Genomic DNA, 57,671 nt, shown 5'->3' with positions numbered 1-57,671 from the left:
TAAGCACGTCGAAACAGAGCGTCAGGAGTTCGATGTCCCTGTAGAACGTGACGAAGTCACAGTCGAGCGGCGTCCGGTAGATGACAAAAGGCCAGCAGACGACTCGGCTTTCATCGAAGGTGAAGATTCCATCAGAATCCCGGTAAATGAAGAGCGTGTCAATGTGGATAAGGAAAGCGTCGTTTCCGAAGAGGTCGTCATCAAGAAAGACAAAGTCAAAGATAAGGCGCATGTCTCAGAAGAAGTACGACACGAAGAGGTGGACATCGATGAGACATCTGGAAAAGACAGAGATGGACTGAGGGATGAAGACGAAACTCTCAGTGATGGATTTCGGGACAACCAGAGAAGAGACGGCAGAATATAATATATGACGGGAATCCCGGCTCATTCGAGCCGGGATTTCTTTTCTGATACAGCTGGCAGTGCCCTCGCTCGCTTTCCTATCTGCGGAGTTCTGATGGATGAGACCTGCATATGTTTGTCAAGCTGCTACAAGGGAATAATCTAATATACAAAAAACAGGCTGAAACATTCTGATTCGGTATCATGAATAATCAGCAAATCTGACTGGAGGACTTGTCATGAGAAAAATGGAAACATTTGTTGATGAAAGAGAAGTCAAAGAAAGAATCGATCAGCTGAAATCACAAGGTGTAGACGAAAGTGATATCACAATCATAGCCAATAGAGATCTTGATGTAGGCGGTGCATTCGGAGACTATTCAGACGTCAATCTCAGAAGTTCCGAAGGCAGTCCATGGGATAAAGTCGTTTCGTTCTTCACAGGAGAAAACACACGCGACCAGCCGGTGAACGACAATACTTTGACCGAAGGGGAAGAGGAAGAGTTCAGACGGGCACTGGATGAGAATAAAATCATTCTGTATGCTGATGGTGCCGCAGGTCGCGATACAGATGCAACTGGCACTGTCTACGACGATACAACGGCCGCTGAGCAAGGTGCCAAAACACGTGTAACAGATGACACTGCTGTCACGGAGCGTGATCGCAATCGAGGCGTGATCGATAATTCCTATGGTGACGCAACTGGTGTTGAGGAAGGTGCCGAAACTCGTGCGACAGATGATTATGCAGCGACAGATCGTGACCGTAATCAAGGTGTGATTGACAATTCCTACGGTGACGCGACCGGCATGGCAGAAGGTTCAAGGGCGAATCTGGCTAGTGGAGATGCTCACACCGATCACGAGCACAATATTGCTGATGAAGAATTGGGTCATGAAGATGTGGACGCAGAAGAGGCACCAAAAACAGATCGAAAGTACGATAAAATATAATATGCAACAGTGAAGCCTGGCTCGTAAGCCAGGCTTTTCTATGTGTAGATGGCAATAATCTCGACCTCTATCGCATTGGTATCATGGTAGATCGGCTGCAGTTGCTTGTGGCTTCCGATATCACTTTCCATGATCTTCCGCGTGTTGCTGTCGAGATTCATGAAATCCTTCAGCGGGTCGAACAGGGTGACCGCACCGTCATAGGTCTTCTTCACCTTGGCGAGCACGATATTATCCTCCTCAAGCTCATCGAATTCATTTTCCTCGATCAGCAGACAGTCACGATGGAGCTTGCTGAAGATCAGCGTATCCATGTCATTATTGTAGACGGGCAGCTTCACCTTATCGAAGTCGAAGACCATATTGAACAGATCCGCATCGTCTGAAGTCGATCCCATCAGTCCTGCATCGAGCAGTTTTGACTTCATGAGGCGGGTCACTTCATACATATCGAACGCTTCGTGTATTTTAAGCGGCAGTGTCGCCCGGAAGATCATTCTTCTGCTCAGATCCTCGATCTCCCTGAACGCATCTCCCGCTTCGAAATCGACAAAATAGTCATTATGCACAAGGCTCCGCTCGAAACTGATCAGTTTCGACGGCGCATTGCTGATGATTTCCCCCTTGATGACAGAAGACTTGCCCAGACCAATCTGCGTACTGTCGAACCCCAGCTGCGCCCCCTTGTCCGTCTGGGATTCGATCTCCTTGAACTCGACAGCCTGGCCCGCACTGGCGAATGCGTAGTAGGTGTCGTATAGGTTTTCATTAAAATAAATCAGGTTATAGAACATGATCTGACCTCCAATGTCATAGGATGCCTGCTGTGCATCCTATCTTACAGTGTCACCCGAACGTATTCATATTATAACACGAACATATGTTCGATTAAATACGAACGTTTGAGAATTGATATATAAAAGTTCAATGGCAGAATGAGTTGCTCTGTCATTAAGATGATAAAATTGAAAGGAACATAACAGAGGGGTGATGGATATGGATTTTCAAACGGTAATGGAGAACCTTGAGCACCTGGGCAAGGAACGGACGAAGAAGATGTATATGTCGAATGGTGCAGAGGAACCGCTTTATGGTGTCGCTACGGGGGCTATGAAGCCGATGGCAAAAGAGATCAGGACGGACCAGACACTTGCGGATCAGCTGTACGACACGGGCAATTATGATGCCATGTACTTCGCAGGGATTATTGCAGAGCCGAATGGCATGACGGAAGCCGATTATGATCGCTGGATGGATCAGGCATACTTCTATATGCTGTCCGACTACGTCGTCGCAGTGACACTGGCGGAAGCAGATATTGCACAGGAAGTCGCCGACAAGTGGATCGACAGCGGGGAGAACCTCAGAATGTCAGCCGGATGGAGCTGCTACTGCTGGCTGCTCGGCAGCCGCAAGGACCATGAGTTCTCTGAAGAGAAGATTGCCGGCATGCTGGAACGCGTGGAAAATGAGATCCACAGTGCCCCTGATAGAACGAAGGCGTCGATGAACAACTTCATCTACACCGTCGCCACCTCATTCAAGCCACTGCATGAAAAAGCCGTGGAAACATCGGAAAAAGTAGGCATAGTGGAAATGCATCGGGGGAATAGGAAACCCGCCAAGCTTGATGCCAAGGAAAACATCATGAAGCAGGTGGAGAAGGGCAGAATCGGATTCAAACGGAAGTATGTAAGGTGTTGAGAAATATAATTGAATAGATTATAAAATACTCCCTGCAGTCAGAAAGTCGACTCCAGGGAGTATTGGCTATAAAAGCGATTTATCTATACACAAGTCCGCCATCTGTCACGATGGCCTGACCGGTAATATAGTCGGCTTTGTCGGATGCGAGGAAGCTGACGAGATTGGCGACGTCCTGGGGTTCCTGATAGCGGCCCAGTGAGATGGCTCCGGAGAATTCCTTGAATGCATCTCCTGGTTCCATATCGTCATTGTATCTGACCATTTCTGCATCGATGCGATCCCACATCTCGGTCTTCGCTACACCCGGGCAGTAGGCGTTCACTGTAATGTTTTCTTTGGCGAATTCTTTTGAAGCGGAATGCGTCAGAGATTTGACGGCATGCTTCGTTGCGGAGTAGGCGCCGAGCATTTCATATGACTCATGCCCTGCGATGCTGCATGCATTGAGGATTTTACCTTTGCTGCCCTGATCCATGAACTGTCTGGCAGCTGCCTGTGTGCCGAACATGACGCCATTGACGTTGATGGCAAAGATCTTGTTCATCTGCTCTTCCGTGGTCTCGATGAATGGGGCAACGATATCGATGCCTGCGTTGTTGACGTAGACGTCCAGTTGGCCGAAATTATCCACTGCTGCTTTGACAAAATCGGTATGCTTGTCTCGCTTCGATACATCTCCAGCAACGGATACGACTTCATACCCCTCGTTCTTGAACTCTTTCTCAGTCGATTTCAGCGCATCTTCGTTGATATCCTGCAGGACAACTTTGAATCCATCTTTCGCGAGCTGTAATGCGATACCTTTACCTAGACCAGCGGCAGAACCTGTAACAACTGCAACTTTATTCATCTACTCATCCTCTCAAATTTAATTCACTTTCTCTTTACCCTTAATTGCGGCAATCAACTGTTAAACTAAAGGACTAGACATAATTAATACTAACATTCGTTTATAATGCTAGAAGAAACTAAAAAGATATAATTTTTCTAAAATAATACTATTATATACGTACATTTATGTTATTATTGTATTTATCGTTCGTATTTTAATGTGTATTGGAGGAATTGTCATATGGATAGGTTGAATAACAAATGGATACGGGCTGTGCTGCCTGCACTCCTGATCCACTGCAGCATCGGTACGGTATACTGCTGGTCCTTATTCAAGGGGGATATTGCTGCCTATATCGGAAGCAGTGTGGGTGATGTGGAGTGGGCGTTCAGTATCGCCATCTTCGTACTGGGCATGTCCGCAGCGTTTGGTGGCAGGTTTGTTGAAAAGGATATTCGGAAATCTTCCCTGCTTGCGGCGGTGTTCTTTGTTGCCGGCATGGCGGGCACAGGGTTCTTCATCTATCAGAAGTCGTTGATGGGCATCTATCTTTCCTACGGTGTGGTCATGGGCATCGGTCTTGGGATCGGCTATTTGACACCGGTGAAGACATTGATGCTCTGGTTCAAGGAACAGAAGGGCTTGGCGACGGGTCTTGCGGTGCTGGGATTCGGTCTGGCGAAAGTAATTGCGAGCCCATGGATCGAGCAGCTGCTTGGCGCACGCAACAGTGAAGGCGTGCTTTTGAATCCAGCGAACATCTATACGATGTTCTTTATTCTGGCAGGTACATATATGGTGATGATGCTGATTGGACACCTTTTGATCCGGAAGCCGGCGGGCTATACGGAAGCAGTCGCACAGAGCCAAAGCTTCAGCTACATGGAAGTGTTGAAAAATAAAACATTCATCGGCATCTGGCTGATGTTCTATCTGAATATCACTTGCGGGCTCGCACTCATTTCCCAGGAGAAGGGCATTCTGGTATTCATCGGTTTCGGCGCCATCGGCCTTGTCAGTGCATTGACGGCAATCTTCAATGCAGGGGGCAGACTCATGTTCTCGGCACTCGGTGACCAGCTTAGGGACCGCAACTCGATCTATAAGATCATCTTCATTTCATCCATTACAGCGATTGTACTGCCGCTCGTGTTCAATGGCGTCAGCAGTACGATTACGACATTCTTCATCATCGCCCTGCTGTGCATCGTCAATGCGGGATATGGAGGTGGATTTTCATCCTTGCCGCCGCTTCTGGCCGATCGTTTCGGTCTGCATGCGATCTCGACGGTGCACGGACTAGCACTGTCTGCCTGGGCCATCGCCGGACTGACCGGCAACCAGCTGGCGACTTTCGTACTCGCTCAGACAGAATCCTATAACGTACTGCTCTATGTCATAATGGGACTCTTCGTCATTGCAACGCTGATCAGTGCATTCGTTGTCCGACCTGGAAAAGTGGATTTGCCGACTGAAGAAGTGAACACGGAAAAAGAACTCGTTACCGGTTGATTTCAAGTTGCCTTGCATCATCCCTTTACGTTTATGACCACTCTATATGGGAAGAGTAGAGTATCATTAACGAAAAAGGGGACAGTTATAAAATGAGCAAAACAATCATGATTACAGGCGCCGGTTCCGGTCTCGGGAAGGGCACGGCAATCGGGCTGGCTAAGGAAGGCCATAAGGTCATTGCCAGTGTTGAAAATCTGCCGCAGAAGACGGGACTGATGGAAGCGGCAGAAGCGGCTGGTGTGGATATTGAAATCTTCAAAATGGACATCACGAACACGAAAGACCGTGAGCGTATGAAGCACTATGACTATGATATATTTGTCGCTGATGCGGCGGTCAATGAGGGCGGACCCATCTGGGAAGTGCCGATGTCTGCACTGCGTGAACTGTTCGAGGTCAACGTGTTCAGTACACTCGAAACGGCCCGCATTGCTGCAGAACACTTCGTGGAGAAACGCCAGGGCAAGATCGTATTCATGTCTTCCATGGCCGGTTCCATGGCAGCTGCCTACAAAGGGCTCTATGCATCTTCCAAGCATGCTCTGGAAGCCATCGCCAAGTCGATGCGCCAGGAGCTTGAAGAATTCAATGTACAGGTTGCCACAATCAACCCGGGCCCATTCGAGACGGGCTTCAACAAGCGTGCAGTGGAGGAGAAATGGGAATGGTTCGATCCCGACAAGCATTACACTTCCGTTGAAAATCTCAAGGAAAGCGAGCAGGGGCTCGATCAGCAGAATGATCCGCAGCTGATGATTGATAAGATGGTGGAAATCATTCCGAAGGACCACCACAAGTTCCGTACTGCATTTCCTGAAGATACGGCCGAGAACATGCGCCAGGAAGAGAAAGAGAACTGGGATATCGAAATATAAAAAAACAGGGTGCAAAATCTCTTGAGAGATGCTGCACCCTGTTTTTATTTTACATATCTATGCGATGGAATTGCCGAGTACGCTGTTTACATCGTTGACGACGACAAATGCATTTTCATCGTAGTGCTTGATCAGACGTTTCAGCCGGGTCAATTTGGATTTATTGATGACGACATACAGAATGTCGTTCTCTTCTCTGGAATAGAATCCTTTACCATTCATCATCGTTACACCGCGGCCGATTTCACTGTTGATCAGCTTGCCCAGTACTTCCGGTTTCTGGGAAACGATGGTGATGGCTTTCTTCGGATTCATACCTTCTATCATGAAGTCCATGACTTTTACATTGATATACATTGCGACGACAGTGAGCAGCACCTGCTCGATCGTCAGTACCGTCAGGCCGATTGTAATGACCATCAGGTCGAATGCCAGGATGGCATTCGCAATTTTTATATCCGTATACTTGTTGACGATTCGTCCCAGTATGGCCGAACCAGCCGTCGTTGCACCGATGCGGATGACAAGACCATTACCGAGACCAAGGAAAAGGCCACCGAAAATGACATTGAGCATGATTTCATCCGTCTGTATGACAAATGAATCTGTGATTCCGAGGAATACTGACATCATGATGACCGCAAATATCGTATAGTACATGCCACGTCTGGACAGAAATTTAAAACCGATGATAAGCAGGATGCCGTTCAGTACCAATGTGGAGATGGCAGGTGATATATTAAATGCATACAGGATGATGATCGCCAGTCCCGATACACCACCGTCCCCCAAGTTTCCTGGAATCATGAATTGATTGACTCCGATCGAGAACAGGAAAGCCCCCAGGATGACAGCTGCGATGTTGAGCAGCGTCTGAAGCGTAATTCTCGGCGTCATGAGTATTTTTATATTTTCAAAATTGATTTTGTTAAGCCCTTTTTTTATCATTTCAATAACCCTCCTTATAAATCGTTTGAATGCCGCTGATTCATAATAAAGGGAGTGGTAACAAATTTCAACTCATTTACTCATAGTCCTAATAGAAAGATAATTCAGCCTGGAGCCCTTGAGGCTCAAGGGATTTAATCCTCTTTGGAAGTAAGCGTCTTCTTGAATGAATAAAGGATAGAATGCAAAGATATTAATACAAGAAAACGAGCAAAGAAGTGAGTTGTGATGAGATTTGAGGTTCAAGACTATAGAGAAGAGCGGATCGATATGTTTGAAGAGGAAGCTCAGAAAATCAGGGACGTGTTCGGTAGGGGACTCGCAGATATCCAACATATTAAGCTGTTTGTAATTCTTCTAGGAGGAGGTCTATGATCCCAGAGAAGCGCCTTCCAACTTTACCAACTATAATCATCAGAAATGATAGAATTGGAAATATTTTTTATAGTAAATGCAATAAAATATGATATAGTAGTCTTATAAATTATGTTGCATTTGCAACAAAAAGGAGAGGCTATGAAAGATATACTAAGGAATATCGGCATAATATCCAGAGCACTCGATTCAATCAGCAACATAGAGTTCAAAGAACTTGATCTGGCAAAAGGGCAGTTTGTCTATCTCGTAAGAATTTGTGAAAACCCTGGAATGATTCAAGAAAAATTGGCGGAGATTTTAAAAATTGATAGAACAACTACTGCGCGAGCTATTAAAAATCTAGAGAAGAATGGATTAATCATCAAAAAAACAGATCCAAATAATCAAAAAAACAAGTTACTGTTTCCTACTGCAGAAGGGCAAGCGATCTATCCATTTATAATCCGCGAAAATGAACATTCCAATGCTGTGGCTCTACAAGGATTAACCGAAGAGGAAATTGATGTCTTAGTAGGATTATTAGAAAGAGTTAAAGATAATATTTCACACGACTGGCTACGTGTGAAAAAAGGATATAAAAGAGAGTATTAAAAGGGGGATAAATAATGATTAGACAATGTACAATTGAAGATCTATCTGAATTAAAGGAAATAAGCTATGCCACATTTGATGAAACTTTCAGGCCACAAAATGAAAAAGAAAATATCGACGCCTATTTAAGTACGGCATTTACATCAGGGAAACTGCTCAAGGAATTGGAAAATCCGCATTCATACTTCTATTTCATTTACTATCAGAACAGTTTGGCAGGGTATTTAAAAGTAAATATTGAAGACGCACAGACAGAGAAGATGAAAGGTAATAGCCTGGAAATAGAGCGTATCTATGTATTAGATAAGTTTCAAAAGCAAGGATTGGGAAAGCAACTGTTCAATCAAGTGCTGGATCTTGCTCAAGAGTTAAACCGTGAAAAAATATGGCTGGGTGTCTGGGAGAAGAATACTAATGCAATTCGTTTTTATGAGAAATTAGGATTTCTGCAAATAGATGAACACGCTTTTTATATGGGTGATGATCGTCAGATTGATATAATTATGAGTAAATCTTTAAAGGGTTGAAGAGAGGAGCTACTATGTACATTCCAAAATACTATCAAGTACATGATTTCAATGAGATCAAAAGCTTCATCCGAGAAAACTCATTTGCAACAATTGTCTCATATGACGGGACTAGACCCATTGCAACACATGTACCTGTCAATATTAAGGAAACAGAAGGGGATTTATATGTTTCCGGTCATTTTGCAAAAGGGAATCAGCAATGGAAAACAATGAATGATAAAGAAAATGTTCTAGTCATGTTTCAAGGTCCACACGGCTATGTCTCTTCAACATGGTATAAAGATGAAAATGTGCCTACCTGGAACTATCAAAGTGTACACTTATATGGAACTGGTAAGATTCTTAGCGAAGAAGAATTGATTGAAGATTTAATAATTTTGTTAAACAGTTATGAAGGTCATCGCGAAAAGGGCGCAACATGGGATAATTTATCTGAAACTACTCGTCAGCAAGTTAAAGGTATCGTCGGCTTCAGAGTTAAAGTCGATGAAGTCCAGGCAGCGTATAAGTTAAGTCAAAATCGAAATGAAGAAGACTATGAGAATATTATTAAAGAATTAAGGTCTTCCGAAAAAAAAATGGAGAATGAGTTGGCTATTGTTATGAACACGTCTCTACGCTCATAATTCATATAATTGTTACAGTCCCTAGAAACGTAGTTGAATCTGCTTGGTATAATTGAATTGAGGAGGGATATAAATGAAAAAATATTTGATGTCGGTTTTAACAATCTTAATGATTGTATCGACAGGATGCAGCAACGATTCAGCTTCAGATGAAACAAGTATAAAAGAGTTCGTATCACAGCTGAGCGCCAGTAATGTTGTAGAATCTGCTTCGATAAACGATCGAACCCTTGTCGTTCAGGACGGCGGAGAAGAGGAGATCCATGATCTTCCCGAAGATGAATTCTTTGTATCGATCGCCCCTTATCTTACATATACACATCCGTGCGAACATCATAATCTGATTGGATGCCAGGGTGAACTGGCAGATAAAGAAATGGATGTAAAGATTATAGATGATCAAGGCGAGGTTCATATCGATCAGACACTGACGACACTCGAGAACGGTTTTATGGACTTCTGGTTGCCGAGAGACCGGGAATATACTATAGAAATCAGCTATGAAGACAAACATGTCGAGCATGATTTCTCCACTTTCGACGGAGATGGTACGTGTTTAACAGATCTGCAGCTGAAGTGATATATTTGAATGAAATAATCAGAACAAAATTAAAAGGCATGTTTCCTGCGGCTACAGGAAACATGCCTATTGCTTCATTTTCATTCTATACGTACGACTGGATGTCCTATTTTCTGCTTAAGCTTTTGTACGGTAGTCAAGATTATGTTTCTGCAGTGTTTCATCTTTACCAAACAGGAAGTGTTTCTCCATGTCAGGAGAATACTTTGAATTGACTGCTTCCACTCCGACAGCTTCCGCAACAGACCGAAGCATGGCAGGGGAGGCACCACAGCACAATCCGATATAGTTCACACCGATAGCATGCGCCTTCTTTGCCCACTCTGCAAGTTCATAGCGGTTATGGTAGAGCGGATCGAGCGAAGTCGGGAAGGTCGTTTCAAGCGGCAGATGGCAACTGCATCCACCATCCGGCAGATTGAAAAAGGTCGGATGTGCTTCTGTAGTACGGTAGGGAATCGGCAGTCCGCCGACGTAGCCATCCACTTTTTCACGTATCTTCTCAAGATAGGGCTGCATAGTGTCTGGACCGCGGAAACAGTTCATCCCGACCACCAGCGCGCCTTTTTCAGCGAGTATCCTGCAGGATTCCTCTACCGTAAAGCCATCTCTCAATATATTCTCACCCATGAGTCCCATCGTGATGACAGCTGGAATTTCCAGCCTTTGAATCTCTTCCAGAGCAATGACTGCTTCTTCATGGTAATAGAATGTTTCCCCGTTGATATAATCAACATCCTCTTCCTTGCACCATTGGACCATCTCTGCAAACATCGCCCTGACCTGGTCTTTGGATTCAGGGTTGTCGGGATCGAATATGTTCGTATTGGAGATATTGCCGGCGACCAATGCTTCTTCCACTGGATGTTCCTTTGCCACCTCTTTAGCCAACCGGATGGCATTTCGATTCAAAGGTTCCAGAAGGTCTTCCTTGCCGATGATCCTCATTTTCTCCCTGTGGGCGTTGTAGGTGAAAGCCAGTACGACATCGGAGCCTGCATTCATATAGTCGCGGTACGTCTGCTTGAGTGCCTCCGGATTATCCAATGCCACTTCCGGTACAAAAGACCCTGCCTGCAAATACCCTCTGCGTTCCAATTCGAATAGATACCCTTCGCCTGCAATTACCGGACCGTCCTTCAGTCTTTCTTCCAAACTGCGCTTCATATGAACTTCCTCCTTTAATTCAAAGAGAGGGTTTGAAATGTTTGATAACCTCGTCTTTGTGATTAAGGCAAGTCTATCATGATATGCCGTTGTAAAATAATACTGATAATTCATGGTTCGATATAGCGTGAGGCTATATCGAAAGTCCATAAATCAGATGAAGGCATAGCACGCATCATGAAGTTGTTCATTAGACGGCAGATCGTAGTCCTGTATATGATCACTGCAATGGACGTTTCTGGTCTGCTACAGCTTCCTGGATGGGCGTTTCTCCTTCAGTCAATTCGAGCACAAGCCTGGCTGTTTCATCATTGTTTATCAACTCGGCAAGTACAGCGGCCACATCATCCCTTGAGACCTGGCCATAAGGAATGACGGGTCCAAGTTTGACTTTCCCTGTACCAGGATCATCTGTCAGTGTACCTGGACGTAGAATGGTCCAATCCAATGAAGACTTTGCCAACCCCGCATCAGCCTTACGCTTCATTTTCATGTAGAACTCGAAACTATCCGGCATGTCCTTGTCCCTCCAAGCATCCGGGAATGCTGAAACGAGCAGGAATCGTTCTACTCCCGCATTTTCAGCCGCAGCGATCATCTTACTGACACCCTCACCATCTACAGCTTTGGTCGCATCCACACCAGCGCCACCAGCGCCTGCAGCAAATACCACCACGTCCGTCCCTTCCAGCATGGAAGCATATTCCGCGACATCAGTTTCAACCAGATCGGCGACATTCGTCTTCATTCTCAGTGCTTCCAGGTCAGGCGCCTGTTCCTTCTTGCGGATATAGCCAACAGGCTCATCACCCCGTTCAGCCAGCAGTTGTCCTAGACGACTTCCCACTTTGCCATTAGCTCCAATAATTGCTACCTTCATGCTCATCTTCCTTTCTCTTTTATTTATTTTCTACTATTCATAGCATAGCACTTCGAACACGTCCGACACCAAGTAATTGGATTTGGACAAATACGATATTCTCGCTTGCTATTGAGCAGGGAATTGATTGGTGTACTTAAATTATCTGAAAACTGTATGGTAAAATTAAGAAATAGGGGGAATCGAGTTGAAAGCGACGATCGTCTGGGGAAACATCATTCTTTGTGGAATCATCGCCATCTTTATTGCATTTTTCTTTGCAGAAGGGACCATTGCTGAAAACTATACGAATAAAAGGTTCGTAGCACCAGAGTTCTTTTTGGTCCTGCCGGTCTGGGTGATTGGAGCACTTTTAGTATCGTTTTACTTTTATCGGAGTGATTTAAAGAACAACTCATATGTAATCATCATACTGATCAGCTTACTACTCTGGATGACGATTCCTGCTGGACTATGGTTTTCAAGCTTATTTCTGCAGGGCAAATAGTAATTGACCATGATAGGGGTGAAACGTATGGAAATTATTTTATTGCTCGTTCTAATTGTACTTGGCTATATTGGCTACAGATGGTTGATGGGGCGTAGAAAAGAAGAGATTGTATTGGAATTGGATGACAGGTACAAAGACCCTGCCAAGTATGTCGAAGCAGTACAGCATACACTCACTGAAGAAGGAAGGACGGTCGAATACAAAGGGAATGGAAAATTTCTGATCGATGGACGGACTTATACTATGATGGAACATAATGTTTCCATGGGTCCGAGCGTTGTGCAAAGAACGATCTTACAGCCTGAAGAGTGAAATTGTGTAGATGTATATGAAAAACATGAGATTTGTCAATTCGTTCAACAGCATAAATTCAAGTACCAAAAACCTGCCTATTCTTATGCAGATCTTAAGAAATGTAATTGGGAGATAAAAATGAATGATATAACAATTAGAGACATAAACATGGATAACCTTGCTCGTGTGAAAAGAATACGAATAAAGGAGAATCAGGAGAATTTCATAGAAACAGTAGATGAGTGTCTGGCAGAGGCGGAAATTCATAAAGAATGGTGTCCAGTGTCAATTTATGCAGGGGAAGGTATAGTCGGTTTTGCCATGTATGGCGCTTTTGGTATAAATCCAGATGTATGGATAGATAGAATTATTATAGACGCAAGCCATCAAGGGAAGGGGTATGGAACAGCGGCCATGCAACAACTGATGGAAATTGTCATGGATAAATACAGTGTACGAACAGTTTATCTCAGTTTTACATCAGGTAACTATGTTGCTCAGAAAATATATGAAAAGTTGGGTTTCAGATTCACAGAAGAATTTGATTCAGCGGGAGAATTAATATATAGATACGAAGCTACGGCAGGGAATATATAACAAGATAAAACTTGATGCATCAAGCATTGATGTGCTTACGATGAGTACTATAACTAGTATTTATTTGACATGACTTCTAGCATACTTTATTATTACGTTATACGATATATCACTAAACGTAATAAATGAAAGGAAGGAGTGAAAAGATGGGTAAGAAAAGTAGACTTTCCGAGCCTTCGTTATTGATATTAATTAGCCTTGCCGAAAAAAATCGTCATGGTTATGCAATCATGGAGGATATCGAAGAAAATTATGATTTTAAAATAGGACCAGGCACATTATACGGAGCAATTTCACGTTTGGAAAAAGCAGGGTATATAAGTGTTCTTGAAACAGAAGACCGCAAAAAACCTTACAAGATGACAGAAGCAGGACAAGTATATCTGACTGAGCAGATTAGAGAAATGCAGAAAGTTACTTCACTAGGTATGACGAGGCTTGGTTTGATATGAAGTGGTATATATACTTGTACCCAAAAAGGTGGAGGGAAAGATACGGCATTGAATTGATTACAGTATTAAAGCAAACGGGCATGTCATCAAGAATAATGTTTGATCTACTTTTGGGCATAATCGATGCTTGGCACATCGAGCTGAGTGAGAGAAAGATACTTGGATTTCGCATGAGCCAAGTACTGGTTTTAATCAGCTTGTTTAATGTTTTGGTTATTACGAGATTGATATCATTAGTGGGGGTTTTTATATTGGGACAGATTGCGTTGATAATTGCCATGTTATCCTTTTTCTTAGCGATGATTCTCTTAGTTGCGAACATGTTTAAAGTTGGCATCATACCAGCCTTTTCAATGAAAACAAGACTAGCTAAAATGTCAGTTGGTCTAATGGGATCTTATGCAGTGTTCTTTATAGTGTTTCTAGTGCTAACAAATTCATAAGCCATTCCTAGCCATACGTTCTAATATGCTCTCTTCAAAGTAGACACTTGAAAAGTGAAAACTTAGGAGGGAGTATTTCTTTGGAAAAAAGAAAGGTTTCAGACGAGGCTCTTTACACTTCTACATTTATGTTACTTGTTTTCCATTCTTATAGTATTGAAAATGAGAACCATAAACCAATCAGTACTGTTATCCAAAGCAATAAATCTATCAGTATGATTTTTATGTAGGATATACTATCCAAATCATGCTTGTGGTAATACCCTATGTTAACAATGCTCCAATCACCCAAAATGAAATTACCGAGAAGAATTCCGGCGCTACAAATCTTTTGTCAGTATAATTTTCGGCAATGAACCCATTTGAAAGAATAAAAGGCACATATACAGCAATAAACCCGCATAGAAAAAAGTTTCCCCTAAATATTAATGCCTTCACATTAATCCCTCCTATCAATGAAAATTGCATAGTCTTCTGCGTATGTAGTATTTCCCCTAATCAGGTACCATTACTGAATTCAAGACACGGATGTATAAATATCATAAGCATTCATTCTGCTGAGTATTTAGTTCAATTCTTTTCAATATGAGCTGTTCTTGTAATAATTTCCTATATAGATAGCAATGTACCTCATAAATTGTTGTAATATTTTGATTTATTATTATGTTTTATAAAAATTTCTAGTAGAATAGAAATTAAAAGGATTAGAAGAGCTAGGAGGGCAAGGATGATAAAAAATGTAAATATTAAGGATGTTGCTTCTTATGATTCAGTAGGAAGTACAGTTGATTTGAGAAGGATTAATTACATTTATGGGAGTAATGGGACAGGTAAGACAACAATATCAGAATTTCTAAGAAATACAACCCACCCTAATCATATCTCTTGTGGTATTAATTGGGATAACGGTAATTCTGAATCCGATCTATTTGTTTACAATAGGAATTTTGTCCAAGAAAACTTTAATATTAGTAACGAAATAAAAGGAATTTTTACTTTGGGGAAAGAATCTACAGATATAACGGTCTTAATAGATGAAAAAAAGAATGACGTCGAAAAACATCAAGAGCGAATAGGAAAATTAAGAAATAACATAGAAAAGAAAAAAGAAGAATTAAGTAATTTGCAATCAATATTTACTAATCAATGTTGGAACTTAAAATTAAATTATGATGAAACTTTTGAAGAAGCATTTACTGGTCTTCGTAATAATAAGAAAAAGTTTATGGAAAGATGTTTGTATGAAGTAAAACATAATAATAAAGATCTTTACACATATGAGGAATTAAAGAGTAAAATAAGTTCAGTTTTTAAGAGTTCTCAAGAAAAAGTTTCTGTAATACCAGAGGTATCAGACAACACTTTTTTAGAAAAACAATCAATATTTCAAACAAAAATTATAGGTAAAAAAGATATAGATATTGCTAGTCTAATATCTAAATTAAATATAAGTGACTGGGTACAGCAAGGGCATAAACAAATGGAAGAAACAAATGGAATATGTCCATTTTGCCAACAAGAACTCCCAAATGATTTTCAGGGGAAGTTAGATGAGTATTTTGATGAAACCTATACCGAACAAATACGAATGCTTAACTCGTCTATAGAAAAATATAAAAATAATACAACTGAGTTTTTTGAGAAATACAATTTTCTTAAAAGTGAAGACATGCCTTATATCGATAAAGAGAGGATGAAATCTCTATTTGAATTAATAAATTCAACATATAAGGAAAATATTCAATTACTAGAAAGGAAGAGACTTGAACCAAGTAGGAGCGTGGAGTTAAGAACAATAACAAGTTATATTGAACAGATAAACTCAGAAGTGAAACAAGCAAATATACAAATAGCAGAGTTAAATAAGGTTATTGACAACCTTAAAGAAGAAAAAGAAAAGTTAATACAACATATATGGCGATTTATTGTGGAAGAAAACAAAGGTTATTATGAAAGTTACATAACTAGTTACAATCAAATTAATTTGGCTATTACCGGTATGGAGAAGAATAGGCAAATACAGAGGGAATATAAAGGTAGAATAGAAAAAGAAATTATTGAATTACAAAATCAACTGACTAGTGTAGTACCTTCTATACATGAAATTAATAAACTTCTTAAATCCTTTGGATTTACAAATTTTGAATTGGCGGAATCTAAAGAGCCTGGGCATTACAAGATAATAAGGGAAGGCGGTGAAGATGCAAATGAAACATTAAGTGAAGGAGAGAAAACTTTTATTACTTTTTTGTATTTCTATCAACTTATTAATGGAAGTAATGAGCAAGATAAAGTAAATACACCAAGGGTTGTCGTGGTTGATGATCCGATTTCTAGCTTGGATAGTAATATACTATTTATGGTGAGTAACTTAATAAACAATCTAAAAAAGATGGTAAGGAGTAATGATTCAAATTTTAAACAATTGATTATTCTGACTCATAATGTTTACTTCCATAAAGAAATTTCATTTAACAAGGGTCATAATAATAAAAAACTAAATGACGAAACATTTTGGATTGTCAGGAAGACCAATAATAAATCAAGCATATATGAATATGATGAGAATCCAATTAAAAACTCCTATGAACTTTTATGGAAAGAACTAAAGGAGAATTCAAATTCAATAACCACTCCTAATATAATGAGAAGGATATTAGAAAATTATTTTAAGTTCTTTGGAAATATAGATGTTGAGCAAATTATTGAAAAGTTCCCAGAGGAAGAAAAATTAGTGTGCAAAACGTTACTATCTTGGGTTAACGATGGATCACATCATATAAATGATGACTTGTATGTTGATACTAACCAGGAAGGGACACAGAACTATATTAACGTATTTAAGAGAATTTTCCAAAATTCTATGCATGAGTCTCATTATAATATGATGATGGGTGACTAAGATTAATTGGAATAATGGAAGTAAGACTGATGAACCATCAGAACAGATTGTAGTTAGAAAAAAATAGAAAAATTGAATACTTTTTATTCAATGAATTGAGAGGGGGGGAGGCACATGTACAAAGAAATATTTGATGAGGTGGTTAGCATAATGCAAAACCATTATGCCGGTTACATTGATAAAAAGGGATGGGACAATCCTGAAAAATATATAAGAATGGTTGAGGATCTTGAGGAGTGTGACAAAAATGATCAGGCATTTATAGATATTGTTCAGAGTTATCTACTAGATTTCAAGGATCGCCATGTGTTCTTTATAAAAAGCGAAGAAAGTAAATTGAAAGATTCTGATGTCGGTTTTAAGGTAAGACGTTACGAAGAAAGTCTGGTAGTGACTGAAGTGATGGATGATGCTCGTCTCAAAGTAGGGCAGAAAATAGAAAGTTTGGATGATAGATCTATTGAAGAGTTGAGTGAGAGTTATCAAAAGCAACTTTACTTTGAAACAAATGAACGTCAGAAGTGGAATGAGTTGCTCTTGAACCATGAAACATTTGAGAGCGATGGTCACTCGTATGCGTTCAGGCGCTTTGACAAGAAAAAGTATGAATCTGTTCATAAAGGGGAATTATTGAATGATGATACTTTAATGTTCACGTTCACTGATTTTATAGATAATAGGCCTGTAGATAAAGTAATAGATAAATTTAAAGAAGAACTTGAAAAAGTCGATAATTTAATTATCGATGTACGAACCAATTTGGGCGGTAGTAGTTTTGCTTATCAAAATTTCTTTAAATATTTGTTCCCTAAAGGGGAGGTTAACTTGCAGGATGACAACTATAAAATGGAATTTAATCTAACTGAAAAGAATTCGGATTGGCTTCTTGAACTTTATGAAGGAATGACGAAAGACGGATCTACACACTTGGATGGGATGATGGCATTTATAAAAGCCAATAAGGGCAACGGATTTGCTTCGTTATCGGATGACCCGGACTTCTTAATAATAGGGAAGGGGAGTCCTTCTAATATAATTGTACTTACAGATACATTCTGTGCAAGCGCTGGGGACGCGTTTGCATTGACTGCACAATTATCACCAAAAGTAACAATAGTAGGTCGCGATACCTTGGGTGTACTGGATTATGCCAATTTAAATATTCGCAAATATGAAAACAGTTTTGAGTTTTACTACCCAACATCTCGCTATTCAGATAGAAACGATAATGTTATTACAGGACGAGCTAAACCGGATATTTATATACCTTGGACACCAGAACATACAGAAGAAGATATCGACCTTAAAAAAGCACTTGAGGTGATAGATAAGTAAGAGAGGAGTACTATCTCTTTAACTTTAAGGTGTAGTAAAAACTATAATATAAGTTTATAAACGAATAAAATGACGGTCATTTAATAATAGATGAACCGTCATTGTTTTAATGCATCAACCGTATAATACTATTACTTTCGGGAAAGTCATATCATTCTCCTCTTTAGTTCTGCCTCTTCCTCAAGCATAACCTTTTCGAATGCACTAAAATCACTCTCCTGGCTGGGAATGCCGATACTGAGCTTAATTACATCAACGTTCGGGTCTCTTACACTTGTCTTATCTACACCACTTAATAATGATAATGTTTTGTTTCCTTCTTTATCCATGCTCTTTTGGAAAGGGTATATGAAATATCCTTCAGCAGCTTCAAAACGGTATATATAGGCGACAAGCTGCAGATAATCACGACCTCGTATATTATTAATGGGTTTATACTTGGCATCTGCAATTTTTCGATTCAACCCAGATCTGCTGATAAAGTCCGGGTAGATCAATCCATTGGTATTATTAAATAAATAGTGCCGGCCAATCCCTTTTGTATTTTGTGGGTGTAGGAACTGATCTCCAATGAGAGTATTGATATATTCCGCAAACAACCAGGCGCCATCAAATAGGATGCCATAAACTTCCGTGTTCGAGTCTTTATTGAAATAGTTCGATTCTGCTCTTAATATTGCGATGCACAGTCTTTGTAATGCCTGGTATTCAAAGTAGTATCCATGTCTGACTGGTTTTCGGATGTTCCGGTGGATTGTCTTTGCTACATTAATGGAACCAAAGTCCAACGAGTTTTCTTCTATGACATGGATGTTTTCCTTTGTAACATCATTCATATAAAGGATTCTTCTCAAATTCTTTCTTCTCTTTATAAACTCTATAGTGTATCTGATCAGATGGATCACGTGGTTCTCATAGCTGAACTCCCGTGTGTTATATGCGACCTTGCCAAGAAAGGGTACATTCTTTTTAATATGTCTCTTGAAGTCGATGGCACCTTTGATATTGGTATCATTATATTTCTTTACTCTATATTCTTTATACAGACCTTTCTTCATTGCATTGTTCAAGAATTTTGGGAACAACGGAATCAATAGCTCCAGGAAGCTGGTCTGATGTTCCATGTTCACTTCAGTATTAATTACGTTGATATTCAATACTTTCTTCAGCATATAATAGAAGAAATAGTCATTACCTGCATCAAATCTTGAGCCTATGAAGAGCCGTTCGTCTTTATAACCAATCACACCCATCACATTGGTGGTTCTGATTCCATCACTGTTTGCCATCATTACAAAATGTGAAGCATCTAAAGCGTCCACATCGCTTACTCTAGGTGGAAACAAGAACAGGTTGGTGGCCTCCAGATCTTCAAGATTTTTATTTGCTATTCTATCTATGAAATCCTGGCTGATGGTTACTTCAGGAGCGCCGGTCAGAGTATTATCTCTAGTTTTCATCCTCATACTCCCGATGCTTACCGTCATAAGCAGCTTTAAGGTCTGAAAGTATCGTCACCTCATCGAAGAACCCGCGGACATATTCCTCGAGTAGTGGTTCCAGGTAATCTTGCCATAGCAGTTCATAATTATTATCGATGTCGCTCAGTTTCAGGAAATAGCTCGGACCGATATGGTAATGACTATTCAAACCTTCCACTTCCGATATCGCATTGTTCAATCTCAGCATGTGATTGACAGCATCCTCATAATCATCAACAGACGATTTGAGCATACCGATTTGACTCTCGGCAGTCACTTCTATGAATCTGAATCGACGACGCATCGCAAAGTCGAAACTCTCAACGCTGCGGTCGATATCATTCATGGTTCCAACAATATATACATTCTCTGGTACATAAAAGACGTCGCTTTCATCATCTATGGAAGCGTACTGTGTCTTGACGGCACCGAGATGACCTCGATAGCCGGGATCAATGGCAAAGAACAATTCCCCGAAAATTTTGGAGATCTCCCCGCGGTTGATTTCATCGATAATAAAGACAAAAGCGCCTCCTTCGCTTTGAGCGGCTATCGCTCTGGATACGAATTTCTTAAAGATACCCGGCACAATTTCATAACGCATCTCATTGGTTTCATCATCTATTGTTGGTCTGAACCCTTCCACAAAATCCGTATAGTCATAGCTCGGATGGAACTGGATGAATTGGGTATTATCCTGATACTGCTCATCCAGATCGTCAAAAGATCTAATTCTTCCGCCACTGGCAACTTCAGCAGCAATATTTCTTGCCAGATAAGTTTTCCCTGTACCCGGAGCACCTCTGAGAATGACATTTTTTGAAGAGACAAGTTTGCTCGCATACTCAGACAGCTCAGCATCTTCCAGCCTAACTTCAATCATCTCTTCCAAACTACTATTCGTTTCATCCATCCTATTGGTTGAATGCCAAGCGTGGAAAGATAATTCAGGGAAGGTACTGTACTTAAAGTCTCTACTTTCCAATGATGCATGTGCAGCTTCTATAATGTCCAGGTACGCCTCGCCTCCAGGCATTTTATTGATCACACCAAACTGATCAACAAATTCTGAAGTCATATTCTTGTCGGTTGAAATAAATGCTCTGTTTTTCGCATCCAGGTTAATGAACGCCTCAGGGCGGATCCAGTAGAGTCCCATGGTCAGATTCCACTTGATACCTCTTTGCAGAATGACAGTATTAAAGTTTTCGATGAAATCTTTTCTGCTCTCCTCAGAATACAACTGTTCATAGTCCAGTGCAGCGTTGAAAATGGCCCACAAGTTGTCGATGTCATGTTCTTCTCTGTCACCTATGAAGTAGTAGAATGTCGCTGCCATGTTATTGACGACAGGAATCCCGTCAAAGGTTTCAGGGACGGCTGCATTCACGGAAAACTCCTCTTTCAACCCCTTGATGATTTTGATCCGGTTCTCATCTGTGATGCCTTTATTGAACAGGGCAAAGATGGTGAAAGGGTCGATATCGATCACATTACGGTCGCTTTCAAGTTTTGGAAGTTCCATCCCAATAGCGTTATATGTATTCTTCACCTTTTCAATCAGTGCACTTCTGTCATTAGAGTAGGGGCGCAATTTATCAGCAAACTCTTTATAAAAATCGACCCAGTCAAACTGTACCTCGTTCTTCTTTTCTTGTTGCGACAGTTCATATTCCTGAAATTGTTTTTCATTATAGAATTGCTTCTTCCAATAGTCATCACTTAAGAAAAAGCTGTAGTCCTGTTCATTATCATTTAGAGCAAACTCAACCAGGCGACTGCTGAAGTCACCTTCGTAATCCAGCATCCACATAGCAACTCTTGAAGTATAGAAATACCATTCCTTCATTCTTGTCCGGTAGTCATTGATCCAGGCAACCTTGATGGTATGTCCGTCTCCAGGGTTCTGTGTAATCACTCCAACTGCTTTTATCCTCATGACAGATGCAGATTTATTGTTAGGGTTTGAAAACGGCAGGTTATTTTTACGAGTGTAAGTGGACTTGAGAACAATATAGTCTCCCTCACTCATTTGGTCATAGTACAAGCGCATCAACTGATACTGTTCATCATCTTCCTTGCCTTCCCATCCAAGACGCCACTCATTGCTATCCATAAAATCATTGGTATAATCCGTTCCTTCAATTGTTGTTCCTACGAAGAAAAACTTTCTATCTTTATAGTTGCTCATCGGAATCCAAAGCCCCTTTGCCAAATTATCATTTAATTCATAATAGCATATCCTAAATATTTTATTAAAAACTAACAGCAAACTTTAGTTATCCAAATATTCCGCATTAAAATTTCATAGAATGTTCTGTTCAAAGGAGTGTCTATAGTATAATGGAAGCAACTTTTAACAGGTAAAAATGGGTGAATGACATATAAAATACCAAAGCGAAGTAGCTTTTGAGCAAGATGTCATGGAATAGCCTCAAAGAGTTAAATATGTAAAGGAGTTAATATGAAAAGGATTAAATTTTACCCAGTAAATGATTTATTGTGTGGTTATAACTTGAATAATAGTGAGCAGGTGTTAAAGCCATACGCAAATGGAGAAGAAATCAGTGATATTAACGTAGCTATTGAAATATTTAACATTAAAAAATATTTTGATGCAGAAATTTTTCTTAGTAAATGGAGTAGCGAAAAAGTTGAATGCTTAAAAGCTCAAGTGCAAGAAGCTTTTGGACAAGTCGCTAAATTTATAAAGTTAATTACACAAGATAATCTCGCCTTTCTTTATGAAAGCCTTGAAAAACAGTATGAAGATGACTTTTGGTATCTTATAAACAAATTTAAAGTATATAAGAATATTAATGACGAATATTTTAGAAGTTTTTTGAATCATAGTGGTATAAAACTACTTCACTTACTTAGAAATAGAGATATTACTAGGTACTATGGAAATATTATTAAAGAATTTATGGTGAAAAAGGATTCTACAGCTGTTCTTTTGCTAAAGCACTATGAACTCGAGGATGAAGGACAAAATAAACAATTACATTTACCAGATCAATTAAGTAATGAGGATAAAGAAGAAATATTAGTGAAATATATTGATAATGAAAATGCAAACCTTAATTATTTAAAACTGATTGCCAATATACAAAGTAATAAAAATGAAATAGAAATAAATCCGAAAACACGATTAAAAGCAAAGAGAAAAGTTCAGATTATAGAAGAAAACTTTTTCCAAGAAAAACCTAGTATGGCTATTAAAATGTCTGTTTCTTTTTTAAACTTTTCAGATAAAGAAATTTTTAATAGCGTAGTTGAAGATGGTTCTATGTCTATAGCATATAATAGGAAATGGATATTAGAAAATGATGACTATGCGACCATTTTAAATAACTTTATTTATTTATTTGAGTATGTAGATACGCAAATGAGAATCATGCTTGTTAACTCAGAGGAAACAATGAGCGTTTTTGAAAGACTTGTCCATTCAAACTCCAAAAAAGCCTATAAAAAAGGTTTAGGGTTCGAACAAATAAATGCTATTTCTTCAATGCAGCTTTCAGGATATTATAATTTATTACTTAGTGAGAATATACGCTTAGAAGATGTAGTCGAATGGTTCTTTAAAGATTATTTGTCTTCCGAGTTTAATATAAAAAATTTTCAAATTACCATGCCTTCTGAAAACTCCACTATACTTGAAAAATGTACAAATATAATGCCCACATTGGAATCAGTCTTAAAGCAGTTTACCTTGTTGGTTAAAGACGGTGAAATTGATTTTGAATTACTTGATATTCAATCTGAGCAGTTAATGTATAAGAATATACCTTCATTGGTTGAAAATAAGTATGTTTATGGCATTGGTGAAGAATTTGAACAAGTTACATTCTTACTTTTCTCAGATCAGAGTCTTTTGAGTTATCATAAAAAGCAAAAGAGAGAATATGATAGTTATAGTGATTTAATGAGCTATGAAAATTTTAAAAGAGATGATTATTCTGATTACGAGTTAACTGCCATAGACTGGCTTATCGAACATGGTTACTTAGAAGTTGATCAAGAAGAATACATTAATATGAAAAACTCTTTATTGATCAATATTTTAAAAAACTTATATTATAAGAAAGTAATTAGTTATTGGAAATATAATTTGGAAAATAGAAAGATAATAGATGAATTATGTAAACGTGATATTGTAAAATTTGAAAGTTCACTTTTAACGAAACCTGAACAAGACTATATTAATTACTTCTTAAACAAGTCTCAATTTAATAATGGTTTCGATTTAAGAAATAAGTATATTCATACACAACCTTATAGTATGCAAAGTGAGAAGATTCATCATCAAAATTACACTATTTTCTTAAAGATATTTATATTGATTGTCATTAAAATTAATGACGATTTTTGCATTTTTGAAGAATTACAACAACAAAATAGTTAAATTTATAATATATATTAACTTTTTTACCATCTATAATTATCTATATATTCAATTTAATACAATTATATCTCTGGTAATTTAAGATATAAATTAAGCTTGAAAACTTAAAATTTAGATATTAATAACGATTATCAAAGTTTCTAATTAATATAGGAATTAAGTCTAGATAGATTTAAGAAAACACAGTGGGGTTTAATAAAAAAGAAATTATAAATCTTTTAATGATAACTGAAACATAAAAGGTTTGAAGTACTGCGAATCATTTTAGTTCAAAAGATATAGCACAGAACCGAGAGACATATTCATTTATGATGAAAAATTAATAATAATAGATTTAAAAGGCACTTTAGATGAGATTAATAATTAATATATTTACCCGAACGATGGACACTTTTCTGTACGTTGCCCATCATTCGGGTTATTTTTCATTAATCAAAAACAATTGTCTTATTGCCATGGTTTACAATCACTTTATGCAGCACGTGATATTCGACTGCCTGAGCCAATACAGTGGCTTCTACATGACGACCGATCTTCTTCAGGCTCTTTACGTCATACCTGTGATTGACGCGGATGACATTCTGTTCAATGATTGGTCCTTCATCAAGGTCTGCAGTGACATAGTGGCTTGTTGCACCGACGAACTTGACGCCGCGTTTCCATGCCTGCTTGTATGGATTCGCACCGATGAATGAGGGCAGGAACGAATGGTGTATATTGATGATTCTATCTTTGTAGTGATTGACAAAGTCATCGGATAGAATCTGCATATACTTGGCCAGAACAATCAGGTCGACTTCATGGTCGTCACAGATTGCGAGCATTTTCTCTTCGACTTTTTCCTTAGGTTCATTGCTTGGCACATAGTAGAACGGCACACCGAGACTTTCAGCGAAGTGCCGATTGTCTTCATGATTCCCTACTGCACAGACGATTTCTGCTGGGATCTCGCCACGTTCGACTCTGAGCAGTATTTCATTGAACGCATGGTCCTCTTTTGAAACAAACAGGGCTATCTTTGTATTTAAAGCACTATCAAACAGCTCGAAATCGATATTCTTCTGTTCCAGTTCACTCTCCAGAGCAGCTTTCAGCCCATTCACTTTCTCAAACTCGAACCTCAAATACAATTGACCTTCATCAGAGTTGTCGTAATCATACTCCGTGAAATGATCGAGGTGCAGTATATTGGAACCGTGTTTTGAGATGATTCCGGTAATCAGGTTGGTGATGCCCACCTGGTCCTTGCAGCTTGCCAATAGAATATACTTATCTTTCATATGCCTATCTCCTTGTCTATGTATACTTGCAGCTAGTTTCATTTCTTTTGATTCATAAATTGCGGTTATCTCATCCATTCATATGGACTATTCGATAAATGTATATAATGAGTAGCATACTAAAAATTCAAATAACTATGCAAGCAAAATGTGAAAGTAGGGTTAGGAAAGTTACTGCAGGATGACATTCAATGGAGTTATAGAGATTTGCTGGTCTATCACCTTCGGTGCAGGAAGAAAATAAAGTCCGGGAGGATGGCAGAATCGCTACATCTCCTTGGCTTTTAATTCTAAGATTTTGATTGCTACATTGGCGGACTTTGAACAGCCTATTGATGCTTCCGACACTCAGTTCACTGTAGGCCGCTTTGATGAGGCTGCGCTTGTATGCACTGCTGCTTTCATCCAATCACAAGGGGCAAAGTCGAAGCATAAAGGCAGTCTGGTCGCGATGTACTGTAAAAGTGATTACAGAGGCACGGGTATTGCCAAAGAGGTGGTGCGCCATCTGATCGATCGGGTGAAAGGAATGGATGGGGTAAAGGTTATCAATCTCTCAGTAGTCACTGAAAACATCAGAGCTGCTGCATTCTTCGAGTCATTCGACTTTAAAGTGTATGGCACAGAGCCGAAAGCGATGTTCGATGGTGACAGGTATTACGATGAGCATCTGATGACATTGGATCTGAAGGCTTCTGGTTAACTTATAAGACAAATTTAAAAGCATGTTTTCTGTAGAATGACAGGAAACATGCTTTTTAGAAATCTGTCTGATTGAATGGTCCTTTTCGAATTCGCTACGAATAGATAGGATTTCCTTATGCCATTATCCAACAGCCATCAAGCCTATTTAGCACTCAGCACCGTGATGGTCACAAGTATGATTCCCATGCCGAGAATCTGAACGAAACCGAGGCCATCACCAAGAATAACCACCCCAAAAAGGGATGCGGTCACCGGTTCCACCATTGCGACCATGGAAGCGGTCGTTGGGCGGGTCCGGCGGACACCAATGACATAGATGATGAATGATACACCTGCACCTACTGCTCCGAGCAGCAGGAACCACCATATGTCTTCAGATGTCAGCACAATGAATGCTTCATCCATATCGATGAACCATATAAGAATGAGACATAATACCAGGAAAGCTACAGTCAGTATCATCTGTGGTCTACCGATGTCGGAAGCATTCTTGAAACCGAAAATGAACAGTGCATATGACAGGCCTGCAGCGAGACCTGCAATCACACCGAATATGCCGGTCGATAGGGCTTCCGGGTCATAGGCACCTGTAAGTAGGACGATACCGATAATTACAGAGCATACGCATAACCATTTAAACCATGTTGATTGTTCTATTCTGAATAGAAACGAAATCAGGAGAACGAATATCGGCGCCGTATACATCAGAGTCGCTGCAACAGCAACGCTCGATTCCTGTATGCTCAGAAAATAGAAGGTGAAGTTTCCCGCCACCCCAATGCCGCCAAGCAGCGACCAGAGATAAAAGCGTGGTGAAGTGCTCCAGTTCTGTTTGAAGTGGGTGATGAACCATACGAAGAAGAATACGAATCCGACTGCGCCGCGATAGAATGAAATGATAAGCGGATCCCATCCTTTGTCCATCAATATATCTGCAATGCCACCGCTGATCCCCCAGAAAATGGCAGCGAGTATGACAAGCAAGATGCCGGTGTATTTCATGGTTACTTCCTCCTAGATCAATATAGGGCAGGATGGTGGATGATCTGATCAACAACTTTAGCTTGTCTGGAAATATCCTCTGACACACTTGCCTTTGACGCTCTCGTTGCATTGTTCCCGAGTGGGCGACGTATTACACTCTTTCTGCATATAAAAAGATAGAACCGCCACTTGTGTGACGATTCTTAAGACTTTGCGTATCTTTGCCCTGATCGCTGTAACAAACTTCAATCGAAGATCTGTGAATGATTCAATACGATGATCGACAGGCACTTTTTAATTGATGAAAATTAAATTTAGAAAAAGATTTCCACCCATATCTTCAAGGAAGTTCCGAGAATGAGCAGGGCCAAAATCCATTGAAGTATTTTAACATTCATCTTCTGCCCCACTTTTGCACCGATCGGTGCTGCGATGAGACTCGCAACTATCATGATGGCTGCAGGCCCATAGAGCACCTGGTCGGTAACAACTTTACCAATCGTAGTACCAATGGAGGAAATGAAAGTGACGGCGAGACTTGTGGCGATGGTTACCCGGGTCGGTATTTTAAGCACGACAAGCATGATCGGTACGAGGATGAATGCACCCGCAGCACCGACGATACCTGCCGCAGCACCAGTAATGAAAGCAAGTGCTGCTGCCAGAAGTCCATTGAAATCAAGGGTATCATCGGGATTGAATGGCACTTCCTTTTTTGGCAGAAACATCATGACGACAGCAATGGTGGCAAGTACCGCATAGATGATGTCTATCTGGGTCTCTGTAAGGAATTCTGAACCATATCCCCCGAGAAGACTGCCGATCAGGATGGCGCTCCCCATATACAGGATCAACCTCATATTCAAGTAGCCGCTGCTTTTATATGCCCATACGCCAGCGATGGTGGCAAAAACGACCTGGACGGCGCTGATACCGGCGACTTCATGAGAGGTGAATGCGGCAATACCGAGCATGGAAGGAATATAGAGCAGCATCGGATACTTGATGATGGAACCACCGATACCTACCATCCCCGAGATGAAGGAACCGATGAATCCGATCAGAAATATGACGATTATAAATGAAGTGTCCATTACTTCATCGCTTCTTTAATGCCGCCATAGCCTTTTTCTATATTGACGACATTATCGAAGCCGCGTGCTTTAAGTGCACTCATTGCGATGGCTGAGCGCACACCGGACTGGCAGTGGACATAGATTGTATCGTCTGTGCTGAATGGCACTTCTTTTTCATCGACATGTCCAAAGTGGACATGATGCGCATTATCAAGGTTGCCTTCCTTGTACTCGGCAGTGGAGCGGACGTCCAGAACATGCTTGTCTTCGTAGTTCTTGACGAAGTCTTCAGGAATGACATTTTCATAGGAATCATCGAAGTACTTGTCTGCTTTGTCTTCAGGAACGATCAATTCAAGGTTGTCGAAACCGATGGACGCAAGGTCTTCCTGGAGTGTTCTGCTATCTTCAGGGTCTGCAATGACTGTCATCGGTTGATCATAATCCACATACCATCCAGCAAACTGAAGGAATTTATCATTGTATGGAATATTGATGGCGCCTTTTTTGAACCCTTTTTTGAATGCTTCTTTGCTTCTGAGGTCCAACAGCTGTCCTGGAAGCATATCAGGTGTACCGATTTCGACTTTCTTCACCTTGAATTCAGGCAGGCCTTCCTTATTGACTTTCTTCATCTGTGCAAAGTAGCTTGGCGGCTCCGGCTGGTCACTTGTCAATTCTTTGATGAAGGCATCTTTATCTTCGTATTCGAACACCCAGTTATTTTTGCGCTCATATCCAAGAGTGGACAATGGCACAGCACCGAGGGATTTACCACATGCACTGCCGGCTCCATGGCCTGGCCATACTTGCATGAAGTCCGGATAGTCATTCATCTTCTTAAGGGAAGCGAACATCGCATTCGCGCCCTCTTCGGTTGTGCCTTCCATTTTGGCTGCTTCTTCGAGCAGGTCGGGACGGCCAATGTCGCCAACGAAGATGAAGTCACCTGTGAAGATGCCCATCGGTTCATCACTGCCGCCACCACGGTCGATCAGCACGAAAGAGATGCTTTCAGGTGTATGGCCTGGGGTGTGGATCACTTTCAATTCGACATTGCCGACATGGATGGTGTCGCCATCTTTGAGATATACGGTAGCTTCCGGCATATTTTTGTATTTCCAGTTTTCGTCGCCTTCATCAGATACATATGCTGTCGCATTGAAGCGTTTTGCAGCGTCGCGCAGTCCGGAAGCGAAGTCTGCGTGGATGTGCGTTTCCGTCACCTGGGTGATGATGAAGCCTTCATCTTTTGCAACTGCCTCATATTCATCAATCACACGCTTTGGATCGATGATGATTGCTTCCTTTGTCTTCTGGCAAGCGACCATATAGGATGTCTGTGCCAGTTTTTTATCGAAGAATTGTTTAAAGAACATTGATCTACACTCCTTGGTATTTTAATTGATTGGCGGGGACGCGCAGGGCAGTCTGTTCAATTATATGAACAGGTTCAGGTTGCCGTTTTCCGCATCGCCGAGGTAGGTGCCTACGCCGCCGAAATTGACGTTTGGCAGCAGTTCATCTTTGTCAATGGCCATGATATCCATACTCATCGTGCAGGCGACCATTTTGACGCCGAGCTTATCCGCCTTGTCAATCATTTCAGTAAGCGCGTCGACTTTTTTCTTTTTCATTACATATTGGATCATTTTGGATCCCAGACCGAACATGTTCATGTTGGAGATTGGGAGTTTGGCAGCGGATTTCGGCATCATCATGCTGAATGCCTTATCCAGACCGGATTTATTCTTTTTTGGTGCATTTGGATCCTTGATGACATTCAGTCCCCAGAACGTGAAGAACATGGTGACCTCTTTGCCCATGCTTTTCGCGCCGGTCGCAATGATGAATGAAGCCAGTGCCTTATCCATATCTCCACTGAATACGACCATCGTTGCGCCATCTTTCGTTTCGACCATCTGGTGGCCTTCGCCATCAGCTTTAGCCTGTGGTGCATTCTTCTGCATCACTACTACAACATTATCTTCTGATTTTTCATTTTTAAGAATGGAATTTCCAGTCTTGCGTGCCCATGCTTCGACATCCGTGCAGAATCCAAAGTCTGTGACCGTGATTTCCATCTGCTGTCCCGGCTCCAGTTCTCCCATCACTTCATTGACCTTAAGGAGAGGGCCTGGACATTGGAGCCCGCTTGCTTCGACTTTTACCCGGTTTGGATCAATTTCAACATTCTCAGTTGATGCCTCTGCAGTTTCGTCTGCTGCTTCGTCTGCACTGTTGTATTTACCAGTGTATGCAGAGTAGCCTTCTTCAAGGTTCACTGCGTCGAAACCATTGCGTTTCAGTATCTCCACTGCATTTGCACCGCGTTTTCCGCGCTGGCAGTATACATGGATTTTCCTGTCTTTTGGAAGTTCTTCGAGGCGTTCTTCAATTTCATTTACGGATACATTGTCTGCCCCAGCAATGTGCCCCATCTCGTATTCAAAAGGTTCTCTGACATCCAGCAGATATTCGTTTTCTTCGACCAGTTGGTCGGCCTCGCTGATGTGATAATTTGTTTGTGTCCTACTCATAGTAGTGAATCATCCTCCTATTTTTAAATACCTATAGGGGTATATTAGCATCATCTTCATCCTTTGTCAAATACCCAATGGGGTATATTTTGATTTAAATAAAAACAGATGATCTCATCATCTGCTCTTATTGAGTAGTTCAACTGCTTCTTTCACCAATTCATCCGTATCTTCGTCCGGATTGTTCATGGTCTCTTTGACACATTGTACAAGATTTTCGCTAACAATAACATTCATCGTCCGATTGAGTGCACTTTTGGCTGCGCTTAACTGAGTGACGACATCTTTGCAGCTTTTACCTTCTTCAATCATTTTCAGCGCACCATTGATCTGTCCTTGCAACCGGTTGATCCTGTTGACAATGGCTTTGTCGTAAGTAGCCTGCATTTCAAGTTCGGTCATCAAACTCACCTTCCTGTATGGTTTATTGTCTTCATTATAAATCTGCTGGCACAATAAGTCAAATACCCCTACAGGTATAAAGGGTTAGGATGGATTACTGTGTTTACAGTCACCAAGTATTTTAACGTCGTCTTAAAGAAGTTTGGAAAAGGGCTGAAAGTTTAACAGTCATTGCCGAAAACTGAATAGAATGATAAAATTGCACCAACAAGTAAAAGGGGTGAACTTTAGGCCGATGAGAATATAATCCTTATTTTAAACGACAACATAATACGTCATGGTTTATTTCGTGATGCTAATTTATGTTGGAATAAGGGTTATATCGGATAAAGTGGGCAAGTATGTGTATTTGCCGTACCTATTTTTGGATATATGCGCCTTATTCCGACAGGAAAAGAGGTGCTTTTTTATGTTGGAAATCAATGACCTGACATTGGAAGTGGAAGGGGAGCAGCTGCTGCATGTCGATCAGGTGCGGGTCGTGAAGCCGACGATCATCGGATTGATTGGAGATAACGGCACAGGGAAGACGACGCTGTGCCGGCACATTGTAGAGACACACGATAACGTCACATACATCCCACAGATCAAGGAGGCAGAAGGGACGAAGAGTGGGGGAGAAACGACGAAGCAGTATTTGCTGGATGGGTTGAAAGAGTACAGCCAGATCCTGCTGCTCGACGAACCGACGACGCATCTGGATGAGAACAACATCAGATGGCTGACAGGTAAGCTGAAGCGGTATGACGGCATCGTTGTGGTCATTTCGCATGACCGGCATTTCCTCGATCAGATGGCGCGTGAAATCTGGTCGATCGAGCAGAAGGTGCTGTTCAAGTATCCCGGCAACTATACGAAGTTCAAGCAGATCCAGGAGGAGAAGCTCAGGCGGCAGCAGGAAGAGTACCGCCAGTATGTGAATGAGAAGAAAGCCATTGAAGATAAGATCAGACGCAAGAATGACCAGGCGGCACGGTCGAATGTTGCGGAAGGTGTGGATCATGGGGACAGTGGCTCGAGTCCGTACTTCAACAGGCTGCAGAAGAAGCTGCACAGTACATCAAAAGCGATGGCGTCCCGTCTCGATCATCTCGAAGAGAAGGAGAAGCCGGTGGAGAAGAAGGAAATCATCTTCCATAGTGATACTGAGAATAAATACGGCAACAAGATGATCATCCGCTTCGACGCTGATGTGTCTATAGGTGAAAAGCTGCTCATACAAAATCCCGGTCTGTATATCCGCAATGGAGAGAAGATTGCCATCAGCGGTCCGAATGGCAGTGGCAAGACGACACTCATCAATCGTATTGTCGCCAAGTATGATGGCCAGCTCAACATCGGCTACTTCCATCAGAACCTGGAAGGGCTGGACGCGGATCGGACGATACTCGAGAATGTGATGGATACGGCCATCTACGATGAAACGACCGTCCGGATCATGCTGGGGCGGCTCAATATCAGACGGGACGATGTCCATAAGCCGGTCAAGCTGATCAGTGGGGGCGAGCGCATCAAAGTCCAGCTGGTGAAGATCCTGGTCATGGATGCGGATATTCTGATTCTGGACGAACCGACCAACTATCTCGATATCCACTCGGTCGAAGCACTGGAATCCATGATTGTGAACTATCCGAACACGGTCCTCACCATCAGCCACGACAGGCGCTTCAAGGAGAATGTCTCGGACAAGGAATATGTCATCAAAGACCGGACATTGAAAGAGAACGTCACGGTGCGTTCCAGAGACGAGACGGACGAAGCACTGATGGTAGTTGAAAATAAGATCTCACAAGTGCTCGGTGATATGGCGGACGGTTCGACAGAGGCGCTGGATACGGAGTTCGAGAAGCTGCTTGCCGAGAAGAAACGGCTGGTGAGTGAGCGGAAATAGAATTGGAAGACAAAGCTCCCCCAATCTGCAGAAAGCAGGTCGGGGGAGCTTCATCGTTTGTCGTTTTTGTTATAGTGGACGGGTTCAATTTTCTTTTTAGAGCATGGATCCAATATCAGAAGCGGCAGTGGGGTACGCATAGGTCACCTGTTTAAGATCCGCTGTCTTTAATTTGAAGTGGATCGCAGTAGCGAAGTGGTTGATCAGTTCATCTGCTTCTCGACTGAGCAGGTGGGCGCCGAGCACCTGGTCGGTATCTTCATCAATGATGATTTTAACCATTGCGTGTTTTTCATTTGTCCGCTTGTACGTATACCATTCCGAAGTATCGATTTTATTGACTCTGATGGTGTATCCTTGTTCTCTGGCCGCTTCTTCCGAAAGTCCGACAGCAGATAGTTTTGGCAGTGTAAATACGTTACTCGGCATCACTTCATAGTCTGGTTTCTGCTTATTTCCATCCAGTAGATTGGCAGCCACGACCTGGGACTCCATCGAGGCAATCGGGGTCAGCGGCAGCCCTTTTGTTGCTGCTGCGTCTCCTGCTGCATATACACGTGGGTTGCTGACGCTTTGCAGATATTCGTTCACGGAGACCCCATCCTTCTCGCTGTCCACGTTTCCTTTTTCAAGATCCAGATCATCAATTTCAGGAACACGCCCTGCGCCATGGACGACGCAGTCACCTTCCAGTTCAAAGGGTTCTCCATTTTTCTCGCCTTCGACCGTAAAGGAAGCATCTGACTTCCGGATGGATTTCACTTCTGTATTCAAGTGGACCTGAATGCCGTTCTCTTCAGAACTTTTCACCAGCAGGTCGACCAGCTCCGGTTCAAAGTTTTTCAGTGGCCGTTCACCGCGTTGGATGATGTGCACTTCGGCACCCGCACGGGCTGCGATATGCGCAAACTCGAACGAGATATACCCGCCCCCTACAAAGATCAGTTTTGAGGGCAGCTCATCCAGTTCCAGAAATTCGTCACTATATGTCAGATGCTCGGTTCCTTCAATGGGCAGCTCGACCGGCTTTGCGCCAGTCGCAATCAGAATGTGCTTTCCTGTCAGCTGATCATCCTCAACTTGAATCGTTTCTTCATCCACGAAGGAAGCCCGTCCATGAAACGTATGGATCCCTGCCTCATGCAGCTTCTTGTTTGTTCCTTCAGGTACTGGTTCTGTAAAGGTGCGTTTGAAATCCATCAGCTCGGACCAGTTGATGGATGTGCCGGAAGTGATGCCTTTGCCGTTCATTCTTTCTGCATCATCAATCATTTCTGCTGCCCCTACAAGTACTTTTTTAGGGTCGCAGCCTCTCAGTGGACAAGTGCCGCCGTAAGGACGTGAATCTATCATGGCCACTTCCCATCCTGCATCCCTGCACTTCATCGCAGCAGTCGTCGCAGCAGAACCTGTACCGACGACAATCAGATCAAAATCATGTTTCATTTTTAGACAGCTCCTCCTTGATTTAAATACCTTCTTCCATATCTTCTCTTATATTCAAAGAGTTAAACACGCACGCGATCGATGTACGGTTATTTTTCATGGAATCAGCCTTTCCAATGGTCGAAGAGCGGTCCATTTTCACCGAATACCGGATCGTACTGGGGCAGGGGCACCTGTCTGATGTTTTCAATCTTTTCAGGTCTTTCTTCCGCTTTACCATAGTTCATATCAAAATCGACACCTCCCGGATAGGCGCCGTAGTTTGCATAATCGTCGCTTGCCTCAATTCTTTTATGCCCATAGCCGGCAGGGAGGATGATGACATCCCCTTTCTCTGCTTCGACCGCTTCCCCCTGTTCACCACCGAGCAGCAGCGTGGCACTGCCTGCTTTCACTGCGAGCACTTCATGGGTGTTGCTGTGGTAGTGGTGGAAAGGATGGACGGAACCGAGCCAATCTCCGGACCAGTCGTTCGCATTCAGGATATTTGGGATATCATCGCTTTCCTCAAACACATTCTTATAAAGCAGAAGCGGCAGTTCCGGATTATTCGGTATGCTGCCGTCATCTTCCATTTTCAATGGAATGATCTCAATATCTTCAATACGTTTCATTTTCATCCTCCTTTATGATGCTTATTAACCTTCTACCTCTCCAAATCGAAAATAATCATAGTGTGGCATAATAACAAAACTAACAGGTGACTGGACTTTGTTATATCCCCTCATATAAATCATGCTTACTGAAAGAGCAAATGATGATAACTGAATGAATAGGAAAGATGGTCATGTAAGAAATAAAAGTTAAGTGATTATCAATTACACTGTCTGTTCACAGAAGATCGCTTCTTTATCTTCTGCTTTTAATATGATAGAATTACAACAAATAAACGTGAGGAGGTCTTGAGAATGGGTATCCCTAGAATTTGGAAGACTTTTTTGAATAGCTAACTAAATACAATATTCAAAAGTCATGCTATAACTATATTCTCAGGGGATAAGTATGTCCATTTTTAGGATGATCCTATAACCGGCACTGGAGATAGCATAAGGCTGTCTCTTTTTTGTGTCTAAAAATATAGTTTGCAGGCTCATAAGGAGTGCAAATTATAATGAATGAATTATCATTGCTTTTAAAGAATGTTGATGTAACTTTTGGCAATAAGGATCTATTGAACATTGAAGCACTGTCAGCATATATGAATGACAAAATTGCGATCATTGGGACGAACGGGACGGGCAAGTCCACCCTGCTCAAAATCATTGCAGGAGATTTCGTGGATTTCAGAGGCAGTATTCAAACAGAGACGGATTTCAACTACTTCGCCCAGATTGATGAGTTGGACGATCAGGTGGATGGTGAGTTCAACTTCGAGCTGCTCAGCCGTCTGAACGTACCTGATAATACAAGCTTGAGTGGGGGAGAAGAAACGAAGTTCCGTCTGGCACGTGCAATGTCGGAATACAAACTTGGTCTGCTGCTTGATGAACCGACTACACATCTGGATCAGGAGAGTGTCAATCTTCTGATCGATGAACTGAAGTACTACTATGGTACTTTAATATTCGTCAGTCATGACCGTCATTTCATTAACAGCATCGCTGAAAAGATCTGGGAAGTATCTGATGGCACAGTTAGGGAATATATTGGAAATTATGAGGACTATGAGGCCCAGAAAGAGCAGGAGAAACTGGAGCATGAAAGACAGTATCAAAGTTACGTCAATGAGAAGAAACGTCTAGAAAATGCCGTTCAGAAACAAATGGAAAAAGCGGGTAAGATGAGCCGAGGGGATAAAAGCAAAAATAAAGATATAAAGCCCGACCGCTTAAGTTCCAGCAAGCAAAAGGATACGGTTCAAAAGCAGGCATTCAAGACTGCCAAATCCATTGAAACAAGAATCGATCAGCTGGATGAAGTAGAACGGATGGGGGATAGAGCTCCGCTGGTATTCCCAATGTCCAGAACGATGGAACTGCATAATAAGTTTCCAATCATGGCGCAGGATATTACAGTGCAGCGGGGAGATAAAGTACTGCTTGATAAGGTGAGTTTCCAGTTTCCATTAGGTCATGTGATTGCCATTACCGGTAATAACGGATCGGGCAAATCGAGCCTGTTGCATGACATAATGAGCCGTGCGGATGGAATGGAATTTTCACCGAAAGTCATAATGGAAAGTTACAGGCAGATGGATTATAAACTATTCACAGATGAACCTGTTATAAATTATCTGATGAAGCGAACGGATTTCAGAGAGCCTTTCGTGAGAAGCATCCTTCAGAACCTCGGATTCACTCAGGATGAGGTGACAAAACCCATCCATGATCTGAGTGGCGGAGAAGCGACCAGAATCTCCCTGGCTTTGATGTTTGTAAAACCATCCAATGTCATCATATTGGATGAACCGACAAACTTTATTGATCTGAATACAATCGAAGCATTGGAAAAGTTCATAGTCATGTATCAAGGTACAGTTATCGTGACTTCACACGACAGGTATTTCATCGATAGGATAGCAGATGCCATATATCTTATTGAAGAACGGCAATTCAAAAGGATGAAATAATAATCTCATGTTTCCATGGAGAAATCTGGGCGACCCCAGAAGTTGGACCTTAAATCTACTTTTTGAGGTTACTATAATCTCCGTGGAGACTTCTTTAATCACTTGGGAATTTGAGAAAAATACTTCTGGAAACAGTAATGTTCCGGCCCTAAGTTTTATCCATGTTCATATGGTATGATTGAAACTAATTTGAAAGAATGGTTATTCATCGTAGTCATTACGAAGAAAAGAAGCGGGGGAATCATCATGAATATAAGAATGCTGGATACAGAGGACGCCGGACAGTACCAGTTGCTGAGGCTCGAAGGACTGAAGACGGATCCAAGTGCCTTCGGTTCCACATATGAGCGAGAAGTGGGCTTTTCACTGGAGGATTTCGAACAACGTATTGCGCCTTCAGAGAACCAGTTGACTGTAGGCGGTTTTGATGAGATGCGGCTTGTATGCACTGCTTCCTTCACCAGATCACAAGAGCCGAAGTCGAAGCATAAAGGGTCGCTGGTGGCGATGTACTGCAAAAGCAGCTATAGGGGAACAGGAATCGCAAAAGAGGTAGTGCGCCACTTATTGGACAGGGTAAGAGAATTGAAAGGAATAGAGATGATAAATCTTGCAGTCGTGACGGAAAATACGAGAGCCACGGCATTCTACGAATCATTCGGGTTCGAGATATATGGGACAGAACCAAAAGCCATGTTCGATGGCAAGAAATATTATGATGAAAATAAGATGGCTTTGGATATGAAGGACAATTCTTTCGTGACTAATGAGAATATTAGAGAAGAGTGACGCTGACGGGGGATTGCGGGGTACAACTTGATGGACGAGCCCCATCAGTAAGTGGAAATGCCGCACGGAAGATGAATTCCATGCGGCATTTTTTATTGATACTTCGTCGGCATCGTTTTTGGTTATATCCTCGACAGGGCCTGGTCTAGGTCCTCCTTCAGATCGTCCACATTTTCGATGCCGACGGAGAGGCGGAGCAGGTTCTCTGGTGCCCGTGTCAATTCCTTTTCTACAGAGGCACGGTGTTCGATGTAGCTGTGTGTGCCCCCGAGACTGGTTGCCTGTGTCAGGATCTCCACTGTATTGGCGACTTTCAATGCCTCTTTTTCTCCGCCTTTGACCTGGAACGACAGCAGTCCGCCGAAGTCGCTCATCTGCCTTTTGGCGATGTCATGGCTGGGGTGGCTCGGCAGTCCTGGATAATGGACGGCTTCGACCCTGTCATGCTGTGCCAGAAATTCTGCAATGGCTTTTGCGTTGGCACAGTGCACCCGCATTCTTGCGGACAGGCTCTGTACGCCCCTTAAGGCAAGCCAGCAGTCGAATGATGACGGCACGGCCCCTTTGGCATGCTGCCAGTTCCTCAAGTTGTTCAGCATCTGCGTATCGTCCTTTGCGACGACGGCACCGAGGAGCAGGTCGCTGTGGCCGCCGATATATTTGGTCACTGAATGCAGCGAAAAGTCGACGCCGAGTGCAAGCGGGTTCTGCAGCATCGGTGTTGCGGCCGTGTTGTCGATGACAGTGTAGGCGCCTGCTGCAGCGGCGATGTCCACGACGGCTTCAATATCGGTGATCTTGATCTGGGGATTGGACGGGCTCTCCATCCAGATCAGGCCGGTATCTGCACTTTCGACCATTTCCCTGAGAGCTTCAAGATCGGTCATATCCACCGTGACGATGTCATACCGTCGGCCGATGTCCGTCTCGGCGAGCAGTGTACGGACGCCGAAATACATATCATCCGCCATGACGATGCGCTGGGGTTTCTCAGGGGGGAGGGCTTCGATCACCGAGGCGATCGCTGCCATTCCGGAAGCGTATGTCACACAGTCATGACCATCTTCCAATTCGGTGAGGCACGCTTCCAGTGAGCGGCGGTTCGGATTGTCCCCGCGGCTGTACATGAAGCCGTCCGTATAGGTGCCATCCTCGGCCCTCTCGTATGTAGTGGAAAGGTGAATCGGGGTCGTGACCGCCCCTGTGACCGGATCGACATGGCGTCCGGCATGGACGGCTTTTGTTTCAAAACGCATAAATATCCCTCTCTTCCTAAAATGTATACATGCTTCATTATATAACTTATCGGCTGAATAATCATTCAGTCGAATGCCTCCCGGTTTTATCGCGGAAGTGTCGGCAGCACCATCAGCATATGCCGATGATATAAAAAGATGAAGTATGATTCAACTGTGCAGGACTTTTATAATATCCGTCCGTGTCACAATACCGATCAGCTGTCCGTCCATCATCACAGGCAGCCGGCCGATGTTATGGGTGATGATCAATTCCTCCACTTCCTCGATGGTCGTCCCGGGCTCGACTGTAATCGGATCGTGGCTCATAAAGGCCTTGATGGGGGCATGGCCCAAACCATGCTGATTCGCCTTCTCGAGATCCCGTCTTGCAATGATCCCGATAAGTCTGCCATCTTCAACTACAGGACAGCCCGAGTAGCCCCCGCGGTCCATCAAGTGGCCGGCCGCTTCGATCTTGCTTTCAGGCGCAAGTGTTGCCACTGGGCTCGACATGATGTCACGGGCAGTGACCGCCGTTTTCAAAATAAGGTCAAGACGACTGTCCACCTCTGCCAATACATCATCCAGTTCACTTCTTCTTACTGTTGCAGAGCCTGCCCGCGGATGACCGCCGCCGTCAAACTGCTCCAGTATCGGGCGCAGATCGATCCTGTTGGAACGCCCGCGCCCGACGATGTGGACATGCTTCTCCATCTTTACCACTGTGATCACAGCATCTGCACCGCTGATCTCCAGCAGTTTGTCGGTGATTGTTGCGAGTTCTATCAAAAACCCATCAATCTGATGCGCACTGACGATTACTGTCAGTCCATCCTTATCATATGTTTTCGCCCCGCTGAACAATCGGGTCAGCAGGTGCTGCTGTTCAGGATTCAATTTATAATCAGAGAATCGCTGGATCACTTCCAGATTCATATTCTGCTCCAGCAGAAATCCAGCCACCATAAACTCCCGGTGGGTGGTGTTCGGGAATGTAAAAGCGCCTGTATCTGTATAGATGCCCAGACCGAAAAGTGTGGCTTCAAGTGGAGATATTGGTATTTTTCTTTTTATGATTTCTTCCAGCAGCAGTGTCACTGTTGCACCTACCGGCTCGATGACTTCGTAGTCGCTTTTCACATTGCTTCCGCTCGGAGTGTGGTGGTCGTAGACGGTGATGGTCATCTGCTCTGCATCGAGCTGATCCGTGTAGTTGCCGAGTCTTGATAAAGAGGCGACATCCACCAGAAGGAGGTCGGTCACTTCAGACCAGTCGACAAGCGTATCTTCAATCCAGTCGAAACTATCCCGGTAGATCGCCAGGAATTGTCTTACGGGTGCCGTCTGCTCATTGGGTATGACAACCTTCGCCTCCGGATAGAGCTTATTTGCCGCTATCAGGGAAGCAAGCGCATCGAAGTCGGTATTCACATGTGAAATGATGATCTGCATGACAATCACCTCCGTGTCGAACGTTTGTTTATTCAAGTATATCATTCCGTCAGATGTAAAAATACTCAATTGATACTTGCCGAAAGTATAATGAAATTGCTGTGTGCTTCGACCCGTCTGCTCTATGTTCTCTTCGTAAATCTCCCATCCCCGCCCACAATCTTCAGCTTGAATCCACCACTGTACTTTGTCATTAAAAAATACCCTGAAAGTTAGAATTTCAACTCTAACCTCCAGGGTACAGTATCTTTTCAAAGATACTTTTTCAATTTCATACAGCTTTAGAAATCCACTTCGTTCGGATTCATGCCGGAGAAGCCGACATTCTCCATTGCATCCATCTGCTTCATGTCTTCATCGGAGATTTCGAAGTCGAACACGTGCGTATTTTCTTCGATTCTTTCCGGTGTGACGGATTTCGGCAATGGCAGTGCGCCGTTCTGCAGTACATATCTGATGCACAGCTGTGCAACGGATTTATCATATTTCTGAGCAATTTCTTTCAGGGACTCATCTTCAAGCAGGCGGCCGGATCCGATCGGACTCCATGCTTCAACAAGGATGTCATACTGTTTGCACAGGTCGACGACACCGTTCTGGGTGTGGCCTGGGTGGTATTCAATCTGGTTGACCATCGGTTTCACTTCAGTTTCAAGAAGTGGCTCCAGGTGGTTTGTCATGAAGTTGGATACACCGATGGCTTTGACTTTGCCTGCTTCGTAGAGCTCGGTCATGGCTTTCCACGTTTCATTGTTGATCTCTTCCCAGTTGTCGAACTGCTTCTGGTTCGCCGGCCAGTGGATGAGGTAGAGGTCGAGATAGTCTGTATCGAGTTCTTTCAACGTCTGTTCGAAAGCGGCTTTCGTCTTGTCATAGCCACGCTCTGAATTCCACAGTTTGCTTGTGATGAAAAGATCCTCACGGGCGACGCCGGATTCCTTGATCGCTTTGCCGACGCTGCCTTCATTTTTATATGCTGCGGCTGTATCGATATGGCGATAGCCGGATTCGATGGCTTTCTTTACCGAGTTTACTGCCGTCTCTCCATCTGGTGTCTGCCAAGTTCCAAAACCGACACATGGAATTTCAACACCATTGGTTAATGTGAATGTGTCTGTCAATTTCTGCATATCTGTTGCCTCGCTTTGTCATTTAGTATTTGATACATATGAATTATATACCATTCCTAGAGCATCTCAAACTTAAGAAGATCGAGAACGCCGCTGGATGGGCTCGGGAAAGCAAAAATCATGCTGGAAAGATTTTGCACTGTAATCTGCTGGTTGACAGCGAATGTCAACACATTGACGAGGTCTGCTGCATCATTGCCGTAGATTTCAACGCCAACGAGCTGCTTGTTCTGATTGAGGACGATGTCCATTTCCGCTTCTGTCTCATTCTTATATTCGAACACCATGCGTTCACCGAACTTCACCGTCTTCACAGTGTAGTTGTCATCTTCTTCCGCCTCAGCTACGGTGACACCAATGGAAGAAAGTCGTGGGAGCGTATAGAGTACCATCGGGATGGCAGGGTACTCGATCGGGTCCGGATTCATACCGAGGATATGTGCTGCGATATAATCCGATTCGAACGTCGCTGTCGGTGTCAGTTTCGGGATGTCCTTATCGAGCACATCACCACTGGCATAAATATTCGTTTGCGCAGTGCGCAGGAAGCTGTCGACTTCGACACCCTTCTTGGAATAGCGAACCCCCGCATTCTCAAGCCCAATGCCAGCCACATTCGGCACGCGACCTGTCGCATCGACGATATAGTCCGTACTCATATTCAACCCGGATTCGGTCTTGAGCGTATAGTCCGTTTCATTTTTGACAATCTCCGTTGTACTTTCATTGGAATGGAACTGGACACCTTCCACTTTCAGCTTGTTCATCAGTTTGTCGACGTGTCCTGTGTGGAAGCCTCCCAGGTATTCGTCCGAGTGGTTGATGATGTGTACCTCGGCACCTGTCTTGATGGCGATGGAAGCAAATTCGAACGTAATGATGCCGCCACCGATGAATGTAATACGCTTAGGCATCTCTCCAAGATCCATGAACTCACGGCTCGTATGCGCGTATTCCTTGCCTGTAATATCCAGTACATTACTGTGCTGGCCGGTTGCGACGACGATATTATCTGAAGTCAATGTCTTGCCATCCACTTCAATCGTATGGGCATCCTGCAGCTTGCCGTATCCCATATGGATGTCGATGCCGGCATGTTCCATCATCTGCTGCATGCTGTCAGACATCGGATTGATGACCTGCTCCTTATACTCCATGAGTGACGGCCAGTCGACCGTGACATCCTGACTGAGAATGCCTTTATAGTGTCCCAGTTCCTCAAGTACTTCAAATGGTCCTTCAAGGAGAATCTTCGGGTTGCAGCCGTAATTCGTACATGTGCCTGCGATTGTATCTTTCTCGATGATTGCAACACTTTTTCCTGCCTGTCTGAGTGTCAATGCTGCATGCCATGCCGCATGGCCACTTCCGATGAATGTAACATCATAATCATAATTTGCCATTGCTGTCATTCCTCCATTTTTGATTCATCCGTCAATAAAGTTCTGAGTGCCGTCTCGAGCTGGCTGATCGTTTCCTGTGTGTCGTTGTACTGGTCGATATCGAGGTGTTCCTTGCCGATGCATTCGGCAATCGCCTGCTGGATCGGTCCTTGCGATTCCTGACCTTCAGCAGTCAGATGGACCGTCAGCTGCCTTCTGTCATGAGCGGATTTTTCACGCGTCAGCCAGCCGGCATCCTCCATCCGGCGGAGCAGGGGTGTCAGCGTATTGCTTTCCAAATAAAGGGCATCTCCAATCTGGTGCAGCGTCTGCCCATCTTCCTCCCACAGTGCCATCAGCACCAGATATTGCGAATAGGTCAATCCGAAATCCGAAAGTGCGCGCTGGTAGAATTTCGTAAAGAGCCGACTCGTATTGTAGACCGAAAAGCAGAGCTGGTTGGCCAGTCTGATATGATCTGTCTGCAAATCATTCACCTACTTTCAATCGTGCACGATTAATTGAAGTGTAGAGCAGCACGGACGAAGTTTCAAACATTCTGCTTCAAAGAATTGATGGAAGGTATCACATCCTCTATTATTAAAAAAAGGTGAGTGACGCAACTGGAGGAATATGATGAAGAAGAAAGAAAAGAGTGCCGCGCAGGTCAGTGAGCATGCAGCACTGATCCGCTGTCCGATATGTGGCGGGGAGATGCATGTCGAAACGTTGGCAAGCCTCGTGTGCAGTAATAGTCATGCATTCGACTTTTCCAAGCAGGGCTATGTCAATATGCTGAATAAGCCGGTGACTACGCAGTACGATCAGACACTGTTTGAGAACCGACGGGACTTCATTCTGGAGAGCGGCTTTTATAGTAGGATGCATGGAGTGGTTGTGGATATCATACATCACCTCGGCACCGATGATATGACCGTACTCGATGCAGGCAGTGGGGAAGGATCTCATATGGAACGGATACTGGCAGGAGTTGAGGGGAAACACCTCGGCTTCGGTATCGACATTGCCAAGGAAGGCATTCTGATGGCAGCTAAAAACTATCCCGACTCAATCTGGTTTGTTGGGGATCTGGCGAACCTTCCGCTGAAAGACAGTAGCTGTGATGTCATCCTGAACATCCTGTCACCTGCCAACTACAGTGAATTCAGCCGGGTGATCAAACCGGACGGTGTCGTCATCAAAGTTGTACCACAGTCCGGCTACTTGGGAGAACTGCGTGAAGCACTGTACCGGGATACGGATAAGGCCGAATATGATAATGCGGGTACAGTCTCGCTGTTCGAAGAGAACTTCGAAGTGCTGGAACGTGTTCAAGTAAAAGAAAAGGTGATGCTTGATCGCGCGGCCCTCGCGAATCTGATCCATATGTCACCGCTCGCGTGGAACCATGAAGCGGGCGAGCTGGATGATTTCATTTCAGAAGAAAGACCGGTGACCATCGATCTTGAGATACTTGTCGGCAGGTCTGCCATCAGTGTTTAGCTTCACACCCCTTGAGGTAAAGTATAATCGTATTCAAGATAATGCTTAGGAGGGGTAGAATGGCAGATCAGAATAATGATAATCGTGGGAACTACTTCGAAAAAAGAGAAGGCACGAGTGATGCACGCTACCACGTGGTGCCAGGTGACGATAAGAGATGGGCAGTGAAAGAAGAAGGTAAGGACGATCCGGTCTATACATCGGATAATAAGAATGAAGCTGTGGATGAGGCGAAGAAGAGAGCGGAGGAAGCGGGCTCCAAAGCAATCATTCATGATGATGAAGGGACAATCGAGGAACAGATTGAATACGATTAGTAAACGATTGTTCTCAACTTCAAGGTGGAAAGACATTCAAGGCATTGGATGTCTTTTTTATTTTTATGGCACTTTTGATGACCCTATGAGATGCTTCCATCGTTTTCTCTATTTAAAATCATCATTCATAGGGTAGAAGGAAGGAAAAGTTGCGATCGCACTACCGATCAGTCTGCGGCAGCAATTCCCGTCCATGACCTGGAGGGATTTCTTTTCCGTCGCAAACATCGGCGCGCATGTGGATGAGGATGTGACACTTGATGATATCATCAAAGAAGTGACCGGGCAGCTCGGACGCTGCTTCCACATATGATGATTGAAAATTCAGGAAGTATCAGCTCGACTTCCTGGCTAGCCAGATCCATATTTAGTTTTATTTTTATGATAAGAAGGTATGAGAAAGAAAGGAGTGGGTGACATGAACAGAATTCTAAAAGCATCAGCAGTCCTCGTTTCGGCAGCCGGTGCCGGCGCGATGCTCTATGCCCTGCATGTCATCCATCTACATAATGGAAGTATCGGCAGCAGGGTGGCAGAGAATCTCATCAGAATCGTCAATTCCGGTGCTGAACCATTGGATCAGAAGCGGACAAATAGTAAGATTGAAGAGAATCGAAAAGAACATAAAGTTGCAACGGGACTTATGAATTCTGAGGTGGAAACATTCTATAAGGACGAGATGAAAGTGTTCAAGGTTCGTCCAGAGGAAGAGATGTCGGAACGCAGTGTATTTTACTTGCATGGCGGTGGATATATCAACCAACCCTCACTGTTTCACTGGCTCTTCGTAGACCGCATGGTCCAGGATACCGGTATGGCGTTCATCGTGCCGATCTACCCGAAAACGCCTGAATATACATTCAAAGATGCCTATCAGGCGGTGTCCGACTTGTACTTGGATCTCATTGAAGACCATCCCGAAGGTCTGGCGCTCATGGGAGATTCTGCGGGTGGTGGTCTGGCGCTCGGCCTTAGTCAGTGGCTCAGATCAAATGGACATCCATTGCCGAAACTACTGGTCCTGATCTCTCCTTGGCTCGATATTACAGTCGATAACCCGGAAGTTAACGTTTATGATGCGCTTGATCCGATGCTTGATGTGTCGAGTCTAAAGGATGTCGGACGAGCGTGGTCAGGTGATGCAGATCCATTGGATTACAGGCTTTCGCCGATGTATGGAGATCTGACAGGGCTGCCGAAGATCGGCCTGTTTGCAGGCACACGAGAGATCTGTCTGCCGGATGCAAGAAAGTTTGCATCCCTGCTCAAAGAGGCACACGCTGAACATGTATACTATGAGTATCCATGGATGAACCACATTTTTCCCTTATACCCGATCAAGGAAGGGCATGCAGCAAGACAGCAAATCGTAAAGTTGCTGGATGAGATGGAATAGAAAGGAGTGATATCATGTACAGACTGATTGCTATGATCACAACATTCATTTTCATCTTCATCGGCGGCTACACCACTTCCATGGTGGACGAATCCCATCGCCTGGTCTCCGGGGCTGTGACGGGCATCGCTGCAGTGATTCCCAATGCCATTGTATCGGCACGGGATCGGGATGGAAGGAGAAGAAGAGACCGGAGGGAATAGGACGAAAAAATAGCAGAATGATCACGCACAATACAGAGCCGGCGTATTCTATAATGCCTCCGAATCTGATATAGTCAAAGCATCGTAGATATTAGTAAATAGAAGTGCAGGTGAGGTCCGATGATAACCATCAACGATATAGCGAAGCTGGCAGGTGTTTCAAGAACCACTGTGTCCAGGGTGATCAATAATTCAGGGTACATCAGTGAAAAGTCCAGGAAAAGGGTGATGGATGCCATCGCTGAAACTGGTTTCGTGCCGAGCCAGCATGCCAAGTCGCTGAGGACAAAGCAGACGAAAATCATCGGTGTCATCCTGCCGAAGATTAGCACGGATACGTCATCGCGAACAGTAGATGGCATGACGGAAGTCTTCGAGGCACAGGGCTATCAGATTCTCCTGACGCGTACGAACCTCGACAGGGAGAAGGAGATCGAGCACTTGAGGCTGCTGCAGAACCGGCAAGTGGACGGCATCATCCTGATTGCGACGAATACGAGCCAGGAACTGGTGGATGAGATCAAAGATTCCAAAGTACCGGTTGTCGTGGTCGGTCAGGAGATTCATGATGTGCCGTCCATCATCTTCGATGATTATGCTGCCGCGCGCCATATGACACAGCTGATGATCGAGAAAGGGCGCAGGCATATCGGCTACATCGGAGTGGATGAAGAGGACCGTTCAGTCGGGGTTTTGAGGAAGCAGGGCTACACTGATGCGATGGCAGCGCATGGACTTCATATGGAGGACGCATGGATACAAAAAGGCGACTTCTCGATCGATTCCGGCTATGCAGCGATGGAGCGCATGATGCTTGCATCATATGAACGACTCGATGCAGTGTTTGCTGCGACGGACCGGATGGGGCTCGGTGCCTGGAAGTACTTGAAGCGTCATGGGTTTGATATTCCGGGTGATATTGCTGTAGTCGGCATCGGCGCGTCTGAAACTTCGCATTTCATAGACCCCGCACTGACGACGATCGAGTACGCGCATGCGCAGGCGGGGCGGGAATCGGCCCTTGTCATGCTGCAGGTGCTGCAGGATGAAAAAGAGTTTTGTGATAAAAAAGTACTTGACTTTAACCTCGTTGAGAGAGATAGTTTATAGTAAGGTGAGGATGAAAGCGTAATCATTCGTTTTCATTTTTTTCTGCACAATTGTGGAATCGATTCCCTAATTCAGACTATTTAGCAAAAGGAGTGTTGAAAATGTCGGAGAACAAAAGGATTGCCAAGGAGATCATCGAGGCAGTAGGGGGAGAAGAGAATATTTCCTCCGTCGCACATTGCGCCACACGGTTGCGTCTGATCATAGATGATAGAAGCAAGATCGATCAGGAAGGTATTGAGAATATTGATAAGGTGAAGGGGGCATTCTACAATTCCGGCCAGTACCAGGTCATTCTTGGAACGGGTACGGTCAACCGGATACACGAAGAGATGCTCAAATTCGGTTTTGAAGGATCAACCAAAAGCGAAGCGAAAAAAGAAGGAGTCAAGAAGGGCAATGTCATCCAGCGTGCCATCCGATCGTTCGGTGATGTCTTCGTGCCGATCATTCCGATTCTCGTCGCCACAGGTCTGTTCATGGGTCTGCGTGGACTCGTCGTTCAGGAGCAGATCCTGGAAATTTTCGGCCTGGCACCGGAAGATATTTCCGAGAATTTCCTGCTGTTCACCCAGATACTGACGGATACGGCGTTCATCTTCCTGCCGGCACTGGTCGCCTGGTCGACATTCCGCGTCTTCGGCGGCACACCGATCATCGGTCTGGTGCTCGGTCTGATGCTCGTCAGTCCTGCACTGCCGAATGCATGGGATGTGGCTGGAGGTGGCGTGGAGCCGATCATGTTCGCAGGCTTCATTCCGGTCGTCGGCTACCAGGCATCCGTGCTGCCGGCCTTCATCGCCGGTATCATCGGTGCCAAAGTGGAACGCTTCATCCGGAAGCGGACGCCGGAGGCGCTTGACCTGATTGTGACGCCATTCCTGACACTGCTGGTCATGATCACGCTGGCACTCTTCCTGATCGGCCCGATCTTCCATGCGCTGGAAGGGGTCATACTGGAAGCGACATTATCCGTACTTGCATGGCCGTTCGGCCTCAGTGGCATTCTGATCGGTGGTCTGAACCAGATCATCGTCATCACGGGCGTACACCATATTTTCAACCTGCTTGAAATACAGCTGCTTGATGAACTCGGGGCGAACCCTTACAACGCAATCGTTACCGCCGCTGTTGCGGCACAGGGTGGGGCAACACTTGCGGTCGGTCTGAAGACGAAATCGAAGAAATTGAAAGCACTGGCGCTGCCGTCTTCATTTTCAGCATTCCTCGGCATTACCGAACCGGCCATCTTCGGTGTCAATCTGCGCTACGTCAAGCCGTTCATCGCCGGTCTTATCGGTGGTGCAGCCGGTGGGTTCGTCGCCTCCATATCAGGTCTCGCCGGCACCGGCATGGCGATCACCGTCATCCCGGGTACGCTGCTCTATCTGAATGAACAGATCTTCATGTACATCCTGGTCAATCTGGTGGCGATTGCCGTCGCATTCGTTCTGACATGGATGTTCGGGTATAGTGATAAAGAAGCGGAAAAAATCACAGAAGAGTAGAGGGAGTTTTGAAATGTTTCAAAAAAGTGCGTTCCAGAAGCATATTGATGAAAAGGTTGAGGATAACAGACGCTTGGTTGAAGCGGATCCGCATCGGCTGGACTATCATCTGATGCCGCCTGCAGGCCTGTTGAATGATCCCAATGGACTGATTTATCACCAGGGCGTATACCATGTCTTCTTCCAGTGGAATCCTTTTGAAACAGCCCATGGAAAGAAGGCCTGGGGGCACTATGTGTCGGCAGATCTGATCAATTGGACACTTGAGCCTGCGGCCCTCATTCCGGATGCGTGGTATGACAAGAATGGCTGCTATTCCGGCAGCGCTGTCATGCACGATGGCAGGATGCATCTTTTCTACACCGGCAATGTGAAGGATGAAGGCGATAGAAGATCCACGTATCAGTGTCTGGCAGTCTCAGAGGACGGTGTGGACTTTGAGAAGAAAGGTCCGGTACTGCATCTGCCGGATGGCTACACCCCCCATTTCAGGGATCCGAAAGTGTGGAAAGAAGGCGACCGCTGGCTGATGATCCTCGGAGCCCAGAATATGCATGGCAAAGGGGAAGCGGTCCTCGCAAGCTCAAACGACCTCACGGACTGGGAATTTATTGGGCCGATTGCAGGCAGTGGGATGAATGGACTTCCGGACTTCGGCTATATGTGGGAGTGCCCGGACCTCTTCACGCTTGATAGCAAAGACATTCTGATCGTCTGTCCGCAAGGGCTGGAAGCAGAGGGAGATGACTATCCCAACCTGTTCCAGGCCGGCTACTTCGTGGGAGATTTCGACTCGGTGACGAACACGTATATGCATGGTGATTTTGTGGAACTGGACAGGGGATTCGATTTCTACGCACCACAGACATTTACGGATGATGACGGACGCAGAATTCTGATCGGCTGGATGGGGATGACGGATGACCAGGAACAGGACCAGCCGACAATCCGGAACAACTGGATCCATGCATTGACCATTCCGCGCACACTCGAAATGAGAGATGGTGTACTGGTGCAGCAACCGGTTGCCGAGCTCAGGCAGCTGCGCGGAAAAAGAAAGCACTACTCCCAGCTGGCACTTGAAAAAGACGTGGTATTCCGTGAAGTCGCTGCACCATCGAGTGAAATACTTCTGGAATTCAACCGTCCGGTCGATGGCAGATTTGAAATGGAGATCAGGAACGACCTGAAGATCTCCTATATGGATGGACGGTTCACTGTCCAGAGGAAAACTTTTGACGGTGCGTCTTCCGAGCAGCGTACTTTCGCTCTTGATACACTTTCCGGGCTGCAGATTTTCCTGGATCGTTCATCTGTGGAAATTTTCATCAATGGCGGAGAAGCGGTCGCGACGAGCAGATACTTTCCTGCAGAAAATGATGATGCGGTTGAAATCAGAGGACATATGCATTTCGACCTTTCCTTATGGGAACTTGAAGGCAGTGCAATAGATATGTTCTGAGCATAAGATCGAGCCGGGCAGCTGCCCGGCTCTTTTTGTTTGAAGTTCAATCAATTGTATCAATGTTATAAAGTAGGGCGTCTATGGTACATTCTATATAAAGGAAGCTATACGGAAGGGGATGTGCAAAAATGACGGATAATATATTCGACAGCATGGCAAAGCGCTATGATACAGAAGATCGGAAGGCGCTCGCCGATGTCATTGCGAATGAATTCAGGCGGGAGCTCGCAGGACACGAGTATCACTCGATGCTCGATTATGGCTGCGGCACCGGGCTTGTCGGCCTGCAGCTCACAGATATGTTCGACCGGACGACGCTTGCTGATGCATCGGAGCAGATGGTGCAGATTGTGAAGACCAAGATCACTGATGAGGGGCTTGAACATGTGGAGGCAATCCATCTGGATCTGACTCGGGAACAGACGGATATTGAAGTGGATGTCATCATCATCTCACTCGTCCTGATCCATGTACCGGAAGTTGAGGCGCTGCTGTCAGCACTGTATAAAACTTTGAATCCGGGCGGCAGACTTCTGATCATCGATTTTGATAAGAACCATAATGTCTACCACCCGAAACTGCATAACGGATTTGCACATGAAGAAATGCGCGGTCTGCTTTTGGAAGCGGGCTTTACGCCGAGTGCTGTCAGAACGTTCCATGAAGGTCAGCAGCTTTTCATGAAGCAGGATGCCTCCATGTTCATCACAACCGGCAGCAAGTAGCACAGCGCCATACACCAAGGAGGAGATATCATGAAAAAGAGAAGCGTGCTGCTGATACTGATTGGCATCGTAGCACTTCTGTTCATCGGGACAGTCAGCTACGGCATCCTCACTCCCAATAATGCATACCAGCACCATACAGGTCTCGGCGAATCGATTGATATATCTCCGGATGATGAGCATCTGGCGTTTTCCTATTATAAGGATGGTGAACAGTCCATCTATCTCGGAAACCTTGAAAACGGCAGTACGGAGGAAGTGGTGCCGTCCGGTACAGCCCAGAATAGCCACCCTGAATTTTCACCGGATGGAAAAGGCATGATCTATTTTGCTTCGCAGGAGGATGGGGTGAACATACTCCACTATCTGCCCGCACCGGGGGATGAACCGATCCAGCTGACTTCTGATGATATGCATGTGTTTGAGGCAATCATTTCACCGGATGGCAATACCGTGTATTACATCGCCATGCCGTCAGCGGACTTCAATCAGCCGCCTGGAAAGCAGGACAATGGCAGTGATATCCACCGTGTCGACATCGACAGTGACTCGCATGAGAAGCTGACTGATAAAGATGCTTACGATATGCGGGGACTGAATATGTCACAAGATGGCGAGACGCTTTATTATGCCGGTTCTGATGCTGGTGAGGTCATGACCAGCTATGATATCGAAACAGGTGAGGAGGCGGAGTACCATGTTTCCGATCTGCCTGACTATGTTTCACAACCGACGCTGTCACAGAATGGGGCGCAGCTGGCCTACGTCGCCCAGGATGGGGAAAACGAAAATGGCACATTCATCTATGAGCTGTTCCTCATGAACACCGAGAGTGGAGAGACAGAGCAGCTGACGGACTATGGCGCTTCAGTCGCTTCACCTGCATTTTTCACCCATACCAATCGTCTGGCACTGCTGGCTGAGGAAGATTGGCCGAGTGAACCGTCGGAATTCGAGCTGATGACCGTGTCCGAAAATGGAGGCGATCTCACCAGCATCGATCTGGCGCTGCCTCAAGATGGAAACGGCATTGGGTTCTGGGCGTTTATCGACCGGATGGTCAATGCAGTGACCCTGTCGGTACTCTACCTGCTGATGTTCGGTCTGTCCATTGCGTACATGCATATGCACAACAGGACCTACCTGCCGGTCATCATCAGTGCAGTAGTCGCAGGTCTCACTCTCATCGGTGCCATCATCGCAGTCGCCAGCAACCCGTGGATGGCCATCGGCCTGACGACACTGGCCATATGGCTGGCCGGTTTTACGTTGATACTCTGGATATTTGCATTTGTATATCGGAGGATGGCAGGGAAAGCAATATAGGGGAATGCCGAAACATACAAGCAAGGGAGCAGACAGATGTCTGCTCCCTTATTTGGATTTTTTCATTAATCTCATTGTTCTTTTTTTGTTTTCCATCATCATACTTAACAGTTTACGGAAATTCGGCTCATCGAGTGTTTCGCTGCTGCATAATACATCCATCAACATGCTTTTGAAAGCCACATTGAAGTTCGTTTCATTAAATCCATTTTTAAGATAGAATTGCTTGCGCGCTTCGCGCTGCTCCAGGTTGTCGGCATTTTCATCGACACTTTCTATATCCAATACAATCTGATGGTCAGGGTACTGCTCCTTGATCAACGATAATGTCCTGCTGCCATATCCTTTGGAGCGTTGATTTTCATCAACCGCCAGGAAAAAAATGAATGCAATGTTTTCATGGACAACCATTGCAAAGAATCCGACCAATGCATCTCCATCGTAGACAGCTGAAATATCCAATTTATTTTCAGCGACCATTTCAAGCATTTCTTCCATCGGCATGTGTTCTTCTTCCGGGAAAGCTTCATCATTGATCTTTTTCAGATGTTCCATATCCTCAAAATCGGAAGTCACTTCTTTAATATATAGACTCATAAATGAACCTCACTTATTTTTATGCTTCCACGTATTTTTTCAGATGGCTGGCTGTAACTGAATTCTCGGCTTCCAGCAGTCCTTCAGGGCTTCCGCTGTAGAGGATGCGTCCACCTTTTGCACCGGCACCGGGGCCGACATCGATGATCCAGTCGGCATGGGTCATCATGGTCAGGTTATGCTCGATGATGACAACGGTGTTGCCCTGGCTGATGAGCTGCTGGAAGCACTCGAGCAGGGTCGGAATATCGTCTTCGTGCAGGCCGGTCGTCGGTTCATCGAAGATGAATGTCCTGCCGGTCGCATCACTATCGAGATGGCGGCTCAGTTTGACGCGCTGGATTTCTCCGCCTGAGAGTGTATCGAGCGACTGGCCGAGTGTCATATAGTGCAGACCGGTATCTTTGACCGTTCTGAGACGGTCGGTGACGCGGGTATTGGTCGTAAAGATTTCTAGTGCCTCTTCGACGGTCAATGCCAGAATATCTGCGATGGAATAGCCATCGACTTTGGCTTCGAGCACTTCCGGCCTATATCTCGTGCCATGGCAAACTTCACATACTTGGGAGAAGTCCGGCATGAAGGCGAGCTCGGTCTTGATGACGCCTTTGCCGTTGCATTCCGGGCAGGCACCTTCCGAGTTATAGCTGAACATGCCTTTCCTAAGCCCGGTCGCCTTGCTGAAGAAAGTGCGTATCTCGTCGAACAGATCCATATAGGTCAGCAGGTTCGAGCGGTTGGATGCACGGACCGGCTTCTGGTCGATGAAGATGGCATTCCTGTCCTTATTGAAGCCGGTACGGATAAGTGTACTCTTGCCGGAGCCGGCGACACCGGTGATGACGGACAATGCCGACTTTGGTATGTCGACGGAGACGTCATGCAAGTTGTTCTTCGTTATATTTTCCAGGCTGATGAAGTTTTCCGGCTGCCTCGGGTCTTTCTTCAGTTCATGCTTCCGCTTCAACGCAGTACCGGTTGGTGTATCGGACGCCATCAGTTCCTGGTACGTGCCTGTGAAAATCACTTCACCGCCATGCTGGCCGGCGCCGGGGCCGATGTCGATGACATGATCGGCAATATCGATGACATCCGGGTCATGTTCTACGACAAGCACCGTATTGCCCTTATCCCGGATCGAGCACATGATTTCATTAATCTTCTCGATATCTTCGGGGTGCAGTCCGACACTCGGCTCGTCGATAATATAGACGAGATCGGAGAGCGGACTGTTCAAGTGGCGGATCAGCTTGATGCGCTGTGACTCCCCGCCTGACAGGGAAGGGGTCTCACGATCTAATGTCAGGTAGTTGAGGCCGACGTATGCGAGCGACTCCATCTGATCGAGCAGTGGCCGGATGATATACTCCGACTTTGGATCATCGAGCTTTTTCAGGAAAGGGATCGCCGCTTCAATGGACAGATGGGTGAAATCCGCGATATCGAGTCCGTCTATTTTACATGACAGCACTTTGTCATTAAGCCGCTTGCCATGACATTCCGGGCATTTACGGCTGGTCACGACACGTTCCACATCATCCATGAACCGCTTCTTCTCGAAATTGTCATTGAGCAGGAAGGAGCGTCTGAAACGGTGGACGAGCCCTTCGAACTTTGCGGTCCTCGGCCAGTTGTCCGGCGGATCCTTCAGCTTCTTCGGCTTCGTATAGAGGAAGGTCTCCATCTCTTCATCGGTGTAGTCCTTGAGCTTCTTATCGTTGTCGAACAGCCCGCTGTACAGATAGCGTTTGCCGCGCCAGCTGTCGGGTCTGAATGAAGGGAAACGGATGGCGTCCTCATTGAGCGACCGGTCATAGTCGATCAGCTCATCGAGGTCGATGTCCTCCACATAGCCGAGTCCCTGGCACCGTTCGCACATGCCACTCGGATTGTTGAAGGAGAATATATTGGAGTAGCCAACAAATGGTTCTCCAATGCGTGACCAGAGCAGACGGACGGATGAGTAGATGTCGGAGATTGTGCCGACAGTGGAACGGGAATTGCCACCGAGCCGTTTCTGGTTGATGATCATCGCCACCGGCAGATTCTCGATCCGGTCGACATCCGGCTTCTCATACTGGGTGAGCTGGTTCTGGATGTAGCTTGAATACGTCTCATTGAGCAGCCGTTCCGATTCTGCAGCCAGTGTACTGAATACGAGGGACGACTTGCCGGAGCCCGAGCGTCCTGTAAAGACAGTCAGTTTATGTTTCGGTATATCGACGCTGACATTTTTAAGGTTATTCTGGTTGGCACCTTTGATGCGTATATATGACATGACTTTCACCTCTTTAGTCCAGTCTACCCGAAGAAGCCATCCGGGACACGTCAAATTACGATAAAAGACGAGATGTGTTTATTCCAAGGTGGTTCCAGGGAATGATAGAAGTGGACACAATAGAAATTAAAGAAGCTGGCGCAATAATATAAAAGGAGCGATTGAATCATGAAAGCATGGCAACTGAAAGACTCCGGAAGCATCGATAATCTGAAGTGGGAAGACGTGGATGATCTTCATGCAGATTCAGGCGAACTGGTCGTCAAAGTGGTCAGTACTGCGCTCAATCCGGTGGACTACAAGCTGATCGAATCCGGCAATCCAAAATGGGACTATCCGCATACGCCAGGTGTTGACCTGTCAGGTGAAGTGGTGGAAGTCGGGGAAGGCGTCTCAGACTTCGAAGTGGGAGAGCGCGTTGCGATCCATACGGATATGAGCAGACCGGGTGCATTCGCCGAAACAGCGGTTGTCAAAGCAACAGCAGCAGCGAAGATACCGGATGGTGTAACATTTGATGCGGCAGCGGCACTGCTCACTGCCGGAATGACGGCGTACCAGGCAGTCGTGCAGAAATTGAATGCTGCAGATAAGGAGACGATTCTTGTCCACGGCGGTTCAGGCGGTGTCGGCGGATTTGCAGTGCAGCTGGCGAAAGAGCTCGGTCTCACTGTATACACAACCGCATCCGAAAAGAGCCATGACAGAGTGAGAGCCCTCGGTGCTGATGTGGCAATCGATTATAAGAATGAAGATGTGACCAAGCGCATCATGGAAGAGACGAAAGACGAAGGCGTCGATCTGATTTTCAATACAGTCAGTTCGGAAGAGGCGACAGCAGACCTCGATCGACTCGCATTCGCCGGGCAGCTGGCCTATATAGCCGGCGCACCGGATACGAGTGACGTAAAGCCATTCACATTATCACCTTCCATCCACGAAGTCGCACTTGGTGCGGCGCACGCCAGCGGCTCTGAAAAGGCAGTGAAGAACCTCGCCTATATGGCAAGCGAACTGATGCAGAGAGTGGCGGCAGGCAATCTCGATCCGGTCATCAATGAAGTGCTTCCACGCGAGGAACTGCCGGAAGGGCTGAAGAAAGTGAAAAATAATGAAGTCGACGGGAAAGTCATCGTCAGAATGCAGGCAGAATAGTAACAGAAAAGCGGGATGCACCGAGGTGCATCCCGTTTTTCGTGTTTTATTACACATTGGATTACAAATGCTTTTTCCTTCTATTTTCTGCCGTACGAAAAATCTTTTCGTCTTCCCTTTTACCTATAGCAACAATTTCGATGATTTCAATGTTACCTTCGGATGACACTTTGAAAATCAGGCGGATTCCAATTTTATGGTTTTTCAATTCCTTAAAACCAGCCAGTTTTGAGTAATGTGTATTTCCTGGATCTTTACCTATCTCTGATCCACGTACAATCAGTCGTGCTTCAGCTGCTTCGACCCACCGTTTCATTGTACCATCCAGTTTCTTATAGTCTCTTTCGGCTTCTTCCCAGAAGTATACCTGTGCCATCAGTCAAACAAGTCCTTGTCGGGCATGGATTCAAACGGATTAGGTTGGCTTGATGCTTCCAATACTTCTTCTGAAGGCACAAGTTTTCCTGGTCCAGCATCTACTCTTTTTTGAAGTTGGCTATAAAAGAGCTGATCTTCCATTTTTCTTCTCGCAGATGGCTTTGCCGTCATGCCGGAATTCTATGGCAAAGCCTATCAGACAGCAGAATTCGAGCGTGTGTGGGAAGTATTCAGAAGAGGCATCAGACCGTCCTGACTACGAGCAACGAAAAAGAAAGAGAGCAGACTGTAGACAAAGTCATAGTAAAATGACATGTCTGCAGTCTTTTTGTCGGGATGCACAGGAATCTGCAGATCAGAGGAAGAGGACGCAGAGATCAACAGACAGCGGGTGCAGGATGGAAAAGCGGATTTCCCGAACGATAAGCGGCTCTTTGTACTTGCTTCATCAAGTTTGTTCGGGGTGTGCCAGTGGGAATGAGATTAACCCTCTA

General features: G+C 44.4%; 55 protein-coding genes (1 of these 55 running past the window's edge). 30 read left to right on the top strand and 25 right to left on the bottom strand.

Annotation, left to right across the window (positions count from 1 at the left end; all coding sequences use genetic code 11):
• Window positions 1–367: the end of a YsnF/AvaK domain-containing protein gene (locus tag FO441_RS08665; protein ID WP_186365521.1), read on the top strand. The gene continues 629 nt to the left of window position 1, outside the view; 367 of the gene's 996 nt are visible here — the last part of the coding sequence; the start codon falls outside the window, past its left edge; the stop codon is at window positions 365–367.
• Between the two features lie 217 nt (window positions 368–584).
• Window positions 585–1,301: a general stress protein gene (locus FO441_RS08660; RefSeq protein ID WP_145288746.1), complete on the top strand. Its 717-nt coding sequence runs from the start codon at window positions 585–587 to the stop codon at window positions 1,299–1,301.
• A gap of 38 nt (window positions 1,302–1,339) precedes the next feature.
• On the opposite strand, the gene FO441_RS08655 is transcribed toward FO441_RS08660, so the two are convergent.
• Window positions 1,340–2,095 (bottom strand): hypothetical protein, encoded by a 756-nt coding sequence (locus FO441_RS08655; RefSeq protein ID WP_145288743.1) that lies wholly within the window; start codon window positions 2,093–2,095, stop codon window positions 1,340–1,342.
• A 202-nt stretch (window positions 2,096–2,297) separates the two neighbouring features.
• Between FO441_RS08655 and FO441_RS08650 the strand changes: the two genes are divergently transcribed.
• Window positions 2,298–3,005 (top strand): DNA alkylation repair protein, encoded by a 708-nt coding sequence (locus FO441_RS08650; RefSeq protein ID WP_145288740.1) that lies wholly within the window; start codon window positions 2,298–2,300, stop codon window positions 3,003–3,005.
• Window positions 3,006–3,084: 79 nt separating this feature from the next.
• Here the strand turns inward: FO441_RS08650 and FO441_RS08645 are convergent, their stop codons facing one another.
• Window positions 3,085–3,858 carry an acetoin reductase gene (locus FO441_RS08645; protein ID WP_145288736.1) on the bottom strand — a complete coding sequence of 258 codons (774 nt, stop codon included), beginning with the start codon at window positions 3,856–3,858 and terminating at the stop codon, window positions 3,085–3,087.
• 222 nt (window positions 3,859–4,080) lie between these two features.
• On the opposite strand from FO441_RS08645, the gene FO441_RS08640 reads away from it, so the two are divergent.
• On the top strand, window positions 4,081–5,352 hold the full coding sequence (locus FO441_RS08640; protein ID WP_145288733.1) for an OFA family MFS transporter: 1,272 nt from the start codon (window positions 4,081–4,083) through the stop codon (window positions 5,350–5,352).
• A gap of 92 nt (window positions 5,353–5,444) precedes the next feature.
• Window positions 5,445–6,230, top strand: a complete 786-nt coding sequence (locus tag FO441_RS08635; protein WP_145288730.1) for an SDR family oxidoreductase — start codon at window positions 5,445–5,447, stop codon at window positions 6,228–6,230.
• 57 nt (window positions 6,231–6,287) lie between these two features.
• Here FO441_RS08635 and FO441_RS08630 read toward each other — a convergent pair whose 3' ends face one another.
• Complete coding sequence (locus FO441_RS08630) at window positions 6,288–7,127, bottom strand: YitT family protein (RefSeq protein ID WP_237605973.1); 840 nt, start codon at window positions 7,125–7,127, stop codon at window positions 6,288–6,290.
• Window positions 7,128–7,694: 567 nt separating this feature from the next.
• Between FO441_RS08630 and FO441_RS08625 the strand changes: the two genes are divergently transcribed.
• The 4 genes from FO441_RS08625 to FO441_RS08610 all read left to right on the top strand — a co-directional run bounded on the left by FO441_RS08625 (window position 7,695) and on the right by FO441_RS08610 (window position 9,883).
• Complete coding sequence (locus FO441_RS08625; protein WP_145288723.1) at window positions 7,695–8,147, top strand: MarR family winged helix-turn-helix transcriptional regulator; 453 nt, start codon at window positions 7,695–7,697, stop codon at window positions 8,145–8,147.
• Window positions 8,148–8,161: 14 nt separating this feature from the next.
• Window positions 8,162–8,674: a GNAT family N-acetyltransferase gene (locus tag FO441_RS08620; protein WP_145288721.1), complete on the top strand. Its 513-nt coding sequence runs from the start codon at window positions 8,162–8,164 to the stop codon at window positions 8,672–8,674.
• Window positions 8,675–8,688: 14 nt separating this feature from the next.
• Window positions 8,689–9,303, top strand: coding sequence for an FMN-binding negative transcriptional regulator (locus FO441_RS08615; RefSeq protein ID WP_145288718.1), 615 nt, complete (start codon window positions 8,689–8,691; stop codon window positions 9,301–9,303).
• Window positions 9,304–9,376: 73 nt separating this feature from the next.
• The gene (locus FO441_RS08610; protein ID WP_145288715.1) at window positions 9,377–9,883 is read left to right on the top strand and encodes a CueP family metal-binding protein; all 507 of its coding nucleotides are present in this window, start codon (window positions 9,377–9,379) and stop codon (window positions 9,881–9,883) included.
• Window positions 9,884–10,000: 117 nt separating this feature from the next.
• On the opposite strand, the gene FO441_RS08605 is transcribed toward FO441_RS08610, so the two are convergent.
• Together FO441_RS08605 and FO441_RS08600 are read right to left on the bottom strand one after the other, a co-directional pair.
• Window positions 10,001–11,050: a homocysteine S-methyltransferase family protein gene (locus FO441_RS08605; RefSeq protein ID WP_145288712.1), complete on the bottom strand. Its 1,050-nt coding sequence runs from the start codon at window positions 11,048–11,050 to the stop codon at window positions 10,001–10,003.
• Window positions 11,051–11,270: 220 nt separating this feature from the next.
• The gene (locus FO441_RS08600) at window positions 11,271–11,930 is read right to left on the bottom strand and encodes an SDR family oxidoreductase (RefSeq protein WP_145288709.1); all 660 of its coding nucleotides are present in this window, start codon (window positions 11,928–11,930) and stop codon (window positions 11,271–11,273) included.
• A 187-nt stretch (window positions 11,931–12,117) separates the two neighbouring features.
• Here FO441_RS08600 and FO441_RS08595 point away from each other — a divergent pair, with 187 nt between their 5' ends.
• The 4 genes from FO441_RS08595 (at window position 12,118) to FO441_RS08580 (ending at window position 13,763) form a co-directional block, all read left to right on the top strand.
• Window positions 12,118–12,417, top strand: a complete 300-nt coding sequence (locus FO441_RS08595) for a hypothetical protein (RefSeq protein WP_145288706.1) — start codon at window positions 12,118–12,120, stop codon at window positions 12,415–12,417.
• Between the two features lie 27 nt (window positions 12,418–12,444).
• Window positions 12,445–12,732: a hypothetical protein gene (locus FO441_RS08590; protein ID WP_145288703.1), complete on the top strand. Its 288-nt coding sequence runs from the start codon at window positions 12,445–12,447 to the stop codon at window positions 12,730–12,732.
• A gap of 120 nt (window positions 12,733–12,852) precedes the next feature.
• Window positions 12,853–13,311 (top strand): GNAT family N-acetyltransferase, encoded by a 459-nt coding sequence (locus FO441_RS08585; protein ID WP_145288701.1) that lies wholly within the window; start codon window positions 12,853–12,855, stop codon window positions 13,309–13,311.
• Between the two features lie 146 nt (window positions 13,312–13,457).
• A complete protein-coding gene (locus tag FO441_RS08580; RefSeq protein WP_145288698.1) occupies window positions 13,458–13,763 on the top strand; it encodes a PadR family transcriptional regulator in 306 nt (101 codons plus the stop codon).
• Between the two features lie 707 nt (window positions 13,764–14,470).
• Here FO441_RS08580 and FO441_RS12605 read toward each other — a convergent pair.
• Entirely contained in the window at window positions 14,471–14,644 is a 174-nt protein-coding gene (locus FO441_RS12605) for a hypothetical protein (protein ID WP_186365520.1), read from the bottom strand.
• Between the two features lie 289 nt (window positions 14,645–14,933).
• Here FO441_RS12605 and FO441_RS08570 point away from each other — a divergent pair, with 289 nt between their 5' ends.
• Both FO441_RS08570 and FO441_RS08565 read left to right on the top strand, forming a co-directional pair.
• Window positions 14,934–17,108 (top strand): ATP-binding protein, encoded by a 2,175-nt coding sequence (locus FO441_RS08570; RefSeq protein WP_145288692.1) that lies wholly within the window; start codon window positions 14,934–14,936, stop codon window positions 17,106–17,108.
• 114 nt (window positions 17,109–17,222) lie between these two features.
• Window positions 17,223–18,443 (top strand): S41 family peptidase, encoded by a 1,221-nt coding sequence (locus FO441_RS08565; RefSeq protein WP_145288689.1) that lies wholly within the window; start codon window positions 17,223–17,225, stop codon window positions 18,441–18,443.
• 146 nt (window positions 18,444–18,589) lie between these two features.
• On the opposite strand, the gene FO441_RS08560 is transcribed toward FO441_RS08565, so the two are convergent.
• Window positions 18,590–19,903, bottom strand: coding sequence for a 5-methylcytosine restriction system specificity protein McrC (locus FO441_RS08560; protein ID WP_186365519.1), 1,314 nt, complete (start codon window positions 19,901–19,903; stop codon window positions 18,590–18,592).
• Window positions 19,893–22,115 (bottom strand): McrB family protein, encoded by a 2,223-nt coding sequence (locus FO441_RS08555; protein ID WP_246095088.1) that lies wholly within the window; start codon window positions 22,113–22,115, stop codon window positions 19,893–19,895. Before FO441_RS08555 ends, FO441_RS08560 begins: the two co-directional genes overlap by 11 nt.
• 273 nt (window positions 22,116–22,388) lie before the next feature.
• Between FO441_RS08555 and FO441_RS08550 the strand changes: the two genes are divergently transcribed.
• Window positions 22,389–24,332 (top strand): hypothetical protein, encoded by a 1,944-nt coding sequence (locus FO441_RS08550; protein WP_145288682.1) that lies wholly within the window; start codon window positions 22,389–22,391, stop codon window positions 24,330–24,332.
• A gap of 428 nt (window positions 24,333–24,760) precedes the next feature.
• Here the strand turns inward: FO441_RS08550 and purU are convergent, their stop codons facing one another.
• A complete protein-coding gene (gene purU / locus FO441_RS08545; protein ID WP_145288679.1) occupies window positions 24,761–25,612 on the bottom strand; it encodes a formyltetrahydrofolate deformylase in 852 nt (283 codons plus the stop codon).
• Window positions 25,613–25,910: 298 nt separating this feature from the next.
• On the opposite strand from purU, the gene FO441_RS08540 reads away from it, so the two are divergent.
• On the top strand, window positions 25,911–26,315 hold the full coding sequence (locus FO441_RS08540) for a GNAT family N-acetyltransferase (RefSeq protein WP_186365518.1): 405 nt from the start codon (window positions 25,911–25,913) through the stop codon (window positions 26,313–26,315).
• 143 nt (window positions 26,316–26,458) lie between these two features.
• Here the strand turns inward: FO441_RS08540 and FO441_RS08535 are convergent, their stop codons facing one another.
• The 5 genes from FO441_RS08535 to FO441_RS08515 all read right to left on the bottom strand — a co-directional run bounded on the left by FO441_RS08535 (window position 26,459) and on the right by FO441_RS08515 (window position 31,304).
• Window positions 26,459–27,319 carry a DMT family transporter gene (locus tag FO441_RS08535; protein ID WP_145288673.1) on the bottom strand — a complete coding sequence of 287 codons (861 nt, stop codon included), beginning with the start codon at window positions 27,317–27,319 and terminating at the stop codon, window positions 26,459–26,461.
• 296 nt (window positions 27,320–27,615) lie between these two features.
• A complete protein-coding gene (locus FO441_RS08530) occupies window positions 27,616–28,395 on the bottom strand; it encodes a sulfite exporter TauE/SafE family protein (RefSeq protein ID WP_145288670.1) in 780 nt (259 codons plus the stop codon).
• Window positions 28,395–29,756: an MBL fold metallo-hydrolase gene (locus FO441_RS08525; RefSeq protein WP_145288668.1), complete on the bottom strand. Its 1,362-nt coding sequence runs from the start codon at window positions 29,754–29,756 to the stop codon at window positions 28,395–28,397. Before FO441_RS08525 ends, FO441_RS08530 begins: the two co-directional genes overlap by 1 nt.
• A 60-nt stretch (window positions 29,757–29,816) precedes the next feature.
• Window positions 29,817–30,917: a DsrE/DsrF/DrsH-like family protein gene (locus FO441_RS08520; RefSeq protein ID WP_145288665.1), complete on the bottom strand. Its 1,101-nt coding sequence runs from the start codon at window positions 30,915–30,917 to the stop codon at window positions 29,817–29,819.
• 117 nt (window positions 30,918–31,034) lie between these two features.
• A complete protein-coding gene (locus FO441_RS08515) occupies window positions 31,035–31,304 on the bottom strand; it encodes a metal-sensitive transcriptional regulator (protein ID WP_237605974.1) in 270 nt (89 codons plus the stop codon).
• A gap of 424 nt (window positions 31,305–31,728) precedes the next feature.
• On the opposite strand from FO441_RS08515, the gene abc-f (FO441_RS08510) reads away from it, so the two are divergent.
• Entirely contained in the window at window positions 31,729–33,210 is a 1,482-nt protein-coding gene (abc-f, locus tag FO441_RS08510) for a ribosomal protection-like ABC-F family protein (protein ID WP_186365517.1), read from the top strand.
• A 96-nt stretch (window positions 33,211–33,306) separates the two neighbouring features.
• Here abc-f (FO441_RS08510) and FO441_RS08505 read toward each other — a convergent pair whose 3' ends face one another.
• Both FO441_RS08505 and FO441_RS08500 read right to left on the bottom strand, forming a co-directional pair.
• Window positions 33,307–34,656, bottom strand: coding sequence for a dihydrolipoyl dehydrogenase family protein (locus FO441_RS08505; protein WP_145288660.1), 1,350 nt, complete (start codon window positions 34,654–34,656; stop codon window positions 33,307–33,309).
• Window positions 34,657–34,760: 104 nt separating this feature from the next.
• Window positions 34,761–35,270, bottom strand: coding sequence for a cupin domain-containing protein (locus tag FO441_RS08500; protein ID WP_145288657.1), 510 nt, complete (start codon window positions 35,268–35,270; stop codon window positions 34,761–34,763).
• 497 nt (window positions 35,271–35,767) lie between these two features.
• Here FO441_RS08500 and abc-f (FO441_RS08495) point away from each other — a divergent pair, with 497 nt between their 5' ends.
• Complete coding sequence (gene abc-f, locus FO441_RS08495) at window positions 35,768–37,225, top strand: ribosomal protection-like ABC-F family protein (RefSeq protein ID WP_145288654.1); 1,458 nt, start codon at window positions 35,768–35,770, stop codon at window positions 37,223–37,225.
• A gap of 246 nt (window positions 37,226–37,471) precedes the next feature.
• Window positions 37,472–38,014 carry a GNAT family N-acetyltransferase gene (locus FO441_RS08490; protein ID WP_145288651.1) on the top strand — a complete coding sequence of 181 codons (543 nt, stop codon included), beginning with the start codon at window positions 37,472–37,474 and terminating at the stop codon, window positions 38,012–38,014.
• A gap of 122 nt (window positions 38,015–38,136) precedes the next feature.
• Here FO441_RS08490 and FO441_RS08485 read toward each other — a convergent pair whose 3' ends face one another.
• From FO441_RS08485 to FO441_RS08465, 5 genes are all read right to left on the bottom strand, one after another.
• The gene (locus FO441_RS08485) at window positions 38,137–39,270 is read right to left on the bottom strand and encodes a trans-sulfuration enzyme family protein (RefSeq protein ID WP_145288648.1); all 1,134 of its coding nucleotides are present in this window, start codon (window positions 39,268–39,270) and stop codon (window positions 38,137–38,139) included.
• A gap of 150 nt (window positions 39,271–39,420) precedes the next feature.
• On the bottom strand, window positions 39,421–40,740 hold the full coding sequence (locus tag FO441_RS08480; protein ID WP_186365516.1) for a CBS domain-containing protein: 1,320 nt from the start codon (window positions 40,738–40,740) through the stop codon (window positions 39,421–39,423).
• A gap of 245 nt (window positions 40,741–40,985) precedes the next feature.
• Complete coding sequence (locus tag FO441_RS08475; protein ID WP_145288642.1) at window positions 40,986–41,834, bottom strand: aldo/keto reductase; 849 nt, start codon at window positions 41,832–41,834, stop codon at window positions 40,986–40,988.
• A 56-nt stretch (window positions 41,835–41,890) separates the two neighbouring features.
• On the bottom strand, window positions 41,891–43,237 hold the full coding sequence (locus tag FO441_RS08470) for a dihydrolipoyl dehydrogenase family protein (protein ID WP_145288640.1): 1,347 nt from the start codon (window positions 43,235–43,237) through the stop codon (window positions 41,891–41,893).
• A 5-nt stretch (window positions 43,238–43,242) separates the two neighbouring features.
• The gene (locus FO441_RS08465) at window positions 43,243–43,704 is read right to left on the bottom strand and encodes a MarR family transcriptional regulator (protein ID WP_145289011.1); all 462 of its coding nucleotides are present in this window, start codon (window positions 43,702–43,704) and stop codon (window positions 43,243–43,245) included.
• A gap of 148 nt (window positions 43,705–43,852) precedes the next feature.
• Between FO441_RS08465 and FO441_RS08460 the strand changes: the two genes are divergently transcribed.
• The 9 genes from FO441_RS08460 (at window position 43,853) to FO441_RS08420 (ending at window position 52,769) form a co-directional block, all read left to right on the top strand.
• On the top strand, window positions 43,853–44,719 hold the full coding sequence (locus FO441_RS08460; RefSeq protein ID WP_186365515.1) for a putative RNA methyltransferase: 867 nt from the start codon (window positions 43,853–43,855) through the stop codon (window positions 44,717–44,719).
• A gap of 59 nt (window positions 44,720–44,778) precedes the next feature.
• A complete protein-coding gene (locus tag FO441_RS08455; protein ID WP_145288634.1) occupies window positions 44,779–45,036 on the top strand; it encodes a DUF2188 domain-containing protein in 258 nt (85 codons plus the stop codon).
• A gap of 418 nt (window positions 45,037–45,454) precedes the next feature.
• A complete protein-coding gene (locus FO441_RS08450) occupies window positions 45,455–46,432 on the top strand; it encodes an alpha/beta hydrolase fold domain-containing protein (protein ID WP_186365514.1) in 978 nt (325 codons plus the stop codon).
• A gap of 14 nt (window positions 46,433–46,446) precedes the next feature.
• On the top strand, window positions 46,447–46,635 hold the full coding sequence (locus FO441_RS08445) for a hypothetical protein (RefSeq protein ID WP_145288627.1): 189 nt from the start codon (window positions 46,447–46,449) through the stop codon (window positions 46,633–46,635).
• 120 nt (window positions 46,636–46,755) lie between these two features.
• Window positions 46,756–47,745 carry a LacI family DNA-binding transcriptional regulator gene (locus FO441_RS08440; RefSeq protein ID WP_145288624.1) on the top strand — a complete coding sequence of 330 codons (990 nt, stop codon included), beginning with the start codon at window positions 46,756–46,758 and terminating at the stop codon, window positions 47,743–47,745.
• A gap of 101 nt (window positions 47,746–47,846) precedes the next feature.
• The gene (locus FO441_RS08435) at window positions 47,847–49,253 is read left to right on the top strand and encodes a sucrose-specific PTS transporter subunit IIBC (RefSeq protein ID WP_145288622.1); all 1,407 of its coding nucleotides are present in this window, start codon (window positions 47,847–47,849) and stop codon (window positions 49,251–49,253) included.
• Window positions 49,254–49,266: 13 nt separating this feature from the next.
• Window positions 49,267–50,715 (top strand): glycoside hydrolase family 32 protein, encoded by a 1,449-nt coding sequence (locus FO441_RS08430; protein WP_145288619.1) that lies wholly within the window; start codon window positions 49,267–49,269, stop codon window positions 50,713–50,715.
• A gap of 131 nt (window positions 50,716–50,846) precedes the next feature.
• The gene (locus FO441_RS08425; RefSeq protein WP_145288616.1) at window positions 50,847–51,443 is read left to right on the top strand and encodes a class I SAM-dependent DNA methyltransferase; all 597 of its coding nucleotides are present in this window, start codon (window positions 50,847–50,849) and stop codon (window positions 51,441–51,443) included.
• Window positions 51,444–51,473: 30 nt separating this feature from the next.
• Window positions 51,474–52,769 carry a DUF5050 domain-containing protein gene (locus FO441_RS08420; protein WP_145288613.1) on the top strand — a complete coding sequence of 432 codons (1,296 nt, stop codon included), beginning with the start codon at window positions 51,474–51,476 and terminating at the stop codon, window positions 52,767–52,769.
• A 48-nt stretch (window positions 52,770–52,817) separates the two neighbouring features.
• Here the strand turns inward: FO441_RS08420 and FO441_RS08415 are convergent, their stop codons facing one another.
• Together FO441_RS08415 and FO441_RS08410 are read right to left on the bottom strand one after the other, a co-directional pair.
• Window positions 52,818–53,366, bottom strand: a complete 549-nt coding sequence (locus FO441_RS08415; RefSeq protein ID WP_145288611.1) for a GNAT family N-acetyltransferase — start codon at window positions 53,364–53,366, stop codon at window positions 52,818–52,820.
• A gap of 19 nt (window positions 53,367–53,385) precedes the next feature.
• Window positions 53,386–55,644, bottom strand: coding sequence for an ATP-binding cassette domain-containing protein (locus FO441_RS08410; RefSeq protein WP_145288608.1), 2,259 nt, complete (start codon window positions 55,642–55,644; stop codon window positions 53,386–53,388).
• A 168-nt stretch (window positions 55,645–55,812) separates the two neighbouring features.
• Between FO441_RS08410 and FO441_RS08405 the strand changes: the two genes are divergently transcribed.
• Window positions 55,813–56,799: a zinc-binding dehydrogenase gene (locus FO441_RS08405; RefSeq protein WP_145288606.1), complete on the top strand. Its 987-nt coding sequence runs from the start codon at window positions 55,813–55,815 to the stop codon at window positions 56,797–56,799.
• A 61-nt stretch (window positions 56,800–56,860) separates the two neighbouring features.
• Here the strand turns inward: FO441_RS08405 and FO441_RS08400 are convergent, their stop codons facing one another.
• On the bottom strand, window positions 56,861–57,175 hold the full coding sequence (locus FO441_RS08400; RefSeq protein WP_145288603.1) for a type II toxin-antitoxin system RelE family toxin: 315 nt from the start codon (window positions 57,173–57,175) through the stop codon (window positions 56,861–56,863).
• A complete protein-coding gene (locus tag FO441_RS12600; protein ID WP_186365513.1) occupies window positions 57,175–57,318 on the bottom strand; it encodes a hypothetical protein in 144 nt (47 codons plus the stop codon). The genes FO441_RS08400 and FO441_RS12600 overlap by 1 nt, the downstream gene beginning before the upstream one ends.
• Window positions 57,319–57,671: the final 353 nt, after the last annotated feature.

This window comes from Salinicoccus cyprini, assembly GCF_007713705.1.
Lineage (GTDB): Bacteria > Bacillota > Bacilli > Staphylococcales > Salinicoccaceae > Salinicoccus > Salinicoccus cyprini.
The sequence above is the reverse complement of the archived record's forward strand: the minus strand, read 5'-3'. Positions and strand labels throughout refer to the sequence as shown.

Coding starts and splice junctions, on each gene's coding strand:
- FO441_RS08410 (WP_145288608.1), bottom strand. CDS start 55,644: ATGTCATATATACGCATCAAAGGTGCCAACCAGAATAACCTTAAAAAT.
- abc-f (WP_186365517.1), top strand. CDS start 31,729: ATGTTGGAAATCAATGACCTGACATTGGAAGTGGAAGGGGAGCAGCTG.
- FO441_RS08500 (WP_145288657.1), bottom strand. CDS start 35,270: ATGAAACGTATTGAAGATATTGAGATCATTCCATTGAAAATGGAAGAT.
- FO441_RS08580 (WP_145288698.1), top strand. CDS start 13,458: ATGGGTAAGAAAAGTAGACTTTCCGAGCCTTCGTTATTGATATTAATT.
- abc-f (WP_145288654.1), top strand. CDS start 35,768: ATGAATGAATTATCATTGCTTTTAAAGAATGTTGATGTAACTTTTGGC.
- FO441_RS08550 (WP_145288682.1), top strand. CDS start 22,389: ATGAAAAGGATTAAATTTTACCCAGTAAATGATTTATTGTGTGGTTAT.
- purU (WP_145288679.1), bottom strand. CDS start 25,612: ATGAAAGATAAGTATATTCTATTGGCAAGCTGCAAGGACCAGGTGGGC.
- FO441_RS08445 (WP_145288627.1), top strand. CDS start 46,447: ATGTACAGACTGATTGCTATGATCACAACATTCATTTTCATCTTCATC.
- FO441_RS08655 (WP_145288743.1), bottom strand. CDS start 2,095: ATGTTCTATAACCTGATTTATTTTAATGAAAACCTATACGACACCTAC.
- FO441_RS08490 (WP_145288651.1), top strand. CDS start 37,472: ATGAATATAAGAATGCTGGATACAGAGGACGCCGGACAGTACCAGTTG.
- FO441_RS08630 (WP_237605973.1), bottom strand. CDS start 7,127: ATGACGCCGAGAATTACGCTTCAGACGCTGCTCAACATCGCAGCTGTC.
- FO441_RS08430 (WP_145288619.1), top strand. CDS start 49,267: ATGTTTCAAAAAAGTGCGTTCCAGAAGCATATTGATGAAAAGGTTGAG.
- FO441_RS08660 (WP_145288746.1), top strand. CDS start 585: ATGAGAAAAATGGAAACATTTGTTGATGAAAGAGAAGTCAAAGAAAGA.
- FO441_RS08505 (WP_145288660.1), bottom strand. CDS start 34,656: ATGAAACATGATTTTGATCTGATTGTCGTCGGTACAGGTTCTGCTGCG.
- FO441_RS08450 (WP_186365514.1), top strand. CDS start 45,455: ATGAACAGAATTCTAAAAGCATCAGCAGTCCTCGTTTCGGCAGCCGGT.
- FO441_RS08615 (WP_145288718.1), top strand. CDS start 8,689: ATGTACATTCCAAAATACTATCAAGTACATGATTTCAATGAGATCAAA.
- FO441_RS08560 (WP_186365519.1), bottom strand. CDS start 19,903: ATGAAAACTAGAGATAATACTCTGACCGGCGCTCCTGAAGTAACCATC.
- FO441_RS08435 (WP_145288622.1), top strand. CDS start 47,847: ATGTCGGAGAACAAAAGGATTGCCAAGGAGATCATCGAGGCAGTAGGG.
- FO441_RS08600 (WP_145288709.1), bottom strand. CDS start 11,930: ATGAAGGTAGCAATTATTGGAGCTAATGGCAAAGTGGGAAGTCGTCTA.
- FO441_RS08535 (WP_145288673.1), bottom strand. CDS start 27,319: ATGAAATACACCGGCATCTTGCTTGTCATACTCGCTGCCATTTTCTGG.
- FO441_RS08585 (WP_145288701.1), top strand. CDS start 12,853: ATGAATGATATAACAATTAGAGACATAAACATGGATAACCTTGCTCGT.
- FO441_RS08420 (WP_145288613.1), top strand. CDS start 51,474: ATGAAAAAGAGAAGCGTGCTGCTGATACTGATTGGCATCGTAGCACTT.
- FO441_RS08645 (WP_145288736.1), bottom strand. CDS start 3,858: ATGAATAAAGTTGCAGTTGTTACAGGTTCTGCCGCTGGTCTAGGTAAA.
- FO441_RS08605 (WP_145288712.1), bottom strand. CDS start 11,050: ATGAAGCGCAGTTTGGAAGAAAGACTGAAGGACGGTCCGGTAATTGCA.
- FO441_RS08530 (WP_145288670.1), bottom strand. CDS start 28,395: ATGGACACTTCATTTATAATCGTCATATTTCTGATCGGATTCATCGGT.
- FO441_RS08610 (WP_145288715.1), top strand. CDS start 9,377: ATGAAAAAATATTTGATGTCGGTTTTAACAATCTTAATGATTGTATCG.
- FO441_RS08525 (WP_145288668.1), bottom strand. CDS start 29,756: ATGTTCTTTAAACAATTCTTCGATAAAAAACTGGCACAGACATCCTAT.
- FO441_RS08400 (WP_145288603.1), bottom strand. CDS start 57,175: ATGGCACAGGTATACTTCTGGGAAGAAGCCGAAAGAGACTATAAGAAA.
- FO441_RS08425 (WP_145288616.1), top strand. CDS start 50,847: ATGACGGATAATATATTCGACAGCATGGCAAAGCGCTATGATACAGAA.
- FO441_RS08635 (WP_145288730.1), top strand. CDS start 5,445: ATGAGCAAAACAATCATGATTACAGGCGCCGGTTCCGGTCTCGGGAAG.
- FO441_RS08565 (WP_145288689.1), top strand. CDS start 17,223: ATGTACAAAGAAATATTTGATGAGGTGGTTAGCATAATGCAAAACCAT.
- FO441_RS08440 (WP_145288624.1), top strand. CDS start 46,756: ATGATAACCATCAACGATATAGCGAAGCTGGCAGGTGTTTCAAGAACC.
- FO441_RS08455 (WP_145288634.1), top strand. CDS start 44,779: ATGGCAGATCAGAATAATGATAATCGTGGGAACTACTTCGAAAAAAGA.
- FO441_RS08520 (WP_145288665.1), bottom strand. CDS start 30,917: ATGAGTAGGACACAAACAAATTATCACATCAGCGAGGCCGACCAACTG.
- FO441_RS08485 (WP_145288648.1), bottom strand. CDS start 39,270: ATGCGTTTTGAAACAAAAGCCGTCCATGCCGGACGCCATGTCGATCCG.
- FO441_RS08515 (WP_237605974.1), bottom strand. CDS start 31,304: ATGCAGGCTACTTACGACAAAGCCATTGTCAACAGGATCAACCGGTTG.
- FO441_RS08405 (WP_145288606.1), top strand. CDS start 55,813: ATGAAAGCATGGCAACTGAAAGACTCCGGAAGCATCGATAATCTGAAG.
- FO441_RS08555 (WP_246095088.1), bottom strand. CDS start 22,115: ATGAGCAACTATAAAGATAGAAAGTTTTTCTTCGTAGGAACAACAATT.
- FO441_RS08460 (WP_186365515.1), top strand. CDS start 43,853: ATGAAGAAGAAAGAAAAGAGTGCCGCGCAGGTCAGTGAGCATGCAGCA.
- FO441_RS08470 (WP_145288640.1), bottom strand. CDS start 43,237: ATGGCAAATTATGATTATGATGTTACATTCATCGGAAGTGGCCATGCG.
- FO441_RS08620 (WP_145288721.1), top strand. CDS start 8,162: ATGATTAGACAATGTACAATTGAAGATCTATCTGAATTAAAGGAAATA.
- FO441_RS08625 (WP_145288723.1), top strand. CDS start 7,695: ATGAAAGATATACTAAGGAATATCGGCATAATATCCAGAGCACTCGAT.
- FO441_RS08640 (WP_145288733.1), top strand. CDS start 4,081: ATGGATAGGTTGAATAACAAATGGATACGGGCTGTGCTGCCTGCACTC.
- FO441_RS08590 (WP_145288703.1), top strand. CDS start 12,445: ATGGAAATTATTTTATTGCTCGTTCTAATTGTACTTGGCTATATTGGC.
- FO441_RS08415 (WP_145288611.1), bottom strand. CDS start 53,366: ATGAGTCTATATATTAAAGAAGTGACTTCCGATTTTGAGGATATGGAA.
- FO441_RS08570 (WP_145288692.1), top strand. CDS start 14,934: ATGATAAAAAATGTAAATATTAAGGATGTTGCTTCTTATGATTCAGTA.
- FO441_RS08650 (WP_145288740.1), top strand. CDS start 2,298: ATGGATTTTCAAACGGTAATGGAGAACCTTGAGCACCTGGGCAAGGAA.
- FO441_RS08475 (WP_145288642.1), bottom strand. CDS start 41,834: ATGCAGAAATTGACAGACACATTCACATTAACCAATGGTGTTGAAATT.
- FO441_RS12600 (WP_186365513.1), bottom strand. CDS start 57,318: ATGGAAGATCAGCTCTTTTATAGCCAACTTCAAAAAAGAGTAGATGCT.